The organism is Phormidium sp. CCY1219, from assembly GCF_035615515.1.
In the GTDB taxonomy this organism is placed as follows: domain Bacteria; phylum Cyanobacteriota; class Cyanobacteriia; order Cyanobacteriales; family Laspinemataceae; genus CCY1219.
Map to the genome: position 1 here is coordinate 57,672 of NZ_JAJENT010000448.1, position 52,067 is coordinate 109,738.

A 52,067-nucleotide genomic window follows, 5' to 3' on the forward strand; every position below is an offset into this window, starting at 1 on the left:
ATAGGTTGAACTCTGTTTGTCGATTAAATGCTGGTAATCGTCATGGGAATTTACGTGATAGGAAGAATTCCGGGTCTCGATGTGGGCTAACCAAGTGGTGTGGATGGTAAAACCGACGTTAAAATCAGGATGCCACAGTTTGCATTTTGGCCCACTTTTGAGATCGGCGGCATCAAAAATCCACAATTCATTGCCGTTAGTCGGATCGGATCCGTCCCCGTGATGAACGATGCAAGCGATGTAACCATCGGTAGAACTTCCGCGATCGCTGCGGGGAATAAATTGAGGAGAAATCGCCCACCGATTCTCGGGAAACTGATAAACATCAGCGATGCTCAATCGGTTTTCCCCCGCTTTGACACTTTCTCGGGGTTTTATCTGCACCCGCAATAGATTCGAGTTGCGACCTTGTGCGGTAATTTCATCCAGTAATTCCAGTCCGATCTGTCGGTGGGGGTAATCTCGATACAGGTGAACCATGTGGGGAGTTTTCAGTTCCGACCAACATCCCAAACAACTCCAGTAAATATTCTCCAGGGTCTCGGGATGGGGAAAATTGCGATAAGCATATAATGCCGGCCCCCAGGTATAATTCACGTCCATTACCGTATGTTGTTGGTTCTCGATTAAGGTACCGGTTTTGCCATCGATTTCGTGACACCCCAATCGACTGATATCCATCGGTCCGGCGATCGCGCCATACAGACGCCCCAGCTTTTCCCCTGCTTCATTCTCGTCATAGTCAAATTCGGAAAGCCATTCCGCCGCATCCCAGGCACACACATGGGACACATGCAGGGTAATGCGATCGCCCGGGTTGCGATAGTCTACCAAAAAGTGCGCCGCTTCTCCCGGAATGATGGCTTTCTTAGCATCCACAGAATCTTTTTCCGGCTTTAAATCCCGGCGATTGATGATATAAACCCGCGTATGAGACAGTTGCGGTTTATCGAACCAATTTCTGAGAATTTTTTCGATTTCTGCCGCGTCATTGATGTTTGAAAAAGAGGGCAGCAATTCTTCAATAGAAAGCTTGAAGGCGGTATCTACCAGCACTATATAATCTTCTGTTACCCCCATTTGGTGGATGCTTTGCTCGATTTTCAGGGGGCATCCATTATAGTGAACTTTCCATTTTTTCAGCTTACCCGCACCGTCCCACTGCATCAAATACACAAAGTTTCCCGTAAAAAATTCCCAAATTGCCTGCAGGAAAAGCATCAAGCTTTGGAAAATTTGGTAGAGTTTTTTCCATCCGAATTGCAGGGAAAATTCTCCCTTCTCATCCGGCGGTTTGAGTTCAGCATCTTCTGCGGGATAGGTGGTAACTTTGCCGCGATTTTTCAGCCAGTCTACCAACTCTTTCAACAAATAGCAAATCGGAAATAATTGCGAGAAAACATTGGCAGGCGATCGCCCAATATTTACCGTAAACATCTCGGACGTATAAGGGTCGAAACAGGGATGCGCCGAGGTTTGCACGATTTTAAACACTTGCGGCGGTTGACCCAACGAATTGCCCAGCTTGCTGACTTCTTCCCATTCATCATTGCCCCCCACCGGCGTCACGGTTTCGAGGGTTTTCGGGTCGATTTCGTAGGGACGACCCACATCCCAGGTCACCAACAACCGATCGCGGTTTTCCCCCTGAAATTTCATCGGCAAAAAGGCGGTATTTAATTGATTGCGCGACCCTAACCGAGAGATTCTCGCGATGCCTAGATTGTAAAATTTCAAGCTGCGATAGTCGGGACATTTAGCGGTGGTTACATCGGCGTAATAACAGGGGGGTTTCACCAATCGCGCGGACAGAAATACCCCCTCTTGCAGATTGTCGAAATCCACCCGATAAACCATCCCATCGCCATTGTAAAGAGGGGTAGTGCCATCACGAGAAGGGCAGACCGTGGCTTCACTGACATCTACATCCCCCGGGGGTGAATCAATCGACCCATTCGCCCCAATGAAGAACAAATGCCCTTGCAAATCCGTGGGAATCGTTCCTTCCTTCACCTGTAGTTTTAGGGGGCGCTCTTTCGCCGCTGGATTGTCTTCTGGGTTGCCAAATTCAGCTCGACTCACTGACAATATCGAGCGCGGAAAGCGGGTGGTTATGCTTTTTTTTGTATCGGTTTGTAGTAGTTCGTTCATCAGCGGTTGTGGTTTTTCGGTAAAAAAGCAGTATGGGGCGATCGCCGAAATGGCATGGTTCAATGGTAACGATGACGCCAAAACCCTGTCACCCTGTGGGGCGATCGCCAACTGTGGATGTTGTTACCCTGGTTACAAAATCCTAAAGTTTCTAAGTGGAAGACTATTTTAACCCAAAATTAACCGTATCAACTTCGCAAACAAATCAGGGTTCCGAGGGAGAAAAGCGAAGGGGCAAGGCATAGGTTCCATCGGGGAAAACGGGAGGAAAGCGAACTGTAGCTTTGTCAATTTCCCTTCTTTAACCGCCTCAAAATAGTTTTAATACCGTCGGGGGCTTTGCCAGCGATAAATGACGGCTAAAGCAATGGACAAAAAAAGCAATAGCCAAATCACTCCGCTGGAAATACCAGAGAGAACCTGTAGTCCTCGGAGTACCCAAAGGAGGACCAGGAGGCTAACCACAATCCAAAATGACCCGGAGACAATTTTGAGCATCTGCGTCGGAGGCGATCGGCTTTACAGGTGAAACGCAGCTCGGGGGAGAACCCAAACAAGGGTTGGTGCGCGCTTTCTCTAGTGTGCCACAGGGTGGAGGGTTTGGCAGCCCATCTGTTTTTCTTGCATTCCAGGGAAAAATAGGGTCAAGAGAAACGGACCGGCGGACCTTTGCATCGCCGCCGAGATGTTTTGCCCGTGGTGAATCGCGTTACAATCAACCCCCAAACATCACAAATCATGCATTATGCCCAGTCGTAAAACGTTGAAATTACCAGATATCGAGCTTTCTTACCTGGAGTGGAACCGAGGAAAAGAGCCGCTGTTGTTATTGCATGGGTTGGGAGACCATGCGGGAGTGTGGTGTAGCTTAGGGGAGTATTTGGCCGATCGCTATCATATTGTGGCACCGGATATGCGCGGTCACGGGGAAAGCGGCAAACCGGAAACGGGATACTCGGCCACCGAGGCGATCGCGGACCTGGAAGGAGTGATGAACCATCTCGGTTGGGACTGCGCCCACATCTTGGGTCACTCCTGGAGTGGAAAATTGATTCCGATTTGGGCGCGCCAAAACCCGCAGCGCTTCAAAACTACCATCTTGGTGGATCCGATTTTTATTACCAAAATGCCTAGCTTTCTCAAGTTGAGTTTTCCAATTCTTTATCGCACTCTGGATTGCTTGAAAATGATCGGGCCATTTCCCAGTTATGAGGCGGCGCAGGCGCAGGCGCAGCAACTCGGTCAGTACGCCGGATGGAGTCCTTTGCAACAGCAGGTGTTTGAAGGGTCTATCGAGCAAAAACTGGATGGGAATTGGGGGAGTAAGTTTGTCGTCGCCGCCCGGGATGGAATTTTTGCCGATGTGATGCGGGTGGCGGGGTTAACTGAAGCGATCGCGATTCCCACTTTATTCATTCAACCGGAAAAAGGGGTCAATCGTTCCGCTTGGCAAATGAAGCCTTACCTCAAGTATTTAAAACATCTTAGGATCCAGCGACTCCCTGGGAATCATTGGCCGTTTTTAGTTCAACCCACGGCGTTTAATCAGACAATCGAAACATTTTTAGCCGAGTTTGCCTCCAGCTAGTGCGGGGGCACAAATGTTGTCCGTTTTCGTGAAACCCTGATTTAGAAAGAACTCTGGCCATTGCTGTCCTACCCTAGGGGCGAAAAATGAGTGCCAGAGCGATCGACTCGACTGGACAATTCCCGGTTTCAATTGTTATTGATTGAGGGGTTTAGTACATGAGGGGTTTAACCCCCCACTTGACGCTTAACACTTCTACATGAGAATCTATTACCCTGAAGCTCGGAGATAATAGCAATGACAGGATCCAATCCCGCCTTCGGTTTTAGCCCAAGTTCCGCATCCAATTCCCGGGATGCTGACAATTCTGGCCTCGATCCGACCAGCGATCGCTCAAACCCCCTCGAAATAACGAGGGAAAATGGGGAAGAGACGCCCCATAGCGCGATCGCCGCAGTGGATCCCCAGCAAGCCTGGGAAACCGCTTTGCGTCAAGTAGGAGAAGAACTGCAACAGGTTCGCCTTGACAGAGGTATTTCTCTCTATCAACTGCACGCATGGACCTACGTTCCCCTGGATCACATCAAGGCAATCGAAAACGGGACCGTCGAGAGTTTGCCCCCAGCCATTTTCGTGCGTGGGTTTGTCCGTCGCCTCGGCGATGCCTTGGGATTAAGCGGTTCGGAGATTGCTGATTCTTTACCCGAAATTACTCCGCATCAAACCCTCGCCAACACCTCGGAAGAATTCAACTCTGCTTCTGGATTTTCCCTCAGTCCGATTCATTTGTACGTGGGCTATGCCGCAATTTTAGTCACTGCAGTTGCCGGACTAACTTGGATCACCGGTCAGGTTTCCGCCGAGTCTTCTCCCACTCCCGCAAGCGGGACAACCCTCGAATCTACCATTGAATCCGAGGAATAAATCTCCTCTCAATTGATTGAGATGAAGCATGGTTCCCGAGAAAATTATCACCAAAAAACGGGTTGTTATTTCACAGATAGTTTCTCGGAAAAGGCGTACCAAAATTAAGCAAAGTCAGTGTTAATCAAACATACTGATAGCTTTGATTGTCGGTTAAACCTTACCAAAGCGCAGCGATCGCTGAGCTTGTAAAAACCGAATAAACCTCCGCGATCGCAGCTAATTTTTTCGGCGATTTATATTCTTATTTTGAGGCAATTTAACAATAAATGAAGGAAAATAAATATCCGTTAGAGCGAGGATTGAAAAATTTTTAAATTCAAAAAATACCCCAAAAATACCCGGCAAATTCAGAAATACAGGCCACTGCTTTCCGGGGGAATCCATACTTGCAAGAACCCCACACAAACCCCGGAGTCACCGTCACAGAAATTCCCGTTTGAACCTACACTCAGCCGGCGATCGGGGAACAGAAAACTGCATTCGTGCTGAATTGGGAATCCTCAGCCCCCGTCAAGCCAGGAATAACGCACCGATCCAAAGCTAAGCCGGATTTTATTCCAGAAAAACCAAGATTTATGGTACAAAATCGGCTAAAATGCGCTTTGGCATCTGTTGGCTCGTTGGGAGAGATGTGGCTGGTCAAGCGATCGCCCTTTCATACCCTAAAACCCCTCGGCATTGTTAAGCGCCTAAATCCGGATTCGATTCTCCAAAATCCGAAACCTGAGAGGGATTCATTCTAGGATGGCGAGAACTGTAGCAAGATGCCGGCAACCCTTCGAGGGTCTAGCCTTCTGAGAGCAATCGCTTTCTCGCGCCCGCGCCGGAAGTCAGCTTCCTCCTGTTGCCCCAGGGTGGATCCAGCATAATTCTACAGATAAGCTAAAGTATTTGGATAAAAATCCATGTCCCCGATCGAATCTTTCAGTCGCATTAAACGTTGGCCTCGCATCGCCCTAGTGAGTTTATCCTTAGGAGGGATTTGCGCCATCACTCCAATCCAAACCGCGATCGCCCATTCCCCTCTCGATGGCGAAAATCAAACCCACCGCAATCCGCCCGCACAATCCGAATTTACCGCATCTAGACGCGATTCAATCCCACCGGAACAAATACATCACCCTCCTACAACTCTCCACGACGCGAGGGCGATCGCATCCCAGTTACCCCCCGATCGCCTTCCCCGCATTTCTCCAGTTCAGACCCAATTCACCACCGTATCCCCAGAGGAATCTCAGTTCGACCCTCACCAAAACGCGATCGCCCAACAACTCAGCGCCTGTCCTAACGGACTGCAAGTAGAAAGCGTCAGCGGAGAGGTCACATTTGAAGGACAGCTCATCTCTGCGGGAGAATGCTTGCAACCCGCCACCGGCACCATCGTCGCCGATGTCAATTCCACCGCAAGGTTGCGCCTCGACAATTTTCGCGGCAGCATCGAGGTCGCCGAAGTCACCGAATTTAACCTCGAAACCCTGTCAGATTCCAACGTGGATTTGTTCGTACAACAGGGGCGCGTCCGCTTTTCCGTCGGTCGCTTATCCCAAAATCGCGCAGCGCTGCCCGCCGAGACCCTAGAAGCGCTCAAAACCACTGACCCAGAGAACCCGGCGATCGCCCAAAACCGTGGCGGCGATTCTCCGTTTCGCGTTCGCACTCCCACCGGCGTCGCTGGCGTGCGCGGCACCTCCTTTGGCGTCGATGTCGGTCCTAACGGTCAAACCGGCGTTAGAACCTTAGCTGGCACCGTCATCGCCAGCGGTCAGGGGCAAGAAGTTACCGTGGGTCGAGGTCAGTTTACGGTGATAGGTCCTGGATCTGCCCCCCTAGCACCCCAGGAGATTCCCCCGGAATCCAAATTCCGCGTGTTGCTCACCCAAGTCCGAGGCATGGATCTGGTTCGCATCGAAGGCAAAATCGATCCCCCCGACATTTTACTGCTCGACGGAGAACTGGTGGAAACCAATAGCGATGGGACGTTTTCATTGTTGGTGCCTCGCCCCCGGTCTCGCCGTTTCCGGTTTGTGGTCCGAGGTCCAGCAGTTCGCGAACGAGTCTATGTGGTTCCGATTCGATAATCTGCCGCTAGTCCAAGTCACTTCCCCAGTCAGTTTTCTCTCGATCTTCGAGAAAGCTGATTTTTTTTATCTTTGCGAAATACCATCAGGCCGTAAACATCCTACCACTCTTGCCCGGTACAACCCTCACAAAATCACGCACTTCCCGGAATGCTGTGGGAGGATTTGCCGCAAAATGAGGCACCGGGAACGAGTACAACGATTTGAGGCTTCCACTCCCCTCCGCCTCCGGAAAAGCAGAGGCGCGAATTTCGTTGATACTCGATGGGCATATTTCATCCCTTGCTCGAACGAGAAACTGCAGGCACTTTAAGCTAAACCAGATGCCACTGCCTTTCGCTCGAAATCTCTGCGAATCCTGAATGCCCGCCGCCTTGCTCAGCGGCACCAGGGTATTGCCCCACAGCGTCGGCATAGGTCCGCACGGAGAAGGGAAAGGAACGAATTAGTCCTCATTTGCGTTTTTTATCATGTAAAATCTAAACTCTGAAAGGACAGTTGGTGTTGTTGTGGGATTTCGAGGCTGGATAGATAAATATTTCCGAGGGCATCATCCGTTGGTGCCCGGAACCATCGCAGCAGTCATCTCGGTGGGGATGTGGCAGTTAGGCGCATGGCAAGGGTTGGAACGCTTGGCATATCAGATGTTATTCCAACTGCGACCCGACCCGGGGTGGGACGAACGGATTGCCGTCATCGCCATTGATGAGAAAAGCTTGCAAGAGTACGGACAGTTTCCCTGGCAGCGCGATCGCTACGCTGAATTGTTACAAGCTCTGGAATCCTCTCCTCCCGCCGCCATTGGTTTCGATATTCTTTTCCTCGACCCGAGTCCCCAAGATGAGGAACTCGCCGAAGCGATCGCCGCGAACGATCGCGCGGTCCTGGCAAGGGGAGGGGAAGGGGAAGAACCCCTGCCGATTTTACAATCCGCCACCGCCGCGATCGGTCACATCGTCCACGAAGCCGATAGCGATGGGATCAGCCGTCAAGCCATCATCTGGTTCGATGGCATCCCCACGTTGAGTTTGGCTATGCTTCACCTGGCGCGAGAGCAGACCTATGCCAGTCTTTTAGATACCATTCCCCCCACTGCCAAAATCCAGCCGAATCCAGAACTCGATTGGATTAACCTCTGGATCGATTGGCCCGGAAAAATGGAAGCGGTGCCCACGTATCCCTTTGTGGATGTGGTGGAGGGCAATGTTCCCCCAGACGCCTTTCGAGATCGACTCGTTTTGCTGGGGTTTGTGGCTACGGGGGTAGATACGAAAATTTCCCCCTTGCAACGGATTTCTGGGGTTTATCTTCATGCGGCAATTTTGGATAATTTTCTCCAACAACGATTTTTGCAGCGCCTCCCGCAGCCAGTGACGATTCTGTTACTCATGGCGATCGCCCTCGGCATGAGCTGGCTGCAGTTTAAGCGCGAATTTACCGGACGGCTGGCGATCGCTCTATTGCTGTCTGTGGGTTGGTTCGCGATCGCCTTCGCCGCTTTTACCTGGGCACAGTGGTGGCTGCCGGTAGCCGCACCGATCGGCAGCATCATTTTAGCCGGCACCGGGGGACAACTGCGCGACCAATACGAAAAGCAACAACTCTTAAATCTGTTTTCCAAGCAGATTTCTCCCCAACTCGCTCACAATATCTGGTCTCGTCGCGACGAAATTTTTCAAAATGGGGATCTGCCGCCTCAAGAACTCACCGCTACGGTGCTGTTTATGGACATTCGCGGCTTTACTAGCATCTCGGAACTCATGTCCCCCCGGGATTTGCTCCCCTGGTTAAATGAATACCTCGATGGAATGTCGGATTGCATTTTGGATAATGGCGGGGTCATTGATAAGTATATTGGGGATGCGATTATGGCGGTGTTTGGCGTTCCGTTCCCCCGCGAGTCACACTCACAGATCGAACAAGATGCCCTCAACGCGATCGCCGCTTGCTTTGCCATGCACCAGCGACTCCAAGTGTTGAATCAAAAATTCAAACAGCATGGTCAACCGGAAATACGGATCGGGATTGGGATGCATACCGGATCTCTGATTGCCGGCAGTGTGGGGGGTCGCCGACGAGCCAATTTTTCCGCCCTCGGCGATACGGTGAATGTGGCAGCACGATTGGAGCCTATGAACAAGCAGTTTACGGAAAATAATCCCTTAAATCTGTTGGTCACCAGTCACACTTATGAATATGTGCGCGATCGCTATGTTGGCATCCAAGTGGGGCAAATGCAACTGCGGGGCAAGCAGCAAGAAACCACAATCTACGCGATCGTGGAGGAACGTTCTACCGCCGATTAAGCAGTTTGCTACTTAAATTGCGCTAGGCTTTCTTGTTTCTGCCGCTCTTTGCCATCACCCATCGCCTTTTACCTCCTCCATTCCATCCCGGTAGTCGCCAGCATTCCCTCCCCAAAAATCTCACAAATCAGGGGTGCTCTGTAAAATCGAGCCACACTATGATATGATGTTTCGGGTTTTTATGCCTGAAAAAAACTCGGGTAAATCTCTATTATTTTACCATGTTTTATTGTTTTAAAAAACAATAAAATAGCCAAACAGTTAGGCCAATTAAATGTTAATTATACATGCAGATTGGGGTCGAAAGCGCAATAACCTGGCGCTCGAATTCTTTGATTGGCAGTGGGCACCTGGTGTAGGGACAGGCGATCGCCACATTTTGGCCTTGGGATTCCCCATTGTTATCCCCCGGCTCTTATCTAATGCCATTTTTTTGAATGACGAAACAGTTAAGATCCCCCGCTCTTGCTGCTTACAAAGGGGGACCCAGAGGAATAAATACTTATCTCACCAAGACCAACGGCGAAGCCCCGCAATCGATCGTCATGGGGAGTTCGTATTCTGCGAATTGTTGCAGAGCTAAATGAAAATGGTATAAGTCGGCGTTGTAGCGATCGCCGCTTTACCCGGGGCAGCGATCGGGATTGGCCCCACCACAGTTTCTCCATGCAAGTCCCGGCACTCATCAAAAATTACCGAAGTTGGCGGATTTGCGCCGGTTGAAAAAATTTTTTTTATGCCGTATAATAAAATTCAAATTTCATCAGTGGTGCATGTCACGTGACGACAAGCAGGGTGCTACATTCTCCGGTGAAACCCTCCGATCCAGTCACAGGATGACCCAAAAGGCTTCCTATCCAAGGCTAGAGTCGAGCCGTTGTCTTTTTTTCAGGGTGTTGGAAGGGTAAGGCGATCGCCAACGCGATGCAGATCTGCATCATTATTATTCCACTGTTTTGAATTGCAAAGCAAAAACCTCAGGAGCAAGTTGAGGGTGCAGCGCGTCAGCAAATAAACGACTCCTCGGGTGTGGCGGGCAGCGGTTTCCCCATCCCTAAAAAGGCAGGAGAGAAGGAGCCTGTACGATGGTCCCTCTCTCCCTCTCTTCCCTGATTTAGATAATGTTTTAGCATCTAGCTATTTTTTTCTGGATTTCCTCGGTTCTAGAGATGTTAATTCTAATGTCACCTTAGGGCTATGGGGGTCTTGCTTGAGATTACAACGAAGTGTGGTTGGTTTGTCGTCATCATCTTTTTCGGATTTTTTGCCCGAGAAAATTTCCACTGTGAATGCAATAAACAACAGAATAAAGACTACAACTGGCATAATACTTGAACTCCAAATAAAATGGCAATTACTTAGAAATATACCTGGGTAGAGTCAGGGTTTGGGTTTTACTATGCCAGTTTGATAATTGGCAGAACCATGCCTGGGAAAAGGTAGAGTTTTCCCGAAAAAGCGATTGCGAATCCACGCATGGTTTGTGTCAGAAAAGCCAACGCCAAATTCCCGATGAGCGCAGTGGGGATGAAAGCCAGAACAACGCCACTGATTTTAGTAAAAGTCCAGTGCTGGGTGCATCAACCATCTTGCAGAAATTTATTCCTGAAAGATAAAGCAGAGCGCTGAAAACTATTGCGACTTTCGCGGTGCGCTGGAGGTTTGGAAAGCAAACCGGACTCCGGAGCGATCGCGCCTTACTAGCCGAAGAGGAATCCCCCATCGCGGACTCACGATGGCATCCCTGATGCCCTAATCAGGAAGGTTGTCCTCAACGCGAAAACAGGGATATCCCGACCCAGTGTCAAACAAAGCGGCTAAAAAAAGCGCCAAAACCAAAAACCAAGCCGATGGGTGGCACGTTTCTACGCCATTTGAGGATCGCGGGAGGGTTGAAAGACCCAAACCAGAGAGTCAGTTTTGTCCTCAGGGACGTGCTTTGCCATCGGGAAATTGCAATGTCGAGGTCTAGGTGGAAATTGGTTTTATGCAGAAATTCATGTCAATACCCCGATTAGAAACGTTACTTGCGGATCGCTATCAAATTATTCAAAGCCTGAGTAACCAGGATGTAGGAAAGACCTACATTGCTCGAGATACGCAACAATTGGGCCATCCGAAATGCGTTATCAAACAGCTTCAATTAACGAAAAACCCCCAAAGCTGCCTCAAATCAGCCCAGCGGTTGTTTGCCATTGAAGCCGAGATCCTGAAAAAACTCAGCATCCACGATCGGATTCCAAAATTATTACACTCCTTTACAGAAGCGAACTGTTTGTACGTAGTGCAAGAATTTATTGTCGGAGAAACCCTCACCGACTTGCTTCCGGTTGGCAAGCGCTACACTCAACCTTGGAGCGAACCCGAGTGCCTCCAGTTTTTGCACGAGATGTTAGAGATCCTCGAGTTCGTTCATCAGCAAGGAATCGTTCACTGCACTATCGCACCGGAAAAGATTATCAGACGTGAAGCTGATGGAAAATTCGTGCTGCTCGACTTTACAGCGGTGCAGGCAATTTCCCAACCTTATGTAACGAAGCGCGGAGAATTTTTAATTACCCTGCCAATGGGGACGTTTGGGTATTTACCGCCAGAGCAACTCACCGGTAATCCGCATCCGAATAGCGACCTATACGCCTTGGGTTTGATTGGCATCCAAGCACTGACGGGAAGACATCCGGCACAGTTAGAGGTTGACCCCACCACTGGGGATCTGCAGTGGGAGCGAGAACTGCTCGCCCCGGTGAGCGAAGGGTTGCAGGCGCTGTTAAGTCAGATGGTGAAGTATCACTGGAAAAATCGCTACCCCTCTACAGCAGCGGCGATCGCGGCACTGCAATCCCTCCAGGGGTCTGACGCCCAGGTAACCCGTGGGAAAAACAGCCCAGTGCAGAGCGCTCAATGCACGGCAACATCGGAGGAGAATTCCAAGGTGCTACAGATAACTGGTGAAGAACGGACCGGGGAGGATTGCAACGCTTCAATTCCGACGCCGACTTCTCTTTCCCGTTGCGAATTCGAGGGCGGTGTCCCAGAACAGTCTCATCCCGGGGTGGAAACGTCCGGGCCAGCAAAGGTAAATTTAGATTTAGAGTTAAAGGGGATGTCTTCTACAGCAGATACAAGTAATATGGTACCGGATGATGCGGAGTTGTCATCGGTACCCACAGGGAAGGCAAACTCTTCGCAGAATTCGACCCGCCCGATGCCCTCTGTTTTGTTATTGGGAATGTGGACTGGGATTACGGTGAATTCGCTGGTGATTACTGGTGGATTGACCTCTTTGCTGCATTTTTCTCCCTCAGATGAAGGGCCAGAGAAATTACGTCAGGCCACAGAGCAGTTTCATGCCGGGGATTATGAAAGCGCGATCGCGGCAGTGGAATCGATTCCCACCTTCAGTGCGGCATATTCCGATGCCCAGACCCTTTCCCGTCGCTGGCAGGAGGATTGGGAAAAAGCGGCGGAGAAATTTCCGTTAGTGGAACAAGCTTATCAGCAGGAGCGCTGGACCGAGGCGATCGCGATCGCCTCGGAGATTCCCGAGATTGAGTTTTGGCAAAATAAAATTGCGCCCCTAGTGGAGTCAGCCACGGAGAAAGTGGCTCCTTTGACCCCCGGGTGGTTAGAGACTGGATATGAAAAGGCGCGGGAAAGAGATTTTGAGGCGGCGTTAGAATACCTGACGAAAATTCCGCCAGGAACCCCTGCGTATGAGGCGGCGCAGGCGAAAATTCCCGAGTATCGAGAAAAGCGCGCGATCAAGCTGGAAGCTGAGGCGCACGAGTTAGTGAAACGGGCGTATGCAAAGGCGATCGCGAAAGATTTTGATGGGGCGATCGAGTTGCTTCTGACGGTGCCGAAGGATACGCCGACTTATAATAAGGTGCAAGAAAAAATTCGCGAGTACAAGGAAAAGCGGCGGATTAAGGGGAATAAATTGTTGCAACAAGCTTATGAGCGAGCGCGAGGTCAGGATTTTGCGGGGGCGATTCGCTTCTTGAAGCAAATTCCGAAAGGGACTCCTGCCTATGCGATGAGTCAAGTCAAGCAGGTGGAGTATGGGAAAAAGCTGCGGGTAGGTCGCAAGCGAGCAGCGGCGACGGGGGTGAGCGAAAGCCCGATTGCGGTTTCTCCTTTAACCCTGTCCTCGTTGGCCACTGAGGGGATGGAAGCGGGCGATCGGGGGACGCGGGTGGCGCTGGAGTCGCAGATTTCCGGGATAGTGGAGGAGTTAGAGCCGGGGGATTTTTTTCAAGAGGTGACGCTTGAGATGTTTTTGGTGTGAGGGGGAATAGTCGAGGGAGAATTTGGCCTCGAGGATGAGGGGTGACAGGTTGAGGGTTGAGGGAAAGGGATCCGCGTGTTGGGTGCTTTTCCCTCATTTTTTATGGGGGTGAGGGGGGATTTATTCGATTTCGGCTCGATCTACCGTGGCATCTCCCGGTCCGAGAATGAATTTGATGGGGAGGCGATTGGGGTGTGCTTTGGCCACGGTGCGATAAACTTGGTAGTTGGTGGGTTTTGCTACTTGGCGATCGCCGAGTTGATAGTTGAGTTCGTACTGGACGTTTTTTTGCAGTTGGGGGGTGCTGGCGGTTTCGTTGGGTTGTTTGCGTTGTTCGATTTCCTCTACTGTGGGACGGGGGGGAAGCGCCGGCCACCACAAACCGCGATCGTCTTCGAGGACCGCTCCTTCAGGTTTGATGCCGTTGCGATTGATTAAGGTGGTGGAGGCGAATGTTTCTTGGCGCGGGTATTTTCCTCCGCCTGGGGTTTTGGTATATTCGACTTGCCAGGTATATTTGACTATGGCGGTGGCGTCATAGCGATCGGTGATGATGTTATTGCAGCCGGTGAGGGCGAGAGCCAGGGTAAAGCCAGCGATCGCCATTCCCAGGAAGCGGCGTCGGCGATGGGGGCGAACCGGGCGAGGGTGTGGTGCCTGGGGTGCGACGGACCCCAGGCAGGAGTTTGATGAAAAATCTTGACCGGGTTGAAGCAAAATAATTTATTTTTTTTATCTCGGCGAACAAGTTTTGGGAGAATTTTGATTTTCTATTCTAACATAACGGTAGCGGGATGTAGGTTGGGGAAAAATTAAATTAAATAAACTTTTTTGAAGAAAAGCAAATGCCATTTGCGCCATTGTATCCAATTGTGTATCGAATTTTGAAGCCTTGTTTTGGGAGTTGTCTGTGGTCGGGGAGTGAAACCGAAGCGCAGATCGCTTTGACATTTGACGATGGTCCCCATCCGCAGTACACGCCAGAGTTGCTGGAGGTTTTGGATGAGTTCGGGATCGAGGCGAGTTTTTTTTGGTTGGGGGTTTGTGTGGAGCGATCGCCGCAGGTGGCGAAAGCGGTGTACGAGCGGGGTCATTGGATCGGGTTGCATGGCTACGAGCATCGGTCGTTTCCGCGATTGAGCGCCCGGGAGTTGCACGAGAGTTTGACGCGCACCCAAAGGGCGATCGCCAAGGCTTGTCACCTCGACCCACAGCAGGTTAATACCCAGATGCGAGATGTTCGTCCCCCAAATGGATTGTTTGTGCCTAAAACGTTGGAATACTTGCAGCGGTGGAATTATCGACCGGTGATGTGGAGTGTGGTGGTGGAAGACTGGTGGAGTCCGGGGGTGTCGGTTGTGGTGCAACGGGTGCTACAGCAAGTCCAAAACGGCTCTCATATTGTCTTGCATGATGGATGCTACGGTGGCGCAGATGTTGCTAAAATTACGGCGCAACTGATTCCCGAATTGTTGCAGCGCGGTTATCAATTTGTTACACTCGATCGGCTGTGGCATTCACTCAAATCACCGAATGTCTCGGGCGCAAAAGCTCCCTAGGGTGGGTCGCGATCGCGAAAGCCGTTCGCCGGAAACACTATCGGAAGCGTTACCCCGATTGGCATCCCTCTAGATATAGAGGAAGAGGCGACAAATGGCATGGAAAAGCCAGGGACTCGCGATCGCTCGCAATCGGCAGAAAAGACGATTCAAAGACAGATGAATGTCAGTATTACAATTCTTTTCATTTCTGCCCCACTCCAGCCAACCATGAGTGCCCCTTCGGTTGAGGGAATGTTAACTTATGCAATAAAAGCCCTGTCAAATTCGAGATGGATTGATTAAAATATCGAAGTGGACTTAACTTACGGAAATGGCTAATTGTGGCATCGCTCGCCCCTACCCGCCTACCTCAGCGCGCGGACAAACTCGCAAAAGTCGGCAGGAAAGAATCCTTCAGCACAGATGACGTTATGCGCCGATGCCCTCGGCAGTTAACGGGATTTGCAGTGGCGTTGCGTGACAAAGGTCGCGAAAATCAAGCGCATTTTTCGACTACACCCCCACCGGGGAAGAACGAAGCGCTCGAGGAAGAACGCTTTCCCACTGCCCGCCAAAAAAAAAGGGTATCCTATGCTCGTAGAGGATTGGATTCCTGGGGGCGATTCCCGTGAAATATCTGGCCAAAAAATGATGGGAAGATCCGCAAAAATCATCCGTAGAACAGTAATGAAGCAAAAATGCGAAACCCCGTGGAATGCAGCAGTGTGATTCACTCCTTGCCAAATCCAATCAGAAGACCAACCAGATGCGAATGCATCAGACAAATTGGGGCAAGCTGAATAAAGTGGTGGATGAATTTTCCCCGAGGGGGCTTGCCCCTAAAGCACAAAATTCATTTCTTTGTTAAAATTTCAATCTGAATATGAATAGGAGGCGATCGGTCAAATCAACTCGGGAGCTTACCCGTCAAAGCCACCAAACACGCCAGATGGCTATCGATGGATCTATATGAAGGAAATCAAGTGAAGATGGGTGCATTGATTCTTAGATTGCTGGGAACTCAAAGGGCAAAACTTGCCTTCCAGTGTATGGGTAAACAGCGACAACTGAATGTAAAGAGTTTGTCAAGATGGGGATACAGTGGTTATGCCTTGTTCTCGCACCCGAGCCATTGAAAGCGCGATCTGGCAGCGGATCGCCCGGGGCGATGGTGCAGGTCAGATGCGGATGTCAGGAGGTTGCTTCCTTAGAGATCCCGACTGGCAAATAAACCCAGACAACAAGCGTGCATTTTTTGTGAAAAAGGCTACAATTGGTGCATGTCTTTGCGCCTACCGCACAGAACCCAAACTGAAGAGAACACTTCTAGTTAACCGTTTCGTGGATTGGGAATAATTAATGAGATACAGGTTCTGTTCTAGTTACTCGTGGATGGAGAGCAGTTGAAACGCAATTGCCACCCAGTGTTTGTCGCTCAGGCTTTGCGATAGGCGCAAGCTGACCGGATGACACGGGCCAGACCCGATCGCCTCTGGGAATCGTCACTGGAAAGTTGGGTTTTTCCGGTGGTATCGAGACCTTCTTAATCAGCCGGAAATGGGGGTAAAATCCACTGAGGGGCTAGAAATTGAGAACTGAATCCCGATCGCACATTTGAAAATTGTTGATTGTTTCATTAAGGAGCATGAGGAACGCGGCATGACCCAAGCTAACAACGTATTGGCACCCCTTGAGAACTCCGATCTCGAAGCGATCGGTCGGTCTCAAAATGAATTAGATATGCTAATCGATTCGTCCGACGAATCGATGCAAAACCGCTCGGGAGACGAGGAGGTGATGGAAACTTTGCCCGATGGCGAGGATGGCAAGTCGGCTAAACTGAGCGCTGCCCGTCGAAAACCCCAAGCCAAGAAGAAGCACTATAGTGAAGACTCGATCCGTCTGTATTTGCAAGAAATTGGTCGGATTCGACTGCTGCGCGCTGACGAAGAAATCGAACTGGCGCGTAAAATTGCAGACTTGCTCGAATTAGAGCGCATTCGCGAGCAACTCTGCGAACATATGGGACATGAGCCGAGTGAGGCGCAGTGGGCAGAAGCCGTAGATATGCCTTTACCCACGTTTCGCAATCGCCTTCATTTGGGCAGGCGGGCCAAGGACAAAATGGTACAGTCCAACTTGCGTCTGGTGGTTTCCATCGCTAAAAAATACATGAATCGGGGATTGTCTTTTCAAGATTTAATTCAAGAAGGCAGTCTCGGTTTGATACGCGCCGCCGAGAAATTCGACCACGAAAAAGGTTACAAATTCTCCACTTACGCGACTTGGTGGATTCGACAGGCGATTACGCGCGCGATCGCGGATCAATCTCGCACCATTCGCCTTCCGGTTCACCTCTACGAAACAATTTCTCGCATTAAGAAAACCACGAAGCTTCTTTCTCAAGAAATGGGTCGCAAACCCACGGAAGAAGAAATCGCAACTCGCATGGAAATGACCATCGAAAAGTTGCGCTTTATTGCTAAATCGGCTCAATTACCGATTTCTCTCGAAACTCCGATCGGCAAAGAAGAAGACTCTCGCTTGGGGGATTTTATCGAATCTGATGGGGAAAACCCAGAAGACCAAGTGTCTAAAAATCTCCTGCGCGAAGACCTCGAAAGCGTCCTCGACACACTTAGCCCGCGCGAACGCGATGTGTTGCGCTTGCGCTACGGGTTGGACGATGGTCGGATGAAAACGCTAGAAGAAATCGGCCAAATATTTAACGTCACTCGCGAACGCATTCGCCAAATTGAGGCGAAAGCACTGCGGAAGTTGCGCCATCCCAATCGCAACAGCATCCTGAAAGAATATATTCGCTAATCGCGCCCCACTGGGTTAGGGATGGGGGTCAATTCGGTGGCGATCGCCCTTGACCCCCCGCTTGGTTCATCAATCCCTACGCACCAACTATGACCCTCGAAAAACAACTGGCAGTTCCGACGGGAACTACCAGCTATTTTTTTTTTCACCTTGCCACAGGGGGGACAAAACTCACGTGAGCATTAAACCCACAACCGAGATTTTTGTTCCCCTACGCGCGATCGCCCCCTGGTGCAACAGCCAGAGTTGAACCAGATTCGCCGCACTCTCCTTTTCTCGCCTAGCTGGCGATCGGGCGAGGCGATCGGGCCTTTCATCCCCTAGGGATACTGAAAAGCAGTGAGTGGCTTGTATGGAGAAATCACCAACAGGTTTGTGGTACAATCATTTCATCTCGAGCGCTACGGTAAAGGGCGCAACACCGATTCCGAATTCATCCGCAGATTTTGTAACGTTTGGTTAAAAAAATCGCACCTAGCATTGCCAAAGAAGCAACGTTGTGGTAACAAAAGCTAGGGAGCCGATCCCTGGCGGTGGAAGTAGGTGCAGGTCGCTCAAGCACTGGCCGAAAAAATGGCCAACCCCGTATCGGGATCGAACAGATGAATCTTATCCCGAGCGATCGCTAGCCACAGTTCTTCCCCAGGACGCACGAACCAATCCGGTGCGATTCGCGCCTGGAGGGTGACGGGGGGTGACGCGCCCACCAAGGTTCCGGCAATATAGGTTTCATGTCCCAAGGCTTCCACCAGGTCTATTTTCACCATCAAATTTTTCGTGGCGGCGGGACTGATATTCAAGTGTTCCGGTCGGATGCCTAAAATTAACGACTGTCCGTCATAGCCTTGTAACGGTTCTGCCCACGATTGTGGCAGCGTAAAGCGAAATGACTCGTGGGTAATTCCCAACGGGGCTTTAAACTTAACTGGGATAAAGTTCATCGGGGGCGAACCGATGAACTCGGCCACGAATAAGTTAGCCGGACGGTGATACAATTCCAACGGCGGCGCGATCTGTTGGATCGCCCCGGCATTCATTACCGCAATCCGATCGCCCATCGTCATGGCTTCGGTTTGGTCGTGGGTGACGTAAATCGTCGTAGTGCCTAACTGACGCTGTAGCTTGACGATTTGGCTGCGGGTTTCGGCTCTGAGTTTCGCGTCTAAATTGGAGAGCGGCTCATCCATTAAAAAAACTTGGGGGTTGCGCGCCATTGCGCGACCCAGTGCCACCCGCTGCTTTTGTCCCCCAGAAAGCTCTTTTGGTTTGCGATCGAGCAGCACTTCGATTTGCAGCAATTGAGCCACCATTCGCACCCGGCGATCCACTTCGCGCTCTTTTTCTGAGAGATAGCGCCAGGGTTTTGGGAAATTGCGCGTCATGGCAACTAACGCATCTTCCGCCCAACCGGGAATTGAGGAGGCACGCTCCACTGAGGTTCCTAATTCCGACCCTTGTCCCCTCTGCGCCACGATGGTGCGCCGCAACCCAAAGGCAAGATTGTCATAAACCTTCAGGTGGGGGTAAAGGGCGTAGGTTTGAAAGACCATCGCAATGTCGCGTTGTTTCGGGGGCAACTCGTCGATCGCGCGATCGCCCACCCAGATATTTCCCGCCGTCAGTTCTGATAACCCCGCAATTAACCGCAATAGGGTACTTTTTCCGCATCCGGATGGCCCGACTAATACCATAAATTCGCCATCTTCCACGGTTAGGTTGATTCGCCGCAAGACTTGGGCGCTTTTGCTCGGCGATCGCCCCGATGCCTCATCTGCTACTAACCGGGGATCTGTGGGGGATTTTGCCGCGATCGCGCGGCGGCTGTAAGTTTTGTAAACGTTTTCGATAACAACCTGTGCCACGATTAATTCCCGATGACCTCCACTCAATGCCACTTGCGATCTGTTTTTATTGTCTTTTATTGTTGCGCCGATCGTTCGCTTTGAGCTAATTCCTCGATCTATCTCCCTGCCCCGGATCCCTCTTTAGCGCTTGTTGCAAAACGCGATCCCTATCTTCCCTCTCCCCGTGCTACCTTCGATCGTGTTATCTTAGCGATTATCATATTTTTGCAGCATTGTCAAATTCCTTCCCCCAACCTGCATAACAAGTTGCCAACTGTCAACCCTCGTTATTTATCTTGGCTCTCGCTTTGTGATAAAAAGTCCGGTGGGTTAGAGGAGGCAGGTATATATAGCGATCGAGGCCGAGGGCAGGGTTAGGTTCCGCTTGTCCCTCCGCCTCCTTCGGTGTTGAAAACCCCGAAAGAGACTGCCTTTAGGGTATATAAAAAACATAAACCATCGATGCAAGGGAGATGTCCGGGGTAGATACAAAAGGGTTCCTTAAAAATACAACGCGAACCACGACCGACGGTTAGGGAAAATTGGGCGGGCTTCAAAAGCGGACTTTATAGAGATTAAACAATTCTCCCGGCAGACGTTTCACGATTTTAGCGCCTGTGGATTTTATAAGTTTTTCCCATTCATGGAGGGATTCCAAAAAGACTTCCGCACCGAGATAGGTTTCTAAAATGGCCCAATTTTCTGCGATCGGGGAATCGGGGTCGAGAACGTCAAAGACAAAATAGCTTTGTGGTTTTAAAACCCGCTGCACCTGAGCCATAACAGAAGACCAATACTCGAGGGGATAATAGCAGCTAAAGCCGGTAGCGATCGCGAGATCGAAGCGATCGTCCTCATCGCTCAAGCGATGTGCCGGGGAGAGTTCGACCCCTTTAAACAGCTTAGAATTGAGCTGGGGGCCACGGGAATTGAGGAGATCGCGAGCCTCGGTACTGATTTCGCGACCGTAAAAATAAGCGCGCCAATCTCGCCAGGGATAGACCAAAAAGCTGACTCCGCAGCCGAGATCGAGACAGTGTTGGTTTTTTTGAGGTTGAGCGAGTTCCCAGAAAGGGGAACTCGTTTTCGCGTGTAAGGTACCAGAAGCGCGATCGTGAAAAATCGGCATTGCCTCCACCTCAGAGGGGAGCTCGAAGGCATCGCCGCGATATTCCCGGTTAAAGCGAGTAGAGATAGCCGAGGTGCGATCGCGCCAAGGGTCAGAACCGAAGCGATCGCCCGGTGAAGGGGTAATATGGCGCGGTTTAGACATGAGCTGACTTCCCCATCCGAGACCTCCGATGTCACGTTATCGACTTGCAATTGTGTAGCTAGTTATTTTCCTTTGAGGGCTTTGTTAAAATTTTTGCGATAAGACTTATTCGCAATCAAGACAGGCCACAACAAAGTCAAATAAAGGCGACCTTCGCTGAAGTTGGTGCGTTTAAAGCCTTTCCAGAACTTCCAGCCACCACCAGCATAGACGACCAGCAATAAGAAACTCAATATTTCCATATTTGCCACCTGTGGGATAAGGATCTAGATGAACGACGGTGCAACACTGCACAAGCGGTTAAAAAAGAGCGTACGCCTTCCAGTAGAGACCCCTGCAAAATAGAAGTAGGCCACAGTACCGCCGCTAGAGAGTATTGTACCGCGTGCAAGGAGGTAAAAGGATTCGCCGGGAGATGATAGGCTCGAGAGGGAACAGCGAAGAGCAACCGCGAGGGTGGATCCGACCCAGGAAGAGAATGGTACAGAAGCAAAGAGGCGACGAACATCCAACTCATAATCCAGGGGCACACCCCAAAACCGGGCGGGGTTTCATCAAAATTACACCGCTAGGGTGTAGACTGAGCCGTAAGCCTTCCTAAATAATCAAACAGGCCAAGTCCCGCAAAGACGAGCGTCAAGTTGCCAGTCAAACCGCCACTATTCACCCTTGTCTGAGATGGAGAGGCCAAGGAGGAGGCAAACCAAGCGAACCCAGGAGATATAGTCTGGTAAGTGTTCAGTTGCTAGAGTGCCGATAGAGAGCGTTAGCCCAAGGAAAGGGGGTAAGCTGAGAAGCTCATAGATGCGACAAGCATAAGATACTAGAGTACGAAGATCGCTGACAAGACATAAACCAGAAGCGAAGCGATCGCGGAGTAAAAATACCCAACAAGGAGGAACTATGCGAGCAGTGCTGATGGCTGGCGGTTCGGGAACCCGCCTGAGACCGCTGACCTGCGATTTGCCCAAACCGATGGTGCCGATTTTAAACCGACCCATTGCCGAACATATCGTCAATCTCCTCAAGCGGCACGGGATCGAAGAAATCATCGCCACCCTGCACTATCTTCCCGACGTCATGCGGGACTACTTCCAAGATGGCAGTGAGTTTGGGGTGCAGATGACCTATGCAGTCGAAGAGGATCAACCCCTAGGAACGGCAGGATGCGTCAAAAATATTGCCGAACTCCTCGACGACACCTTTTTCGTCATTAGCGGAGATAGTATTACCGACTTCGATCTCAGCGCAGCGGTAAAATTTCATAAAGAGCAGGGATCCAAAGCGACCTTAGTGTTGACGCGGGTTCCCAACCCCATCGAATTTGGGGTAGTGATTACCGATGAAGACCAGCGGATCAAGCGGTTTTTAGAAAAACCCTCCACCAGCGAAATCTTCTCCGATACCGTCAACACCGGAACCTACATTTTAGAACCGGAAGTCCTGAAATATCTGCCTGCCAATCAAGAAAGCGACTTTTCCAAAGACTTATTCCCCTTGCTGCTAGAAAAAGGGGAACCGATGTACGGATATGTTGCCGAAGGGTACTGGTGCGACGTAGGGCACCTAGATGCCTATCGCGAGGCGCAATACGATGGACTCGATCGCAAAGTCCACCTAGATTACGCCTACGAAGAGCATTCCCCCGGCATCTGGGTGGGTCAGAACACCTATATCGATCCCAGTGCCAAGATTCAAACCCCAGCGCTGATCGGAGATAATTGCCGGATTGGGGCGCGGGTCTGCATTGAAGCCGGCACCGTGATTGGGGATAATGTGACCGTAGGAGCCGATGCCGACCTGAAGCGTCCGATTGTGTGGAACGGAGCGATCGTCGGGGAAGAAGCGCACTTGCGCGCTTGCGTTGCAGCGCGAGGGGTAAGAGTCGATCGCCGCGCCCATGTTCTAGAAGGGGCGGTGGTAGGATCCCTCTCCACTGTAGGAGAAGAAGCGCAAATCAGTCCTGCAGTGCGCGTTTGGCCGAGCAAGAAAATCGAATCCGGTGCCACCCTAAATATTAATTTAATTTGGGGTCATGCAGCACAGCGCAATCTATTCGGACAGCGAGGGGTATCCGGACTGGCGAATATCGATATTACGCCAGAATTTGCCGTGAAACTGGGGGCGGCCTATGGATCCACCTTAAAACCCGGTGCCAGCGTCACCGTATCGCGGGATCAGCGCAGTATTTCCCGGATGGTATCGCGATCGCTGATTGCCGGCTTGATGTCTGTAGGCACCAACGTGCAAAACCTGGAAGCCACCGCCATTCCCCTAGCGCGGTCCATCGTCCCCACCCTATCCGTGGAAGGGGGAATCCACGTGCGCCTGCACCCAGAACGCACCGACTCCCTCTTGATTGAATTCTTCGACGAGAAAGGCATCAATATCTCCAAGGCGCGGGAGAAAAAAATCGAAGGTGCCTATTTTAAAGAAGATTTCCGGCGCGCGCAGATTGAAGAAATCGGAAATATGGCGTACCCCAGCCAAGTGCTGGATCTCTACAGCACCGGATTTGAGAACCACCTCAACGTAGAAGCCATTCGCTGTAGCAATTCCAAAGTGGTAATCGACTATTCCTATGCCGTTTCCGGCGCGGTTCTGCCTGTGCTGCTGGCCAAATTTGGCTGCGACGCGGTGGTATTAAATGCCAGCTTGCGCCAAACCGCACCTTCCACGGAAGAGCGCGAGAATTTGCTGCAACAACTCGGTCAGGTGGTGGAAGCGTTACGCGCCAATTTTGGGGTGCAAGTTTCCGCCAATGGGGAACAGCTCATTTTAGTGGACGAAACCGGGGGTCAAATTCGCGGCGAATTGCTCAATGCCCTGATGACTCACATGATTTTGACCACCAACCCGCGCGGAACCGTGGTGGTGCCGGTGCATTCCTCCTCTGCAGTGGAACATATTGCCCGTCGTCACGATGGGAAGGTGATTCGCACCAAGGCAAATCCCACCGCCCTGATGGAAGCTTGTCAGGCGAATCAAAATGTGGTTCTCGGCGGGAGTGGCGAGATGGGCTTTATTTTCCCGCAACTGCATCCTGGATTTGATGCGATGTTCTGCATTGCTAAGGTGATTGAAATGCTGACGGTGCAGGAACAGTCTTTAGCGCAAATTCGCTCCGACGTGCCTCGGGTTTGCCACAAAACCTATACCGTGCGCTGTCCTTGGACTGTGAAAGGTGCTTTGATGCGTCATTTGGTAGAAACTCACCCAGGGGATAATTTAGAACTGGTGGATGGGGTGAAGATTTTCGATCGCCCCCACCAAGAAGATAGCTGGGTGTTGATTTTACCCGATGCTGGCGAACCAATGGTTCATATTTTCGCCAACAGTACCGATCGCGAATGGGTGGATGGAAGTTTGATGCAGTACCGCAAGTACGTGCAAGATTTCGTTCAAGAACAAGAAGGAGGTAACTCCATCTCGTTAGCGGAAAGTTAATCTCATCGACCCATAGCCGCATCGATTGAATCGCGAGTCAAACCCCCCTCGGCGGGGGGTTTGACTCGCGATTTCTTTATTGGCGATCGCAGTTGACCCGCTCGGGTATATAATTAATTATTGTAGGTCGGGGAACAGAAGAATTGAGGATTGAGTATTGAGTGTTGAAAGGTGAAAATTGAGTGGTGTTTCATGCTTCATTATTCGCGCTTGACGCGATCGCACCCCAGTCTCTACTCTTCTCCCCCGTTGAATCTCGAAATTCGGAGCTTTTTATGAATAGCTGCATTTTAATGGCCGAAATCGTTCAAGAGCCTCAACTTCGCTACACCAGCGATAACCTGGCTTTGGCAGAAATGTTGGTGGAGTTTCCCTCTTGGCGCGACACCGATCCCCCCTGTCATTTGAAAGTGATCGGATGGGGAAGATTCGCGGAAGAAATTCAGGGTCGCTATCACCCGGGCGATCGCGTGGTGATTGAAGGTCGCTTGAGTATGAACGTGGTAGAACGTCCCGAAGGCTTTAAAGAAAAACGAGCCGAATTGGTGGCCAAACGCATTCACAGTGTGGGGAAAGAAAGCGAAGTTCCTTCCCCGCCAGCCAAACCTTCTGCGACAAAGACAAACGTGGTTTCCTTGCAGTCTCGCCGCCCGCAACATGCTTCCGGTTCTCCCAAAACCGACGACGCAAACCACCCGTCCACTCCTGCTTCTCCTCCCGCACAACCCAGACAACCAGTTCCCTCCAAACCCTATCCCCTACCCACTCGCCAAACCTCTTCCTCCCAAGAACCGCCGATGGAGGAATACTCTGAAGATGATATTCCTTTCTAACTCCCTAACTCCCGGCGGTTTTCTCTCGCTTCTTTTAGTGTAAAGACTTACCCGTGCGGATCTTTACTCTAGGAGAAGTTTCTCTGAGATAGCACATCCCATAACTCCTTTCCCTGGAGACGGGCAACCGTTCGTCTCCGGTTTTCATATAGTATAAACCCGAAACAACTCCCACATCTGGCAAAACGCCTTCCCCACTCCAGACAAGAAAATTCCCCTCCTTCCCTGCCGGCTTGGTAATGGAAATAACAAAAAAAGAACGAAAGGGTATTGTCGCCTTCCTAACTATTTTTCCCCACCGAGGCAGCCGTTTGCAGCAAATCGCGAGCCTTTTTCTCGCCCGCGATCGCAACCCTGCTAAAGGCGCGCGATCGACAACTCAGGCCAATTGTTAAGGATTCTTAAAACGGCGATCGCCAGACTTGTCCGAAAAAGAATTCCAGGCTATACTAAAAAAATACTGCCTGCCAAGCCTCTGTCCGTCAACGCCTAAATGAAAATTGACCGAACTCACGGAGGTCTTCAAACCCTACAGGGAAAAGCGATTTTTCAAAAAACAGCGCCACTGCCAAGCCCCTGCATGTTCTAGAAAAACTAATAAATCCGGAAAGTCCAATAAAAATGTAGCAGCATGTAGACTCCGGACAGAAAAAAGCCAAAATCGGACTCAACTGCACCGATAAACCAACAGGCATAACGAAATGAACAACAATCGAGTGAGTTTTGACCCTCTGACCAATCATCTGAAAATTTTACAAACCGAGACGATTGGGCTGTTAGAAAAAATCGAAAAATTGATGGGTATTGCCCAGTCAAATCGGGGTAAAAAAGACGGAGAAAAATACCTGCAATTTCAGCAGGAAATTCACCATGCCATTCGCAATGTAGAACAACTGAAGCTAAAAATGGCGATCGCTGCCCCGATGAAAGCAGGGAAATCAACCATCGTCAATGCGCTCATCGGTCAGCCCTTGGTTCCCCGGCGCAATGCCGAGATGACGAATTTACCCCTTGAAGTTATTTTCAACGCCCAATTAAAACAGCCCATTTTGAGATTTACCCCGCAACCGATCTCCATTTTCGAGAAAAGCTTTAGCGCATTGCAAGCGCAAATCACAGAACTCGGAATCGAGAAAGTGCGCCAACAAATGGCGGAGTCTGCCCATTTCGGGGAAGAACTAGAAACTATGGCACAGCGATCGCACTTTTCCCTTGCGGCGCAAGTCTCCGGTTGCGAAGCGGTTTGCCAAACCCTAAACGATTGCAATGCGATCGTGCGGTTGAGCAAAATTATCGCCCCCGAAGCCGATCCCCTGAAATTTTTAACCGAACTTCCGCGTATTTTTACCCCATTTTGGGGATTACCAAAAAGCGAAACTCCAGAAATGCGGGGCAACCTAGTGATTGTGGATACGCCCGGGGTTAATGAAGCCGGCGAACCGCAATTAGCCTCCGTAGTGTTGGAACAACTGCGAAAAAGTTCGATGGTGGCGGTGGTACTGGATTTTACGCAACTGAAAACCCAAGCTGCAGAAGACATCAAACAAGAGGTACAAAAGGTCATCCAACTGAGAGGAAAAGAGAATTTATTGGTCTTGGTCAATAAAATAGACCAGCGCCGGGAAGAAGATATGACCTCAGAAGAACTGCGGCAGTTTGTGGCGGCGGAATTTGGATTGGGGGAAAAAGCCGATCGCGATCGCCTGTTTGAAATTTCCGCCAGACAAGCCTTTGTAGCGGCGCAATTTCTCCAGGAGTTGCAGGAAAAACCGGGGGTAGAAATTGCCCAGCTAAAAACCGCGCGATCGCTAGCGCAAGAAGTATTTGGCATAGACTGGGAAGAAGACCTGGAAGATGCCACCTTGGCTCAGTTGCAGAAAAAAGCCCAGCGACTTTGGCAACGATCGGGCTTTGCACCCTTCCTAGAAAGTGCGATCGACCTGCTCATCGAACGGGCGGCACCTCGCTGTATTAAATCGGCTTTAAATCTCAGCAAGAGCCAGATTTTAACCCTCTGCAACGATACAGATTTACAAGAAACTGCAGTCGGGAAATCCGCCGAAGAGTTGAAGGTGCAAATCAGACGATTGGCGGAGTATCTTTATCTCGTCGAACTGTGGCGAAAACTAGCCAAACAAGTAGAGGAAGAACTCAAACCCCGACTGTTGATTGAAATCAACCAAGATTTAGTCAGCCTCAAACGGAATTTGCGACTATCTCTAGAACGGTATTTTTACCAAGAAGAATATCGCCAAGCTTCCCCGGTGAAAAAATTCCGGGTGGGGTTGGTGCAAAAAATCAACGGCGGACAAACCGATCGGACGCAAGGGGGGTTGCAGTGGCTCGAATCACAGCTAGAATTTAAGTCTACCGGATACTTGCAGTTTGCTAAGCTAGAAAACGCCCAAGAGCAAGCCGATCGCGCTTATAATTCTGTCAAACCCGAACTGGTGAAGGCTCTGGATATGAAATACCAAGCCATTCAAACCGATATCGCGGACAAGCAGGGAAGTTTAGTAGAAACGCTGCAACAAGCGATGGGGATTTTAGGCGAACCCTATCAGGGGTGGGTGGCGGCTCATTTACCGCAAGCGATCGCCCAACCCAAACTCAAATTTGACCCGGACAATATTGAGGATTTGCAGCCTTCGATCGCGGAAAATTTGGTATTAGAAGAAACCGCTGATGGTCAGCGATCGGGTAATGTGTTGGGATGGTTGCCCTTCAATCAAGCCAATACGCCTCACTACTCGGTCTCGGTAAAAGACATTTTCGATATCTGCGAATTTGCCATCAATCGAGAAGTGGAACGCATTCGGGCTAAAGCCAAGGGATATTGGGAAATCCGAGTGAAAAATAGCCTGCAAACTGTCTTCGAGCAGCTTATCGCATTGGGGGAGAAACAGTGAAGGGGTAAGAATGGGGAAATGAGAAATAGTGGCGGTTTCTCATTTCTCCTGTCCCGCACGATGGGGGAGGGTGGGTAGGGAGATAGAGTTTCCCCCGAGGTGGGGGAAGGGGTTAGGAATTCACCGCCATGAGTTGTGGTGTGGGATTGGAAGAAGCCAAGGATTGTCGGAGGGGAATTTCGATGCGAAACTCGGCTCCGTTTCCGGGTTCGGAGAAGCAAGCGATCGCGCCTTTGTGTTTTTCCACCACAATTTTATAGCTAATCGACAGTCCCAACCCGGTGCCTTTGCCCACCGCTTTGGTGGTAAAAAATGGATCGAACAGACGCATTTTGACGTCTTCCGTCATCCCCGGACCATTATCGGAGATAATAATTGCCACTCGGTCAGGGGTGCGATCGCCAGTGAGCCATTCGGTGCGGATGGTAATTTGGGGAGAGGCGTTTTCTTGTGCTGTAGCGGGCTGATGGGGAGAGTTCTCGAGGGCATCGATCGCATTCCCTAAAATATTCATCAAAACCTGATTGAGCTGGCCCGGATAGCATTCGACTTTTGGTAACGAGGCATAGTCTTTGACCAGTTGGATTGATGGATGACCGGGTTTTGCTTTGAGACGATTTTGCAAGATTAATAACGTGCTGTCGATGCCTTCGTGAATGTCAGCCAATTTCATTTCGGCTTGATCCAAGCGCGAGAAATTCCGCAGAGACAGAACGATTTCGCGGATGCGATCGGCTCCAATTTTCATGGAGTTTAAAATGCAAGGCATATCCTCGCGCAAAAAGTCGAGTTCGATATTTTCCGCATGCTCTTGGATTTCTACGTGGGGTTCGGGATAGTGTTTTTGGTACAGTTCGATTAAGTCGAGCAAATCTTGGGTGTAACCGTCCACGTGAGAAAGATTGCCGTAAATAAAGTTCACCGGGTTGTTGATTTCATGGGCGACGCCGGCGACGAGTTGGCCCAAACTGGACATTTTTTCGCTTTGAATGAGCTGAGTTTGGGTTTGTTGGAGTTGGTGTAAGGCTTGTTGTAATTCTTGGGCTTTGGTTTCGGCGACTTGGGCGGCGGTGCGGGCTTGTTCGTAGAGTTCGGCTTGATGGATGGCGATCGCGAGTTGTTCGGCGAGTTGTTCGAGCAAATCGATTTCCGAGGAGCGCCATCGGCGGGGGCGATCGCACTGATGAACGATCAGCAGTCCCCATAATTGATTTGAACAACTGTGCAGGGGGACGATCAGACTCGATCGCACGTTGAGCCGTTTCCAACAAGCGTGCTTGGCGGCATCCACCGCCGGCGCGCGATCGATATCTTCGATGGCGCGCACCCCGAGGTTGTGTTGGTATTCCCGGGCGTAGGCGCGACAATTTCCATCAAAGCAGCGTTCTTGGCACAGTGCTTTCATCCGGGAGATACCCGGGAGATTTTCTTCCACCACCACTTGTCCGGTTTCAAGGTCCCTAAACTGATAAATCGCCACGCGATCGGTGTCGAGCAGTTGGCGGACTTCCCGGGCGATAGTTTGCAGGATAGTTTGCAAATCCAGGGTGCGGCGAATCTGTTCGCTAATGAAGCGCAAGAGGGATTCTCGCTCCATCGAGGCGCGAGTTTGGGCGTACAGACAAGCTTGCTGGATGGAGATGGCTAGTTGGTCTGCCACGGCTTGCGCCAATTCGCGGTCGTGTTTCGTCCAGTACCTTGTGTGAGAACACTGATTGATATAGAGTAGGGCATGCAATTTGCCGTTTGCCTGCACCGGCACCACCAGGGAGGATTTGATTTGCGCTTTTTGGTATTCTTCGTTTTGGCTGCCGATGCGGCGGTCTTGGCTGACATCAGCGATCGCCACCAGTGTTCGATGAGCGATCGTCCATTGGGTAATCGGGCCGTGAGTGTCGAAGTCCTCGAGGGAGGGTGAAAATGGCGCTCGGCAGACTTCAAACAAGTGCGATCGCCGGAACGCCACATCATTAGCGATGTCCCAAAAACAGGTTTCCGAGTGCTTGGGCGAGTCCTTCTCCGTCGGTTCTTGGTCTTCTACCAGATGCACCAAACAGCGATCGACCGCTAAAGCTTCTAACAGTTGGCCGATCGCTTGGTTTAAAATCACTTCCAAGTTAAAACTTTGACGGGTTTGGCTGGCAATTTGATTGACTAACCGCTCTCGCTGGGCTTGTTGGTGGATTTGTTCGTACATTTGCGCTTGCCGGATGGCGATTTCTAATTGTTGGGCGATTAACTGAACGAATTCGATTTCTGCAGCGGTCCAGGGGCGAGGTTCTTGTGAGAAACAAGCGACGAATCCCAACCATCCTTGCGATCCTTTTACCGGCACTAATAGATTGGCGATGCGCTCTTGTGGTTCCCTCTGCGAGATGTCCCCCCGGGTAGAATTCCATGAGGCACGGTCCGCGTTGGGTTCGCCCAATAACGGTTCTGGCGGACGGGCGAGGGGACAGTTGGCGATGATGCGGGTCATTGCGCCAAAGGCACCGGGTTGGGATATCGGTCCGGTGCTGACCATCATGCGTCCCTGAGCGATCGCGCTGGCGGCGGAACCAAAGACATCTAAGGAGTAATTGCCTATTTCCGAGAGTTTGCCGATCCCGCCACCGGCGGCGACTCCCGACTTGCAGTGGCAATCGCATACCACTTGCACCCGTTGCGATCGCTCAAAATACCATAAAAAACTACAGGCATCGAGGTCGAGCATTGCCGCAATTTCATCCACGGCGCTTTGCAGGATTGCTTTGAGATCCAAAGAATGCCAAATTTGGTCGATGACTTTTCGCAACAAGGCGCTGCGCTTTTGAGGGTCTTCGATGGGAGTGGGTTGCAACGGACTTCTCAGGGATACGGTTGGACTTACGCGAGGAAAGAGGAAAAAATTCTCGAACATAACGACTCATCACCCCAAATTTTCCTGGTGGGCAGCTTGGGCTATTTTCTGGGCGGAATGGCTTTTCCCAACCCCGGTTTCGGGGATTTTGTGCGTGTTATTCAGTTAATTTATCGAGTCAAAAAAAAAATTTATAAAAATTAAGCCGTAAGATGGCAAAGGTATGCCGTCCCGCTTGTTTTAATTTAAGATAGGTTTTCCGGTAAAAATGTATTCTGGGCTACATTTCTAGGGTACAACAGGGAGATGAATTTTTGACATTTGTTAATCAAATCTTTGGGATCGAAACCGAAAATCAAGATATCCTAACAAAACCGGGTTGGTCTCGTCAATCCCCAATCCCGAGGGCGGGCAAATCCAACCCGGATGAGGGGCATTAAATTCGTGAAATAGCTCGTAAAATAGAACCATCCGCCCAGAGGTCACAGGGGAGAGTCTGGGCGGAGGTAGGGGTCTGTGGTCAAAGGAGTTTTCGGCCACAGAAATAGGATGGCGCTGTTAGAGATTGTGGGTAATATAAACCTCAACCTCTTCGAGCATTTGGGATAATTTTTCCACACCCTCGGCGGCATTTGAGAGATTTTCAGCTTTAGCCTGACGATTGAGGGTAGTGGCGAGATCTTGAATAGAAGTCACGCCCACATTAGAACTGGCACCTTTGAGCTGATGAGATTCATTTTCAAAAGCGGTACAATCATTTGATGCCAGAGCCAACTTGAGCCGATCGATATTGTCGCGGGCATCCTCAACAAACGCTTCGAGGATATCGCGTTCGAATTCAGTATCTCCACCAGATATTTCGTGCAAGCGATCGAAATTCACAGCAATCTCCAGATTGGTAGTGCTAGCCTGATTGTCGGTGTGCTCGGTGGTAGAGACGCGATCGCTCGCGTCTCCACTTTGGCCCGCGATCGCGGGCCAAGGTGCAGCAGCAGATCCAGGGGGTTCTTCCGTGGGTGAAGGAGCCACAGGGGCAGGACTAGAGTTAAAATTCATGGTCGTTTGCCCCGGTAGCGCTTCAGATGCTTTCACGTCCACCAAGTTTGGGGAATGTAGGTTCGGGGCGGTTGCAGCAGACGAGTCCTGAGCCAAAGAGGTTGGAGTTTGTACCATCATATCTTGATTTTCCGCTCCCACCTGAGAACAGCGGCGAGCGGTCCAGCGCTCGATCGTAGAGCCGAGGTCGGATAAATCCACCGGTTTGCTGAGATAATCATCCATTCCCGCCGCCAGACATTTTTCCCGATCGCCCTTCATGGCATGAGCCGTCATAGCAATCACCACCGTATGCTGGCGATCGCCTTCCCGACGGCGAATTTCCCCCGTCGCCTGATACCCATCCAGGATCGGCATTTGACAATCCATAAATACAATATCGTAGTGAATTTGCGCCAGCATCTCCAAGGCTTCTTGACCGTTCGCCACCGCATCCGCAGAATAGCCCAACCGTTTAAGCTGATTGAGCACCACCTTTTGATTGATAACATTATCTTCCACCACCAGAATTTTCACCGATTTAGGTTTAGGCGAGTCTGGAGTAGAAGGAGACGGTGTGGGAGAGGGCGTTTTGGCAGACACCGAACCCAAGCGCAGGGAAGAGCGGGCCGCGATCGCCCGTCGCAAACACTCCTGCAGCTTCGACTCCTTCACCGGCTTGACCAAATATGCCGCCAAACCCAATTCTTGTAACTTCGCCGCATCTTCTCCATGACACACCGAAGTCATCATCACCAAAGCGGTTTGCTTTAACGAAGGTTCCTTGAGAATTTGCCGCGCCAGCATCGCCCCATCCATCTGCGGCATTTGCATGTCCAAGATAGCCAAATCGTAAGGACGACCCAGGGCCACCGCCGAACGCAACGCGCTCAATGCTAACACCGCACTGCTCGCTTCATCCACCTGCATGTCCCATGCACTCGCCTGATAGCGAACGATTTGCCGATTGGTTTCGTTATCATCTACCACCAACAGCCGCAAACCGGAAAGGGAATATTTCTCGGAGGAAGAGTCCTTGAGGGTCAGGGTGGGGGAAGAGGCACCCGGATAGTCGGCGTCGGTTTCCAGTTTGGCAAAGGTGGCGGTAAACCAGAACGTAGAACCCACCCCCTGTTCGCTTTCCACGCCGATTTCGCCGCCCATTAACTCCACCAATTGTTTGCAAATCGCCAATCCCAAGCCGGTGCCCCCATATTCCCGGGTGCTGGAGGCATCCACTTGGGAAAATGACTCGAACAGCTTGTGCTGGTCTTGCGCGGCGATGCCGATGCCGGTATCTCGCACCGCAAATCGAATCGTGGCGCTACTGCGGGTTTGGGAGTGCAACGACGCTTGCACCACCACTTCTCCGGTGGAGGTAAATTTAATCGAATTGCCGATTAAATTCATCAGCACTTGTCGCAGGCGACCCGTATCGCCGCGCAGTTGTCGCGGAACTTCGGGATAGAGGGAGTAGCACAGTTCGAGTCCTTTTTGATGGGCCGGTGGGGCTAACAAGTCCGCCACATCTTCCAAGCAGCGATTCAGATCGAATTCGACGGTTTCGAGTTGCATTTCCCCGGCTTCGAGTTTGGAGAAGTCGAGGATATCGTTGATAATGGTGAGCAGATTTTCGGCGCTGATTTGGATGGTTTGCACGAAGTCGCGCTGTTCGCCGCTGAGGTTGGTTTTGGCTAGCAATCCTACCATGCCGAGCACGCCGTTCATGGGGGTGCGGATTTCGTGACTCATGTTGGCGAGGAATTGAGATTTGAGTCGGGAGGCTTCGAGTGCGCCTTCGCGGGCTTCTACCAGTTGGTCGATGCGATCGGTGACCATGACGATTCCGCCGACTTCGCCATCGAGGGTGTGCCAGGGGTGAATCGCCCAGCGCAGGTAGAAGCGGGAGCCATCTTCGCGCTCGAAGACATCTTCCGGGTTGGAGATGATTTCTCCTTTTAGGGCTTGTTGGTGGATGGTTTTCCATCGTGCGGGAATGTCGGGGAAGATTTCATAGTGGCTCACACCGAGAATGGAGCGATTTTCTAAGCCGTAGTCGGCGAGCCATTTTTGGGAGTAAGCCATGTAGCGCATGTTTTTGTCGAACATGGCCATTGCTACTGGGGCGTTGGTAATGATTTGGCGCAGTTGTCGGCGTTCTTTTTCGATCGCTTGTTCGGCTTGTTTGCGATCGCTGATGTCTCGACCTACGGCTTGAATTTCGACTAATTGGCCGTTTTCGTTAAAGATGCCGCGATCGCTCCACTGTTGCCAGTGGATGCGATCGGCCTCTAGAATCACCCGATGCTCGTAATGAACTACGGGATGCTCTGGGGAAATTTTGCCCATATTTTCGCGAATCACATGCATATCGGCGTCGGGAATCATCGGCATGAAGTTGTGACCGATGAGTTCGGAATGGGTTTTGTGGAAATAACGACAGTAGGCATCGTTGACGAAGGTGAGGGTGCCATCGGGACGGAAACGACAGATCAGTTCGGTTTGGTCTTCGATGATGGCGCGATAGCGCATTTCGCTGTCGCGCAAGGCGGCTTCGGACCGCTTGCGTTCGGTGATGTTGCGGACGATCGCCAATACGGAAGGGTCTGGGTCGCTGGTAAAGGGTAATACGCGCGCTTCAAAAAAGCGATTGCCTTCGTCCATTGGTAGGGCATATTCCACACTTTGGGACTTCATGGTGGCAAGGGTGCGGGCGATCGCGGCGTCTAGGGATGGGGTGATGCTTTTTGGCAGCACGTTTTGCACTTTTTGGCCGATGAATTCATCGGGGGTCACGTACAGATCTGAGGTGGTGCCGGCTCGATAATCCAGGATGTTTCCTTCGGCATCTAGGCGGAAGAATAAGTCGGGGAAGGCTTCAAAAATGGCTTGCAGTTCTGAGGTTTTTTGCCGCAATTCTTCTTCGGCGAATTTGCGATCGCTGATATCTTCGGCAATTCCAACCATGCGATACACTTCCCCGGCTTCGTTGAAAATCGGAAAGGCGCGCGCCCAAATCCAGCGAATCGAGCCATCGGGTCTGACGATTCTATATTCTTCGCTAAATTTGCCTTGTTCTTGCAGCAGTCTTTGAAATTCCGCCACCACTCGCTGGCGATCGTCGGCATGAATGGTCTCGATCCACGATTGGGGGTGTTTATACAGGCTCTCCCGGCTCCGCCCCCACACTTCTTCGTAAGCCGGACTGATATAAATCATTTCACTGGCATCTGGGGCAATGGTAAAGAACACTTCCCGCACGTTTTCGGCAATTTGCCGGAACCGTTCTTCGCTGTCGCGCAATGACGCTTCCGCCGCTTTGCGATGGGTGATATCTTCGGCAATCCCGGCGATGCGATAGATTTCTCCACTGGCATTTTTAATCGGAAAGGCGCGATCCCAAATGATGCGAACCGCTCCATCGGGTCGAACAATTCGATATTCTTCGTTATATTCGCCGCGAATCTGTTTGGCAAAGGCGGCCATGATGCGATCGCGATCGTCCGGATGGATGGCTTCCACAAAAGATAGAGGATTTTCATACAAACTCGCGCAGTTCCGACCCCAGATTTTCTCATACGCCGGACTGATATACACCATCTGATTCTTGTGCGGATCGGTCATCCAAAACACTTCATCGATGGTTTCCGCCATCTGCCGAAATCGTTCTTCGCTCTCGCGCAATGAGGCTTGCGCCGTGAGTCGCTCGGTGATATCCCGCGCAAAAATACACACATACTCTTGCCCGTTAAATTCTAAAAAATTACAGGTCACTTCTACGGGCAACAATTCCCCGTTGGCTCGGCGATGGGTGGATTCCTCGGTAAAATATCCCCGTTTTTTCAGGCTGTTCCAGGTATTCGACCATTCCCGACGGGAAAAGTTGGCATCGATGTCTTGGATTTTTAAACTCAGCAGTTCTTCCCGGGAATATAAAAGCAATTGACAGGCGGAATCGTTCACATCCACTAGCTCGCCATTCACTTCGACCCAAAACACTGCATCGCTGGCATGGGCGATGGAAAAAGCGGCTCTTTGTAGCCCCTCTTCTACCTTTTTTTGTTCGGTTACATCCCGATAAATCCACAAATATGCACCGTGGCGTTTTGCCAAATTTAAAGGTATAAAATCTCGGTCTATAATCGTTCCATTTGTTAAATCTAATCGGTCTTCCAGCACTCTTTTGCCTTGTGTCGTTATCTCTTGATTTCGAGAAACAAAATTTTCTTTGTCCGCAATTTTGTTGGCCACAATATGAGCGAAATCATCGAGATTTTTGGGCAGTATATCTTGAGAATTTACCTCGATATCGAACAGGTGAAAAACCTGGAGGCTAATATGTAAAATACCTCCGGCGCGATCGCTGACGATAATTCCTCCGGGCAAGTTGTCTAGGGCAGCAAAAAATCGGTGACTTTCATGCAGGTGAATCGGCAAATTGTCCGCCGCGAAGGGACGAGAATGAGAAATGGGTTCGCGGCGCGGGTGAGGTAGGGCAGCAAGATTTTGCGCCTCTACCGAGGTTGAGGAGATAGGACGGGAATGGGGGGGATTGTCTGTGCCCTCGGGAACGGATTTGGGCATCAGGGATAGGGCAATTAAGGCGATCGCGCTGAGGACCAGGGCAATAATGATGTAAGAGCCATCAATCGCCCAGGCGGTGTCTAAACTGACGGAAAAAGATGGAAAGGCATCGGGTCCTAGTCCGGTTTCCGAGGGGGGGAAAACGGCGGTATGGATGGCGGCTTGGCTGGTATAGTGGCTACCGGCGATCGCGGTGGCTAAAAATAAGGCGCTACTCCAATGTTGCCGGCGATTTCCCGGGGTAAAAGTGGTTAACCCCAACCCGGATAATCCACAGGCTAAGGCGAGAGACAGGAGCACCAACGGCAGATTAAGGGTTTGCTGGGCGGGCAGTTGTCTCGCGAGGAGAAGGAAAAATTGCGATAAGGCGATCGCAAAGGCAAAAAACAATCCACTTTTCACCGAAGACAGGGAACCCGGGGTCTGTGCGGGCTGTTCGGACAACCCGATCCCGCTAAGCGCAACCGCCACCACCAGAGATAGAATTATCGGCCAAATTTCATAGTCAAGGGAGGGGGTCGCCAGGGGCGGGGTCTGAAATGCCAGAAAGGCGATTCCGTGGACGATCCACATGCCAACTCCGATGGCGGCGGCACTGATGAGGATCCAGGCGGGGGGGGATCGGTGGGAACTGCGATCGGCATCTGGGCGATCGGCGGCGATCGCCACATAGGAGGCAAATGCAGCCACTGCGATGGAAAGCGCAACGAGGCGCAGATCGTAGAGACCACTCACCCAAGCATCAATCTGACTCATTTTTTACTGGACTCCTGCAAATACCGCTAGTTTTGTATGTTAGACGTGAATGATTTGACGGCCACTGCCTTCTCCAATACTAAAGAAGTTCCGAGAATCTTTCATCCCCTTCGCTTCAGCTAGAGAATGTTGGGTTGACATGCCGATTTTAAACGGACAATGCCGTTCCCCTCAAACCCGCTTAATTCTTAATTTTTAATCGGTCGTTCTGACGGGGTTTGTCGCACCGGAATCACGATTGCCATTTCCGTTCCTCGACCCACTTCGGAGATACACTGGAGATGACCGCGATGCTGCTTGACGATAATTTGATAGCTAATCGACATTCCCAAACCCGTCCCCGCCCCTACTGGTTTTGTGGTAAAGAAAGGGTCGAACAATCGCGCTTTCACCTCGGGGGTCATTCCCGGCCCGGTATCGGCAATCTTAATCGTCACGAACTGTTGGGCATTCCCCATGTCCGGGGGGGAATCTACCGTGGATGGCGCAGCACAAGCTTGTGCCATCATTGCTTCATTCTCGGTTTGCAATTCCCCGCTTTCCCGCGCCGATTCCGCCCCTGGGGTTCCGACTTCGGTGCGAAGGGTGATGCGGGGCGGGGTTTGGCTGCGATCGCGCCGTTCCAACGCATCGATCGCATTGGTGAGTAAATTCATAAACACTTGGTTGAGCTGACCGGGATAACATTCGACGAGGGGAAGATTCCCATAGGCTTTGACCACTTCTATTTTAAACCCATTCTCTATGCCGTTGAGTCGATGCTGTAAAATCAACAAGGTACTTTCCAACCCTTCGTGAATATCCACCCATTTCATCTCCGCTTCATCCAGACGGGAAAAACTCCGCAGGGACAAGACGATTTTGTGGATGCGATCGGCTCCGCTTTTCATGGAGGATAACAATCTCGGCAAATCTTCATGCAGAAAATTAAAATCTATCTCTTCTTCTTTGGCGCGCAAGCCATCGCTCGCCTGGGGATATTCTTCTTGATAGAAGGCAATCAATTCTAGCAAGTCTAAAGCATAGTTGCGAACGTGCAGGAGATTCCCGGTAATAAAGGTGACGGGATTGTTAATTTCGTGGGCGATGCCGGCCACTAATTGACCGAGGCTGGACATTTTTTCGGTTTGCATCAGTTGTTCTTGGGTGCGCTGCAGGTTCCGCAAGGCTTCTTCCAGTTGGGTGGCTTGGGTTTGCGCGCTCAATGCTGAGGCGCAAGCTTCGGCGTAAAGTTCTGCTTGGTCGATCGCGATGGCTAATTGAACGGCCATCGGGCGCAGCAGTTCTACTTCGCTATCGCTCCAGGTGCGGGGCTGACAATGCCCGCATACCACCGCCCCAAACTGACTGGCGCGGGTTTCTATGGGCAAAATCAGTTGCGAGACGATTCCGAGTTCGGCGAGAAACCCTTGTAGGGGAGAGTCCAACTCGGCGATGTTGTCGATGCGAATAATTTCGCGATCGCGGATCTTTTCGATCGCCCAGGCGAGGGCGGGTTCGGTATATTCCCCGATGGAACTGCACAGGTTCTCGCTGTTGGATTCGTGGGTGACGCTGATGTGCGAGCGATCGCCCTCGGACATGCACCACAAAAAATAACAGCGATCGACGCGCAATAAACTTTTAATCTCATCTACCGCAGTTTGTAAAATATCGCTCAGTTCTAATGAATTGCGAATCTGACTGGCAAGGCGAAATAGTAACGATTCCCGACGCGACAGCAGGGCATCTCGCACTTTGATGCGCTCGATCGCTACGCCGATACTATTGGCGACCCATCGCAACAGGTTATTCATATCCTCGCTGAAGGATTGCGACCCCAAAATCACCATCACGCCGATGGTTCGGTCTTCTACAATTAACGGATATCCGCCCAGGGCGGTAGCTTCTGAGCCGGATGGCGAGGGCGAAGGGTTCCGGGCCGGAGTTTCCCACCCCGACTCTCCCGGCCCAGGCTCCTTGGGTGGGTTGTCTGACCAGGAGGTAACATCCCTCTGAAATGCTTCATGGGCGAAGCGGTCTTGCGGGGAATTGCGATCGTCGGACGGGGGTTTGCTAATATATGGAACCCCGGTTTGGGCGATGGTGCCCACGAGGGAAAATCCGTTGGGGATGCGATCGCCAAATTCCTGGGTGGACGGCTGTTCCCCGGCGGCAGATTTTAATTCTAACAGTTGGTTTTGCGGATTTAACGTCCAGATTCCGACAAAGCTGGCGTTTAAGTGCGTGAGAATGGCAGAGGTGCAATTGTGCAGAATTTGGGAAGTCTTTCCCCCTTGAGAGAGGGCTATTCCGACTTTGGCACTGAGCTGATTCTGACGCGATCGCTCCTGTAGCATGGCTTCCACTCGCACGCGATAGGTGATATCGTAAAATGTCCATAAAATCGCTTCCTCTCGGTCAAATTCCAACAAGACGGCGGACAATACTACCCAGAACCAAGTGCCATCACGTTTTTGAAAGGGCAATTCGTAGTTGTACAAATGACCCTGGCGAAACAGTTCGTTATATAATTGTTCGCGATCGCTGCGGGCTAAGCAAAAATCGGGCATCGGGCGATCGATTAAGGCTTCGTGTTCTAACCCAAAGGTGGGGCTGGCGTGGTGATTGGCATAGACCACACAGGCGTCTGCGCGCCGGGTAATCAGGACCGACAGGGGTATGGATTCGACGATGGCATGAAATCGCCGCTCGCTCTCGCGCAATGCTTCTTCGGTGCGCTTGCTTTCGGTGATATCTTCCACCATCACGATGGTAAAGTGCGGTTCGCCTCCGTCGTCTCTCACGAGAGAAACGCTCGATCGCGCCCACATGATGTTACCCGTTTGACAGATATAGCGTTTCTCGATTTGATAGCTGTCGCGCTTTCCCGCAATCAGATCGCGATAGCATTGTCGGGCAAATTCTACATCCTCGGGATGGGTGAATTCGCTCAGGCTCATCGTGGCTAAGCGATCGCGGCTATATCCGAGCATCTGCTCTAGGGCGCGATTGCTGGCAAATACTCGTTCCTCTAAGCTGGCTAACCCAATCCCGATCGCCGCTCCTTCAAAGATGGTGCGGAAGCGTTTCTCGCTGGCGCGCAGTGCCATTTCTCCGGCTTTGCGATCGCTGAGGTTTCTCACCGCCGCCACGCGGAGGGTTTTTCCTTTGTAGGGAATCTCTTTCCCGTGGATTTCAATAGGTAGGGTTGCACCATCGACGCGCAACCCCCTCACTTCATAGGGTTTCTCGTTTTCAGCGGCGATGTTCTCGCCCACTAGCGGGCGATCCTCGGGTACGATGTAATCCAGTACGCAGGTGCCAATAATCGCTGACGCCTCTGCGCCGACTAACTTTGCAAAGGCAGGGTTGATATCCAGGATGATACCATTGTCGTGAATGACAATCCCTTCCTCTGTCGCCTCAGACAAGCAGCGAAATCGTTCTTCGCTCTCGCGCAACGCCGCTTCGGTCCGCTTGAGTTCGGTAATGTCGAGGGTGGTTCCCACTAATCCGCCTAGGGTGCCGTCGGTATGGTAAAATGTGGCTTTGTGGAACAAGACCTCATGCAAGGTTCCATCGGCATATCTCACGGAATTTTCGTAAATCTGCACCCCGCCGCGTTCCCATAACTCGCGATCGGCGCGATCGTAGCTCTCGGCTAAGGACTCGGGAGCGAGATCGTACACCGATTTTCCCACAATCTGTTCGGGGGTTAAACCCAAATTACTGGCAAAGGCGCGATTGCACCCCAGATAGATGCCGGCGGTGTTTTTGTAAAATATGGGCACGGGAATGGCATCGATCGCAGTTTGCAGAAAGGCTAACTGTTTTTCCGGGGCGTCCCCAGGGGGGCGTTTTCCCCAGGCGAGACGGGCGCGTTTCGCCAGCAGCAGGCTCATCAACGTGCATGTGGCACCCAGAACCATCCCCACCACCAGCAGGGTCAATTCTGGGTGGAGCAACTCTGGCGCAACCGAGGGTAAAAGAAAGGGCAGATGCAAAACACTCATAGGGAGGAACTACGATAAGCGGCGACGTAACCCCCTGTGGGGTTGGGACAAATGTATTCTTGTTCCTCAATAGTATGCCCCTCGGCGCTGTCTGGGAAAGCTAAATTAACGGTTGAAAACACTCGGGGGGCTTGTTCCAAGACGATTGCAGCCGATTTGTTGCCCGTCTCTGGGATGGCTTCTCAATCGGCGCGGGATGGTGAAGCGGCGATCGCTTTTTTCCCGGTGCTGTTTTCATACCATATTTTCCCCAAATTGTCAAGGGTATCCGCTGCCATTTTGCAACCATCACTCCTGGCGATCGAAGGGAGGGACTTCGACCCACTCCCTTCCCGATCGCCGATGGCCCGCGCAAAGGCGCGATCGTTGCACTTAAATCGACAAACTCAATTGAGAGCCGTTGGGAGTTTTGCACACTTCAATGCGTGCTTGAAATGCTTCTTTAAATTGTGGCATATGGGTGACAGTGAGGATACAGGCAAATTCAGGGGCGATCGCGTTAATCGCCGCCACTAAGCGATCGCATCCTTCCCGATCCTGAGTGCCAAATCCCTCATCCACAATCAACATCTGCAAAGCCGTTCCCGCACGATGTGCTAACAATCTCGCCAATGCTAACCGAATCGCAAAATTAATCCTAAACGCTTCCCCTCCCGAATAGGTTTCGTAAGGGCGCGTCCCCCGAGCATCGGCAATTAAAATATCTAACGTATCGATCGGCTTGCTGGATTTCTTCTTGCTGCGCGTGCGGCTTGCCCGTTGCGTAATAAACTGAACGTGCAATTGATTCAAACTCAAACGCGCCAAAATCTGATTGGTTTCGGCTTCCAATTGGGGCAGCACGTTTTCAATCGTTAGCGCTTGAATGCCATTTTTCCCAAAGGCGGTGGCAAGTTCCCCATAAACTCTCACGTTGCGACGGGCGGTTTCGAGCTGACGCCGCTTTTGCTCGTGCTGGGCTTTCACGCGGGCAAAATGCTGTTGCTGCTGTTGTAGCCTTCCCTGGGTGGAGAGCAGCCCCTCCCGCGACGATTGCAGTCGTTCGAGACTCTGTTCTAACTGTGCGATGCGATCGCCCGCATCGGGGATTTCCTGAAGCTGGCAATCCAAGTTCTCTCGCTGTTCGCTCAGGGTTTGGCGCTCCTTCTCCCGTTCCTGCAATCGGCTCTCGAGTTCCTCTAGGCGTTGCTGCTCTTGCGGAAATTGCTGCTGCGCTTGTCGCAAGGCTTCCATCCGCCCCCACCACACCTGTGCCTTTCTCAGGGCGACGCGGGTCTCTTGATGTTCCCGCCCATCGTAGCCGATCTCCTCCATGTGGCGATCGAGCTGTTCGAGTTCTCGCTGCAATTCCGAGTCGGTGCGGGCACGCTCTAATTGGATTTCTAATTCGGCAATTTGCCCTTCTAATTTGGGCTTGCGCTGTTGCAGTTGCTCCATTTGTCGCTGCGCTTGCTGCAATTGTCCTTGTTTGATTTCCGCCCAGCGCCAGCGCTTTTCTTCGTTGAGCGCTAAGGCACGATCTCGCTCGTTATAGTTGAGGTCTTCTAAACTGCGCGTCACCGCTTGCAGTTCGGCGTATAATTCCCCGCCATATGCGCCTGTATGCAGCGATCGCTCTAATTCCTCTTTCTCCCACGCCAGTTGTTCCAGGCGCTCTCGGGCAGCAAAGGTGGCCTCTATCTGGGCTTGCAGTTGTCCCCGCCGCTCTCTAAGGCTATTATACGGCTTTAATTGTGCCTCTAATTGTCGATATTCTTCCCGCAAAATGGAAATTTCGCGATCGCTGGTTGCTAGTTGCTCGCGCACTACCCACATCTGATTGATGATATCCTGCTGTTGGGTTTGATGTTTGTGCAGCACCACATCCCAATCATGTTCTCCCAACGGGCGATCGCACAGGGGACAAATGGCATCGGGTACCTGCAACATCTGGATTTTTTGGTCGATCTGTCCTAACTGCCCTTCGTAATCTCGCTGATGCGCTTTCAGTCGCTCCATGAAATTACGGCGCTCTAGTCCTTTTTCCCGCACTCGCTGTTGATAAACGCGCTTTTTCTCCAGTTCGTCTAGATCGATGGCGAGTTGGGTGAGGGCTTCCTCTAGGGCGTAGCTATTTTGTTGCTCGACCTGCAGGCGGTGCATCTGACCGGCAATTTCTTCTAAGCGCGCACTCAGGCGGGCGCGAGTGCGATCGAGTTGGCTCTGTAGGGTTTGCTGGCGCTGGATTAACGGGGTGGCTCGGCTCTCCAATTCCTCTATATCGGCAAGGCGCACCCGCGCTTGCTGCAATTTTACCATGCCGGCTTCTATGTCCGCCCCTTGGGCGAGGGTTTCGCTCAACTCCCGTTCCTGTTGTAACAGGGCGTCGTATTGGGCGGCGATCGCCGCGCGTTTGGCTTCTGTGGTGGATAAATATTGCCGGAAGTTTTCTTGCAGGTTTTGCCGCTGTTGCTGCGCCTCTTGGTAAGCTTGGAATTTGCCGGCAAGGCTTTCTTCGTGAGCTTGTAGTCGGGAAAATTCTTCGTACCCGGCTTTAATTTCTGGCTCTTGTTTTAATAAGGCTTCCAGTTCTTGGTAGCGCCGCTGAGTGTTGCGAACGTCTTGTTTGACGCGATCGCTCTCGCCGCGCAGTTGTTTTTCTCGCAACTGGTTTGCTGCAATTTGTTGCTGCCAGTTTTGCCGCACGAGCTGTCTATCTTGCAGTTCTTGCAGCTCTTTTCGCTGGCGATGGGTCTGTTCTTGTTGGTCTTTGAGTTGGGTTTCTACGCCTTCGAGTTGCCGCTCGAGTTGTTGTTCTTGTTGCAGTTGCTCTTGGGTGGCGGCGACGCTCTGTTCGAGCAGTTGCACTTGCCCTTTGGCTTCGCGCGATCGCTCTTTGGCGCGATCGGCGAGTTCTTCAAAGGCATCCAGTCGCAGCACGGTGGCTAAGACTTGTTTGCGCTCAGAAGGTCGCTTGAGCATGAATTCATCGGCTCTCCCTTGTCGCAAATAGGAGGAGTTGACAAAGGTTTCGTAGTCGAGTTTAATCTGTTTGATAATTTTTTCTTGGGTGGCTCGCAATCCCCGTTCGGTGAGGGGGCGAAATTGAAGCTGTTCTAAGGTGGTTTCTGGATTGATTGGCTCGGTGGCAATTTGGAATTCTAGGGTGGAGGAGTGCCCTCTTTGCCGCGATCTAATCACTCGGTAGGTTTGTTGGTTGGTCTGGAAGATAAAATCTACCCGGACTTCTTTTTCGCCGGTGTGGATGATATTGTCTTCGGTTCCGGCTCGACTATTGCCCCAAATCGACCAGGCGATCGCTTCGAGTAAGGAGGATTTACCCGCTCCATTTGGCCCGCAAATGCACGCCGTGTGCAATCCCTGGAAGTCTAGGGTCGCTTGGCGATAGCTGAGAAAGTTTTGGAGAGTCAGTTGCAGGGGTATCATATTAATAAATTGCCGCTTAAAATTTAACCCTGGGTTTTGTTCTGCTGGTTCAGCATTGTTTGCCTTGATTAGTGAATCAACTTCTCATTGTGGGTCATTTTTTTAGATGATTCTAGCTTTTTTTGTTAAATTTTACAATTCTTTACAATTGCGGGCGCGCTTCTCGGTCTCTCCTTTCCGCTTGTCTCCCCTCCCAAGTCTCTGGAACAACCCCTCACCCGTGCAGTCATTTCCCCCTCGGTTTCTTTTCTTCCTCTCACTGGGCTGGCTGGAAAACCGTCTAAACCCCAGTGCAACAAGCCGCTACACAGAGAAATACCCCCGACTATCGTGCGATCGCGTGGCGATCGCACGGGATTTTTGACTCGCGATCGCCAGATTTGCACCCCATGCCCTCTTACTAAGTTAGCCAACGACCACTTACTTTTACCGAAGCTATTAGTATAAAATTTCCTTCGTCCCCCACAAATATAGTTGGTTGGCGGTCGATCGGCAACTGAATTCTTTCCAACCATCCCGTCACCCCGATGACAGAGTGAAAATCTCCCCAGCGATACTCTGAATCTGACACGGAACCCTCGCGTTTTCGCACATAAGACTCGTTGGACTACGACAGCTCGACGTTTATATAATTGTTAGATAAAAAACGATGTCGATAAAAGGTATATACGTAGCACGTCAGGTATCTATAGGGGGTGGAACGGCCTCGTGGGTGGTTTGATAACAATGGTTGTAATATAACAATGGATGAGTTGCGGTTCCTTCTTAAGATATAAAAATCCAACCGATAAAAGGTATCGCCCAGGTTATCCGGTGAGGTCAGGGCGTATTGAGTGTAGCGTTACCGCACAATACACAAGCAGAAACTTGTCAGGCTGGTGGCAAGCTGAAAGTTTTATACAAACAGCAACAACTTTTCTCCTCGCCCGACATAGAAGCAGGGTCTATCTCTCCTTAAAAATAATTTCCGGCAACAAAAAATACGCGATCGCCACCTCTGCATCGACAATCCCGAGGTTTTGGCAATCTCGTTCTACCGTTTGCCTCTCGCAAATAATAATGATTCTGGGTAAAAGTTCCTAACCGACCTCAATCTTTTTTCGCACCGTGGCATCTCCCGATTTCTCCCACGAGAAACGCGCATCAGTTCGCGTCATTGCCACATCGTATAGGCACACCCCGATATGAAAGCGCCTGCTACCTGAAACTCTCGAAGCGCCAAGGCCAATAGGGCGAAAGGTCGTTTAGCCTCTACGCGCCTATGGTCTTTCCACATCAATGTCCGCTGTTGGACGATCGCCATCTTTATCCTCTTGCGTTTAACAAATCGAATCTATCCATAACCAGGGCTAAAACGCCCACAAACTGAAGTTGCCAAGGTGCCAGGATTAAACCGACAATTACCAAAATACTCGCGATCGTCATCGCCATGACGCCCACCGTTTCTTCCGATGCATGTCTGTAAATCGAAAATGCACCTAGTGCAATTGCCAAGGGAATTATGTAGATAGGTAGCAAAACAGGACCTCCTCATTCATTCATTCATTGGTAAAAAGTATTCTCGGCTACATTGATTGACCGTGTTTCTAATGTAGCATTGAATACCAATTCCTTCACCATCTCTATATAGAGATTTCGTGACAGTTCGCTCGCTCTCCCGGGAGAGGGTGCTTAGCTTCAAACGAGCTGAGTGAAAACCCTTTGAACCCATCCACCCCTCAAATTCCGCTCGGATTCGGGACAAAATTTTCCCATCCCCGGCACCTAAACCCGAAGGACATACCTCTATAGATAGAACAAACTACATCATAGCTCCAACTTCCATTTTCCCCAAGGAATTTTTCTTTTTTCTCTGAAACACTGGCCCAGCATACCTTTCCGGTTTTTTAGAAAATCTTCTCCCTTCACCTTCCCCTCTTAAATTCGTTTGTCTTAGCAACTTCGCATCTATCTCAAGGCTGATTTAGCGCAAATTTCTGCAAAATCGGAGGCATAAATCTCCCCAGGCACCATTTGAGTGCCGAAAAAAAATTTTACAACCAATTTTATCGCCCTGTTGCTTGCAGGTTCCGGCGATCGCCCAGAATCCCTTTCCCACTCCAACCCCGGTAATTGTTAATTCGTAATTTTCCCAACCCCCACTGTTCTCTACTCCTGACTTTTCCTTGTCAATTCCCCAATTTTTTAGCTCCGCCACCCAAACCTTAGCCCCTTCCTTTTTTCCAAAAAAACAACAGCGCCAAAACCCGTTTCTCGCCATTTCTACCGAGTAATCAAACAGAAATCTGCTGTTGCGCGCGGGTCATCTTCCCGAAATTCTTCCCGCTTGGCCTGATTTTCCCTACCCAGAGAGTAGAATTTTCTCGCAGATGTCACCCCGGGCACAAGAAGGCATCCGGTGGCATTCGCCTCAAGTTCGGGAGGGAATTTTCCCCAGGAAAACCCTTTCAAATCACCAACAACAATGCGGCGTAGGTAGTAGCACCCGCCGCAAATGCCCAGAAACGACTTTCCCGTTCTTCCGGGAGTTCTTCTTTCAACACGTTGAGGATAATTCCACCGGCTAAAAAGGCAAACAGCACCGCGATCGCCGGTTCGGAAATTTCCGTGGCCCTGCCAATTGCCCAACCCACTAAAACCGCCGCCGCCAGCACCCAGCGTCCGATGCGCCGATAGCTGTGCTTGTGATGGTCTCGCAAACCAAAATCATTCACCAGAAAATGCAGTGCCATCGCCACAAAAAACACCAATAAACTCCACACCCCCGGTTCTTCTCGGTGCAGCAGCAGATAACCAATCAGAGCATTATAAACCGCAAACGAACTGATATGCAGCCAAAACACTTCCTCAGTGGTGGAATCTGCCGATCCCTGCTTTTGCTTTTCTTGTCGCGATGCCGCCGCCACTCGTTCCAGTCCGTAAAAAATCCCAAACCCGAGTAACGCCATGAGATAAACGTGGTGTTCTAAATAATTGACGATCGCATTGTCTACCCGTTCGAGAGTGACTTGTCCTTGGTTGAGTTCCGGGAAAATATGAATAAAGACATACGCCACCGATGCTCCCCCCGCAAGGGACAACCACCGACTGCGGGGAATCGTTTCCAGAAACAGGAGCTTGCCGGCAAAAATATGCACCAAAGCCAAGGCGATCGCAAAGACGAAAGGGAGAAAAACCATTGAAATCCGTAAAGCTTCACATCTAACTGGGTCAGAAATATGATAAATTCCTAGTTTCCAACGTCTGCCAACTGGTGCAAATTCGCGGGTCATTGCACTCCAGGGCAATTGGAGGGTAGGCATTGCCCACCCTACCCATAATTCCCCAGAACCGTTAAGCGTGGGTTTCGATGGGCAACCAGACGATAAACGTGGTGCCCGGGGCGGGGGAGGATGAGGGAGTCGTGGCGGAGTCCGTGGGGAGGAATTCCGGTTTAGCGGGACTAAACACCTCGATGTCGCCGTCCATATCCCGGAGGAGTTCCCGGGCGATCGCCAAACCCAAGCCGGTGCCGGGGATATCGCCCTGGGCCTGGACGCCGCGATAATAGCGCTGGAATAAATGCTCTAAATCTTCCGGGGGAATGCCCGGTCCGGTGTCGCTGATGGCGATCGCCAGTTGCGCTCGGTCATGGTGGTGGCGCTGTTGTCCCAGATGAATCGCGATCCGACCCCCAGCCGGCGTATATTTCAACCCATTGTCAATCAGATTGCTCAACACTTCGCGCAGGGCGCGGGGGTTGGCGCGCACTGGCGGCACCGAGGGGGGAATTTCCACGTCTAATTGCAAGCCGCGATCGCTGGCGATCGCCCGGGCGGAAAGCAGCAACGGCTCTAACACCTCCGGAACCGAGCAGGTTTCCAGACCCGACGCCGGCAGCAGCAATTGGGGCGATCGCCGCTCCAGTCTGGGGGGTTGATAGGGGGCGTCGCGGTTCATATCCGGAATCGATTCTTCCCGCCCCAGGAAGATCGCTTCATTCATTTGTTGCAGTAGTTCTTGCACGCGATCGCTCTCGCGCAAAATGCTCGTGGCAAACTGACGGTTCGGATCCGGTTCGAGCAAGCGCTTGAGCAGCAGTTTGCCAAAGGTGCGTAAGGCGGTTAGGGGACTGCGGAGTTGATGCAGCAGGTTATCGAGCAATTCGTGTCGTTCCGCTTCCTGGCGCTGCTGTTCGCGCAGTTGCTCTCCCAACCAGCTTTGACGGCGGTCGAGCAAACAGGCGATCGCGATCGTGTGGGCAATGCGCTCGATCTGGCTGCGTTCCCCCTCGTTCCAGGCGCGGTCTTCGCGACTGGTGACCAGCAGCCCCATCACTACCCCATCGTGGATCAGGGGTAAGACCATTTGTCGATTTCGCACCAGTCCCTTTTCTTCGGGATCTGCATCAAATGGCAGGTTCTGTTCGTTCCAACTTTCTAGAGATTCCACCAGGGGCACGTTCACGGGCATCGTCGGGGTAGCAGAACGCAAGCCCCTCGCGTTCTGGAGGCTGGGGTTTTCCTCTGCCTCGGAGTTGTCTGCTTCTGCCGAGGAATCCTTGGGGTCCTCCGTACTGGTTTCCGGGCTGATGGGCAAGGCGAGATTGTCTTCCCAAACCACGGCTGTTTCCGGATAGGCGACCACCGGAATGAGCTTGGCTCCGTTTCCCTCTACCAGTTCTTCTGTTAAATACACTACGCTCAAGCTAGAGCCTAGCCCTTGGGTGAGTAAGGCAATCTGCGATTTACACAGTGCCACAAATTCTGAACTGGCAGGCACGAACATGCTGTTGATGGAATTCCTTTTCACGCAACTTCATTGGCCCTCGGCTCTCGCCGATGAACCGCATTCACCGATATGGCAGAGGCGGCTCTCACCGGGCATCGGCAGAGTCCGCTTGAGTACATGTTGGCAGAAATCTACCCTAGTTGTACACCTCCACAGGCCGATCGCCGTTTCTGTGACCTGGCTCGTTCAATTCTTCTGCTCCCAGTTATTTTATTTTTCCATCCCCGAGGCAATTCCCCTCCCCGATCGCCTCCGAATGCCTTCTAGAGTGGCTTCCAGGGGCGATCGCTTCCCCAAAAATTGACCGACTAATTATGTAGTTTTGTAAAGAAATTTTTATTTTTGTAAATACCTGGCACCCTTTCCCCCCCCTTCTGGTAGGATCGAAGGCGCAGCTCCATTGATAGACAAGGGATTGGAGCTTTTATATTGCCAGATTGTAAGGGGATTGATTTTTTTTATCAAGGGCGATATAATTACCTCGGCTTTTGTAACTATCACTACACCCGTCGGCTAAAATAGGAGGTAAGGATTTTGGCAAGGAGACGTAAGCGTAAGAGTCGTCGCCGCCAAGAAGGGCGAAGAATTCTCGAACAAGTGCCTCAATATAGTATCGAAAGTGGTGAATATAAACCAGTGACAGCGGCTCGTAATTTCATCAAAGCAGAAGGCATTGTCCCCCCCGCTTTGCTGTTAGTCAAGCGCAACGAGCATACCACCGATCGATATTTTTGGGCAGAGAAAGGGCTATTTGGCGCTCAATATGTGGAAGAGAACCATTTCTTATTCCCCAGTTTAAAGTTCATTGAGCCAGTAAACCCCTCTGCACAGAAGCAGCAACAGCAGCAACCACAGCCAACCCCGGCAGTGGCTCTGGAAAGTGCCACCCGAAGCGGTTGAAAGAAACCGGGTGAGATAATCGATCGCCTTCTGGAGTGGGAGCGCGGTGACGACCCCTAGGGTGTGCGATCGCGCGGTGACTCTGCATTTGGGTGGCGATCGCTTATCCACAATTTTCACAAATTTCGGGATTCCGTAAATACCGTATTCCGTGAATACCGCTATGCAAAAATTCCAAATAAACCGCACGCCAATCATCGGTTTTGGGGGATAACCTCCGCAAAGCCGCAGCGATGCGGTGGTGAAACTCTTTTGCAGACTCGACCCTCGGTGCAACCCCATCGCAACCACATCCCGTGGGGGCGAAACTCCCCCAGGTTCAGTGTGGGAGCATAGTCGTCCCGCAAGCGCGCTCGGGTTTCCGTGCTTCGATGACCCGATCGCGAATCGATTTGTCCGCAGTGGCAAGTTTACCACTAAAAGGGGAGCGATCGCACCCGGGTCGAATTTTAATCCGCAATTGCCCTGACAACGGGTACTCTCTTACCCTTGGCGGGCGGCGATCGGGAAGCTATGCCGAAAAAACATCGGTTGGCTGGGTACGATCGTGCTATAATATAAAGTTCGCCCCATTCAAGCGCCTCTCGTTTGAATGGGGCGAACTGATTCGCGATCGCCCCGACTCAGGCAGAAGGCAATCCCAGGTTTTGCTTGAGGACCGCCAGTTCGTCGCGATGACCCGTCACCGTAATTAAATTTTGCGACTCCTTCGATTCGCTTTGGGGATTGGCTTCTACTTTCAGCCGCACCTGCTCGGTTCGACCGGCATTTTTCCAGTAGAACACTCCCGCCAGGGGCGATAAAACAATCAACCCGAGAAACAAATTCCCCCCCTGGGGCAGCAGCATAGACAATACCAACCCAAGGCACAGCATCCCCACCGCCGCCAGTAGGGTCAAAAAAATCGCCAAAAACCAACTGGGACGCACGAATCCTTCAAAGGTGACTTGACGATCTGCCGCATCCACCGTCGCCACCCGGTACGATCGCCCATCGAAATAGGTTTGCAGTTCCTCCAAAATCGAATCTTCCGGAGAATCAGACACAAAGGTAAGTTGTTCCGTTCGGTCTTTCACCGACGCCCGAATAAAGAAAAACAACCCCACCGCCAGCAACAAGGTCAATAAAAAGGTCGAGGAGAGAATCGGCGTATTCATACTTAAAAGTTTTTAGCCTGACTTTACATAAGTTTACAAAAAAAAGCCACTTCTGGCGAGGACGCTTCCCCCACCATTGGCTATAAACTATTGTCAACTTGAAATATATCGGCCAACCTTACCGCCACGGTGTTTCCGAGGGCAAGGTTTTAATCGCCACCCCGGTTGGGGGAATCTCAGGCGGGCAAAGCGCCCGGGATATCCGGCGCGGTGGAGTGCCAATCCAACATCCCCCACCTCCGAGCGCTGCAGTCCGAACCAACCCCCGACCCTGACCCCGGGGCAGAGTGGTTGCTCCCTCAGCTTTCCTCAGTGGGAGGATTCACCGCATTAAATAACGCCGAGTAATCCGCATCGGACAAAGCGCGATCGATGGCCATACTGATAATTTCTCTGACCCCTTCCAGACCCGCCACTTCCAGTCCGATCGCCCGCGCTTCTGCCAGAAATAAATCCGTATCCTTGAGCAGGTGCTTAGTGGGAAAATTGGGATTGTCGAAGTTGCGATCGCTCATCCGCGACAACTTCTTATCAAACGTCGGCGCATAAAGCGCACTGTCGCGCAGAATTTCCATAAAAGTGTTAAACTAAGCAATTCCGTCACCAGAACTACTCGTCTTCAGAACCGGACTTGAGATTTTCACCTCATCCGGC

General features: G+C 51.3%; 25 protein-coding genes (1 of these 25 only partly in view). 11 read left to right on the plus strand and 14 right to left on the minus strand.

The annotated features are described in order from the left end of the window. A protein-coding gene (locus LKK83_RS10765; protein ID WP_324631100.1) for a carotenoid oxygenase family protein crosses the window boundary here: on the minus strand, positions 1-2,214 show its 5' portion. 108 nt of this gene lie to the left of the window's left edge; 2,214 of the gene's 2,322 nt are visible here — the first part of the coding sequence; its start codon is at positions 2,212-2,214; its stop codon lies off the left edge, out of view. 679 nt (positions 2,215-2,893) lie between these two features. Between LKK83_RS10765 and LKK83_RS10770 the strand changes: the two genes are divergently transcribed. From LKK83_RS10770 to LKK83_RS10790, 5 genes are all read left to right on the plus strand, one after another. After that, a complete protein-coding gene (locus LKK83_RS10770) occupies positions 2,894-3,739 on the plus strand; it encodes an alpha/beta fold hydrolase (protein ID WP_442957303.1) in 846 nt (281 codons plus the stop codon). 237 nt (positions 3,740-3,976) lie between these two features. Beyond that, complete coding sequence (locus LKK83_RS10775; protein WP_324631102.1) at positions 3,977-4,603, plus strand: helix-turn-helix domain-containing protein; 627 nt, start codon at positions 3,977-3,979, stop codon at positions 4,601-4,603. A 908-nt stretch (positions 4,604-5,511) separates the two neighbouring features. Further along, entirely contained in the window at positions 5,512-6,684 is a 1,173-nt protein-coding gene (locus LKK83_RS10780) for a FecR family protein (protein ID WP_324631103.1), read from the plus strand. 509 nt (positions 6,685-7,193) lie between these two features. After that, the gene (locus LKK83_RS10785; protein WP_324631104.1) at positions 7,194-8,990 is read left to right on the plus strand and encodes a CHASE2 domain-containing protein; all 1,797 of its coding nucleotides are present in this window, start codon (positions 7,194-7,196) and stop codon (positions 8,988-8,990) included. Positions 8,991-10,989: 1,999 nt separating this feature from the next. Further along, on the plus strand, positions 10,990-13,278 hold the full coding sequence (locus tag LKK83_RS10790; RefSeq protein ID WP_324631105.1) for a serine/threonine-protein kinase: 2,289 nt from the start codon (positions 10,990-10,992) through the stop codon (positions 13,276-13,278). 120 nt (positions 13,279-13,398) lie between these two features. On the opposite strand, the gene LKK83_RS10795 is transcribed toward LKK83_RS10790, so the two are convergent. Next, positions 13,399-13,995, minus strand: coding sequence for a hypothetical protein (locus tag LKK83_RS10795; protein WP_324631106.1), 597 nt, complete (start codon positions 13,993-13,995; stop codon positions 13,399-13,401). Between the two features lie 128 nt (positions 13,996-14,123). On the opposite strand from LKK83_RS10795, the gene LKK83_RS10800 reads away from it, so the two are divergent. Then, positions 14,124-14,837, plus strand: a complete 714-nt coding sequence (locus LKK83_RS10800; RefSeq protein WP_324631108.1) for a polysaccharide deacetylase family protein — start codon at positions 14,124-14,126, stop codon at positions 14,835-14,837. Between the two features lie 1,641 nt (positions 14,838-16,478). After that, a complete protein-coding gene (rpoD, locus tag LKK83_RS10805) occupies positions 16,479-17,645 on the plus strand; it encodes an RNA polymerase sigma factor RpoD (protein ID WP_324631109.1) in 1,167 nt (388 codons plus the stop codon). A 554-nt stretch (positions 17,646-18,199) separates the two neighbouring features. Here the strand turns inward: rpoD and LKK83_RS10810 are convergent. From LKK83_RS10810 to LKK83_RS10820, 3 genes are all read right to left on the minus strand, one after another. Next, positions 18,200-19,507, minus strand: coding sequence for an ABC transporter ATP-binding protein (locus LKK83_RS10810; protein ID WP_324631127.1), 1,308 nt, complete (start codon positions 19,505-19,507; stop codon positions 18,200-18,202). A gap of 535 nt (positions 19,508-20,042) precedes the next feature. Beyond that, positions 20,043-20,762: a class I SAM-dependent methyltransferase gene (locus tag LKK83_RS10815; RefSeq protein ID WP_324631110.1), complete on the minus strand. Its 720-nt coding sequence runs from the start codon at positions 20,760-20,762 to the stop codon at positions 20,043-20,045. Between the two features lie 62 nt (positions 20,763-20,824). Then, on the minus strand, positions 20,825-21,004 hold the full coding sequence (locus LKK83_RS10820; RefSeq protein WP_324631128.1) for a hypothetical protein: 180 nt from the start codon (positions 21,002-21,004) through the stop codon (positions 20,825-20,827). Positions 21,005-21,665: 661 nt separating this feature from the next. Here LKK83_RS10820 and LKK83_RS10825 point away from each other — a divergent pair. The 3 genes from LKK83_RS10825 (at position 21,666) to LKK83_RS10835 (ending at position 27,951) form a co-directional block, all read left to right on the plus strand. Beyond that, entirely contained in the window at positions 21,666-24,209 is a 2,544-nt protein-coding gene (locus LKK83_RS10825) for a mannose-1-phosphate guanyltransferase (RefSeq protein ID WP_324631111.1), read from the plus strand. Between the two features lie 275 nt (positions 24,210-24,484). Beyond that, positions 24,485-25,042: a single-stranded DNA-binding protein gene (locus tag LKK83_RS10830; RefSeq protein ID WP_324631112.1), complete on the plus strand. Its 558-nt coding sequence runs from the start codon at positions 24,485-24,487 to the stop codon at positions 25,040-25,042. 701 nt (positions 25,043-25,743) lie between these two features. Continuing rightward, positions 25,744-27,951: a dynamin family protein gene (locus tag LKK83_RS10835; RefSeq protein WP_324631113.1), complete on the plus strand. Its 2,208-nt coding sequence runs from the start codon at positions 25,744-25,746 to the stop codon at positions 27,949-27,951. A gap of 112 nt (positions 27,952-28,063) precedes the next feature. Here the strand turns inward: LKK83_RS10835 and LKK83_RS10840 are convergent, their stop codons facing one another. The 7 genes from LKK83_RS10840 to LKK83_RS10870 form a co-directional block, all read right to left on the minus strand. After that, a complete protein-coding gene (locus tag LKK83_RS10840; RefSeq protein ID WP_324631114.1) occupies positions 28,064-30,790 on the minus strand; it encodes a GAF domain-containing protein in 2,727 nt (908 codons plus the stop codon). A 558-nt stretch (positions 30,791-31,348) separates the two neighbouring features. Beyond that, complete coding sequence (locus LKK83_RS10845) at positions 31,349-37,165, minus strand: PAS domain S-box protein (RefSeq protein WP_324631115.1); 5,817 nt, start codon at positions 37,163-37,165, stop codon at positions 31,349-31,351. A gap of 188 nt (positions 37,166-37,353) precedes the next feature. After that, positions 37,354-41,160 (minus strand): PAS domain S-box protein, encoded by a 3,807-nt coding sequence (locus tag LKK83_RS10850; protein WP_324631116.1) that lies wholly within the window; start codon positions 41,158-41,160, stop codon positions 37,354-37,356. A gap of 372 nt (positions 41,161-41,532) precedes the next feature. Next, positions 41,533-44,586, minus strand: coding sequence for an AAA family ATPase (locus LKK83_RS10855; RefSeq protein ID WP_324631117.1), 3,054 nt, complete (start codon positions 44,584-44,586; stop codon positions 41,533-41,535). Between the two features lie 1,305 nt (positions 44,587-45,891). Continuing rightward, positions 45,892-46,104, minus strand: a complete 213-nt coding sequence (locus LKK83_RS10860) for a hypothetical protein (protein WP_324631118.1) — start codon at positions 46,102-46,104, stop codon at positions 45,892-45,894. Between the two features lie 929 nt (positions 46,105-47,033). Next, positions 47,034-47,765, minus strand: coding sequence for a hypothetical protein (locus tag LKK83_RS10865; protein WP_324631119.1), 732 nt, complete (start codon positions 47,763-47,765; stop codon positions 47,034-47,036). Positions 47,766-47,919: 154 nt separating this feature from the next. After that, entirely contained in the window at positions 47,920-49,377 is a 1,458-nt protein-coding gene (locus LKK83_RS10870; RefSeq protein ID WP_324631120.1) for a GAF domain-containing sensor histidine kinase, read from the minus strand. Positions 49,378-49,890: 513 nt separating this feature from the next. Between LKK83_RS10870 and LKK83_RS10875 the strand changes: the two genes are divergently transcribed. After that, positions 49,891-50,256 (plus strand): DUF3155 domain-containing protein, encoded by a 366-nt coding sequence (locus tag LKK83_RS10875; RefSeq protein WP_324631121.1) that lies wholly within the window; start codon positions 49,891-49,893, stop codon positions 50,254-50,256. A 623-nt stretch (positions 50,257-50,879) separates the two neighbouring features. Here LKK83_RS10875 and LKK83_RS10880 read toward each other — a convergent pair. Together LKK83_RS10880 and LKK83_RS10885 are read right to left on the minus strand one after the other, a co-directional pair. Further along, positions 50,880-51,413 carry a cofactor assembly of complex C subunit B gene (locus LKK83_RS10880; RefSeq protein WP_324631122.1) on the minus strand — a complete coding sequence of 178 codons (534 nt, stop codon included), beginning with the start codon at positions 51,411-51,413 and terminating at the stop codon, positions 50,880-50,882. Between the two features lie 299 nt (positions 51,414-51,712). Further along, positions 51,713-51,988, minus strand: a complete 276-nt coding sequence (locus tag LKK83_RS10885) for an NAD-binding protein (RefSeq protein ID WP_324631123.1) — start codon at positions 51,986-51,988, stop codon at positions 51,713-51,715. Positions 51,989-52,067 lie beyond the last annotated feature (79 nt).

Coding starts and splice junctions, on each gene's coding strand:
- LKK83_RS10815 (WP_324631110.1), bottom strand. CDS start 20,762: ATGTCTAAACCGCGCCATATTACCCCTTCACCGGGCGATCGCTTCGGT.
- LKK83_RS10845 (WP_324631115.1), bottom strand. CDS start 37,165: ATGAGTCAGATTGATGCTTGGGTGAGTGGTCTCTACGATCTGCGCCTC.
- LKK83_RS10865 (WP_324631119.1), bottom strand. CDS start 47,765: ATGGTTTTTCTCCCTTTCGTCTTTGCGATCGCCTTGGCTTTGGTGCAT.
- LKK83_RS10835 (WP_324631113.1), top strand. CDS start 25,744: ATGAACAACAATCGAGTGAGTTTTGACCCTCTGACCAATCATCTGAAA.
- rpoD (WP_324631109.1), top strand. CDS start 16,479: ATGACCCAAGCTAACAACGTATTGGCACCCCTTGAGAACTCCGATCTC.
- LKK83_RS10885 (WP_324631123.1), bottom strand. CDS start 51,988: ATGGAAATTCTGCGCGACAGTGCGCTTTATGCGCCGACGTTTGATAAG.
- LKK83_RS10780 (WP_324631103.1), top strand. CDS start 5,512: ATGTCCCCGATCGAATCTTTCAGTCGCATTAAACGTTGGCCTCGCATC.
- LKK83_RS10775 (WP_324631102.1), top strand. CDS start 3,977: ATGACAGGATCCAATCCCGCCTTCGGTTTTAGCCCAAGTTCCGCATCC.
- LKK83_RS10800 (WP_324631108.1), top strand. CDS start 14,124: ATGCCATTTGCGCCATTGTATCCAATTGTGTATCGAATTTTGAAGCCT.
- LKK83_RS10855 (WP_324631117.1), bottom strand. CDS start 44,586: ATGATACCCCTGCAACTGACTCTCCAAAACTTTCTCAGCTATCGCCAA.
- LKK83_RS10790 (WP_324631105.1), top strand. CDS start 10,990: ATGTCAATACCCCGATTAGAAACGTTACTTGCGGATCGCTATCAAATT.
- LKK83_RS10830 (WP_324631112.1), top strand. CDS start 24,485: ATGAATAGCTGCATTTTAATGGCCGAAATCGTTCAAGAGCCTCAACTT.
- LKK83_RS10880 (WP_324631122.1), bottom strand. CDS start 51,413: ATGAATACGCCGATTCTCTCCTCGACCTTTTTATTGACCTTGTTGCTG.
- LKK83_RS10820 (WP_324631128.1), bottom strand. CDS start 21,004: ATGGAAATATTGAGTTTCTTATTGCTGGTCGTCTATGCTGGTGGTGGC.
- LKK83_RS10825 (WP_324631111.1), top strand. CDS start 21,666: ATGCGAGCAGTGCTGATGGCTGGCGGTTCGGGAACCCGCCTGAGACCG.
- LKK83_RS10850 (WP_324631116.1), bottom strand. CDS start 41,160: ATGAGTGTTTTGCATCTGCCCTTTCTTTTACCCTCGGTTGCGCCAGAG.